Source organism: Actibacterium sp. MT2.3-13A (assembly GCF_018139985.1).
Lineage (GTDB): Bacteria > Pseudomonadota > Alphaproteobacteria > Rhodobacterales > Rhodobacteraceae > JAGSOU01.
In genome coordinates this window covers 1-54,197 of sequence record NZ_JAGSOU010000012.1, presented here as the reverse complement: position 1 = coordinate 54,197, position 54,197 = coordinate 1, and the positions used below count along the sequence as shown (strand labels likewise).

Genomic DNA, 54,197 nt, shown 5'->3' with positions numbered 1-54,197 from the left:
AGATAGCGACAGAAATCGGCGAAACTCGGCGTGGCGTCCGAGCCGAACCAGTCGCGGAAGGCGCGTTCCTGCGGCTTGTGGCCGAGGATCTTGTCCTGGAAGGCCGACAGCGTGCGCGCGTAGGGGTCGCGCACCACGGTGAACTTGAACGCCTCCTCCACCAGCCGCTCCACGTCGCGGGCATTCAGATAGGAGGGGCGCAGGAAATGGTCCTTGGGGTCGCTGTCCTTGGCGAAGGGGCGGCGATAGGTGGAATGCTGGCGCAGGGTGTGGGTGATGGTGGAATTCGCGGCCTTGGGCACGCGGTTGTAGAAGAACGGCTCGACCGGCGAATAGGCGCCGCGCGGGTCCACCTTGAAGAACCCCATCGGCCCCTCATAGGGGAAGCGGCGGTAGAAGGGACGCAGCCGCGCCGCCCAGCGGCTGGCCGCGTGGTTCACTTTCAGCTTGAGATCGTCCCGGCCCATCGCCCGCCTCCGAATTCGCCTGTCCCGGCTTTAGCCCAGCGCCATGCCCGCGGCAACGCGGGGGTCACAGCATCGAGGGCACCACCAGGTCCGGCGGACGGTGGCCGTCCGCGAAGGTCTTGATGTTGATGATCACTTTCTCGCCCATCTCGATCCGGCCCTCGACGGTCGCCGAGCCCATATGCGGCAGCAGCACCACGTTGGGCAGTTCGCGCAGGCGCGGGTTGATCTGGTGGCCATGCTCGAACACGTCGAGGCCGGCGCCCGCGATCTCGCCCGCGCGCAGCATCCGGGTCAGGGCGTTCTCGTCGATCACCTCGCCGCGCGAGGTGTTCACGACCACCGCGCCGGGCTTCATCAGCTTCAGCCGCCGCGCGTTCAGAAGGTGGAAGGTGGACGGCGTGTGCGGGCAGTTGACCGAGATCACGTCCATCCGGCTGACCATCTGGTCGAGGCTCTCCCAATAGGTCGCCTCCAGCTCCTCCTCGATCTGCGGATGCACGCGCTTGCGGTTGTGGTAATGCACCTGCATGCCGAAGGCCCGGGCCCGGCGCGCCACCGCCTGCCCGATCCGCCCCATGCCGAGGATACCCAGCCGCCGCCCCGCGATGCGCCCGCCGAGGAAGGCGGTGGGCGCCCAGCCCTCCCACTCGCCGGACTGCATCATCGCCAGCCCCTCAGGGATGCGCCGCACCACCGCGAGCATCAGCGCGATGGTCATGTCGGCGGTGTCCTCGGTCGCCACGCCGGGGGTGTTCGACACCAGGATGCCGCGCTGGCGGGCGGTGTGGACGTCGATATGATCGACGCCCGCGCCGTAATTGGCGATCAGCTTCAGCCGGTCGCCGGCGCGCGCCAGCATCGCCTGGTCGATCTGGTCGGTGACGCAGGGGACCAGCACATCGGCGCGCTCCATCGCCGCGACCAGCTCCTCGCGGGTCATCTTGGCGTCGGTTTCCGAAAGCTCGACATCGAAGAGTTCCTTGAGCCGGGTCTCGACCGGTTCGGGCAACCGTCGCGTCACGACAACACTCAGGCGTTGAGTGGGCATGCGGAACCTCCCTGTGCTTTCCTTGCGCCTTGCATATTGGCAAACTGTCCGAGAACGGGGCAAGGCACAAGACCCCGTCGGGCAAGCGACAAGAAGACTTCGCTACAGAGGCATCGAGGCGGGCATGCGCATTTTTCTCACCGTGCTTGGGACGGTTCTTTTGCTGGTCTCGGCGGCCGCCGCGGCCGAGCGCGGGCCGGTCACCAACCTGCCCGTGCCGCGCTTCGTGTCGCTGAAGGCGGCCGAGGGCAACGTGCGCCGCGGGCCCAGCCTGACGCACCGCATCGACTGGGTCTACAAGCGCCGCAACATGCCGCTGGAGATCACCGCCGAATACGGCCACTGGCGTCGCGTGCGCGACCGCGACGGGCTGGGCGGCTGGATGCATTATTCGCTGCTGTCGGGCGTGCGCACGGTGATCGTGGAGACCGACATGCTGCCGCTGCGCCGCCGCCCCGCCGCAGACGCCCCCGTCGCCGCCCATGCCGAGCTGGGCGTGGTGGCGCGGCTGGGCGCGTGCAATCAAGACTGGTGCGAGATCAGCGCCGAGGGCGCGTCAGGCTGGGTGCCCAAGACGGGCCTGTGGGGCGTGCAACCCGATGAGGTCCGCGACTGACCTCTTGCGCGCCGCGCGCGGGCCGCGCTAGTCAGGCCATGCCTGCCTGCAAGGAGTCACCTCATGTCCAGAGACACCCACCTGAACCTTTCCGCGGGGCTGGCCTCGGTCCTCGTGGCGCTGACGCTGGTCGCGTTGAAGCTGTGGGCGCTGGGGGCCACGGGGGCGCTGTCGATCGCCGCGTCGCTGGCGGATTCGGCGCTGGACCTGATGATCTCGCTCGGGGGGCTGGCCGCGATCTTCTACGCCGCGAAACCCCCGGATGACGACCACGCCTTCGGCCACAGCTCGGCCGAGGACCTGGCCGCGCTGGGCCAGGCGGTGTTCATCCTCGCCTCCAGCGGGCTGATCGCCTGGGCCGCGGTCGCGCGGCTGCAGTCCGAGGCGCCACCGCCGCTGGCAAGCGAGGGGCGCGGGGTGCTGGTCATGGCGGCCTCGATCGCGCTGACGCTGGGGCTGGTGCTGTGGCAGCGCCGCGTGGCGCGGCGCACGGGCAGCAAGGTGGTGCGCGCGGACTCGCTGCATTACATCGGCGACCTCGTCCCCAACCTGGGCGCGATCGCCGCGCTCTGGACCTCGGCCCAGTTCGGGCTGACCCAGGTGGACAGCGTGGTGGCGATCGGCGCCGCGGCGATGCTGGCGGTGGGGGCGCTGGGCATCGGCAAGGGCGCCTGGGACGCGCTGATGGACCGCGCCGCCGATCCCGAGGTTGTGGCCGGCATCGAGGCGATCGTGAAGGGCTGGCCGGGGCTGCACGGCTATCACGACTTCCGCACGCGCTCCTCCGGGTCCACTGTCTTCGTGAACCTGCATATCGAGCTGGACGGCGAGTTGACGCTGACCGAGGCGCATGACATCGGCGCGGGGCTGAAGCGCGCGATCCTGACGGCCTATCCCGGGACCGATGTGATCATCCACAAGGACCCGGTGCGCTGAGCGGCCCGGGCCGGGGCGCCCGGCCCGGCCCTTCGGAACGCCGCCACGGCGGACCGCACCCGCGGCATGGGCCGCGGGGCGGGCTTCACCTCACCTTGCCGCGCGCGGCGACCGGGACACTCTCCAGCCGGCCGTCGGGATGGCGCAGGATGACCGCGTCGAACAGGTTCGAGACCACGCAGACATGGTTGGGGATGATCGTGATCTCGTCGCCCACCTGCGGATCCCAGCCCGAGCCGGTCAGGTCGATATGGCCGTGCTCCTCCGACAGGCCTACGATCCGCGCCTCGGGCGCCTCGACGATCAGGCCGTAATCCGGCAGCCCCAGCAGATCGGATGTCAGCGCCTTGGAGCCGGCGTCGATGATCGCGCGGTCCGCGGCCGGGCGCGAGATGACGGTGGCGTGCAGCCTGGCCGCGCAATCCTCGGCGCCGCAGGCACCCATCGCGATCAGCGAGCGGTCGTTGTAGATATAGGTGCCGGCACGGTGCTCCGTCGCCGAGCGGAACTCGGCCAGGTCGCCGAGATTGGGCGTGCCGCCGTTGCTGATCACCGGGCAGGGCAGCCCCTCGGCCTTCAGCAGGTCGCGGGCGCGGGCCAGCCATTGGTCGACCTCGTGGCTGCCGCGCATCGGCGGATAGGTCATCAGCCCGTCGAGCCTCAGCCCCGGCAGCGCATGGATGCGGCGGGCCAGCGCCAGCGCCTCCTCGGGCGACTGCACGCCGCAGCGCGCCGCGCCGGTGTCGCATTCGATCAGCACCGGCAGCGGCTCGGCCTCATTGGCAAAGCGGTCCGACAGGCCCTGCGCCACCGTCTCGTTGTCGCAGGTCACGCTGAGCCGGCAGCGCCGCGCCAGCGCGGCCAGCCGGTCGAGCTTGTCCAGCCCGAGGATGTTGTAGGTGATCAGGATGTCCTCGATCCCCGCATCGGCCATCACCTCGGCCTCGCCGACCTTCTGGCAGGTGATCCCGATCGCCCCCGCCTCGATTTGCCGGCGCGCCATGAGGGGCAGCTTGTGGGTCTTGATATGGGGCCGCGTCTTCAGTCCGGCAGCCTCCGCAAGCTGCTGAAATCGGGCGATATTCCGGTCAACTGTCGAAAGGTCGACGACAAGGCAGGGCGTGTCCATTCCGTGGCATCTTTCCTGGCTGAGGCGCCCCGATGGGGCAGGGTGATTGCGGAAATCATATTGACACGTCGCGCCGGGGCTGGCTAGCGTAAATCCACAAAGCCGGAATGCAATCCGGTATAACGGAATTCTAATTTCCGACCGATCACCCGCAGAAATGCCCCAACAGTGGAGACACCCATGACCCCTCTCAAGACCCTCTTCGCCGGTCTGGCGATGACCGCGCTCGGCGCCGGCGCCGTGCAGGCGCAGGACGGCAGCAAGCTTCAGGAGGTGCTCGACCGCGGCCACCTGATCCTCGGCACCGGCTCGACCAACCCGCCCTGGCATTTCATCGACCAGGAGAACAAGCTGACCGGCTTCGACGTCGACATGGGCCGGCTGGTCGCGAAGGCGCTGTTCGGCGACCCCGACAAGATCGAGTATGTCCAGCAGTCCAGCGACGCGCGCATCCCGAACCTCGTCACCGACAAGGTCGACCTGACCTGCCAGTTCATGACCGTCACCGCCGAGCGCGCCCAGCAGGTCGAGTTCACCATCCCCTACTACCGCGAAGGCGTCGGCCTGCTGCTGATGGCCAACGGCGATTACGCCGATTACGACGCGCTGAAGGCCGCCGGGTCGGATGTCACCGTGGCCGTTCTGCAGAACGTCTATGCCGAGGAAATGGTGCACGCCGCACTGCCGCAGGCCACGGTGGATCAGTATGACAGCGTCGACCTGATGTACCAGGCGCTCAACTCGGGCCGGGCCGAGGCTGCGGCCACCGACCAGTCCGCCCTGCGCTGGTTCATGGTCCAGAACCCCGGCCGCTATACCGACGCCGGCTATGGCTGGAACCCGCAGAGCTATTCCTGCGCGATCAAGCCGGGCGACCAGCGCTGGCTGAACTTCGTCAACACCGTGCTGCACGAGGCCATGACCGGGGTCGAATTCCCGTTCTACTCGGACAGCTTCGCCAAGTGGTTCGGCACCGAGCTGGAGAATCCGCAGATCGGCTTCCCGGTCGAATACAAGTAAGCGCGGACACCGGCATCCCGGAGGACGGAACTTGGACTACGATTTCAACTTCGCCGTCATATGGCGCAACTGGGACCTGCTGGCCTCGGGGCTGGGTCTCGGCCTGTTCCTGGCCGTGGTCTCCATCGCCATCGGCTGCGTGATCGGTCTGGTTGCCGCCTTCGGGATGCTCTCCAAACACCGCGTGTTGCGGTGGCTCTCGCTGAGCTATGTCTCGGCGATCCGCAACACGCCCATCCTGGTGCTGATCCTGTTCACCTATTTCGCCCTGCCGCAGCTGGGCGTGGCGCTGGAAAAGATCCCCTCCTTCATCCTGACGCTGTCGCTCTATGCCGGGGCCTACCTCTCCGAGGTCTTTCGCGCCGGTCTCGTCGCCCAGCCCAAGGGCCTGCGCGAAGCTGGGCTCGCCATCGGCCTGACGGAGCTGAAGATCAGGGCCTACATCATCGTCCCGGTGATGCTGCGAAATGTGCTGCCGTCGCTGTCGAACAACTTCATCTCGCTGTTCAAGGACACCTCGCTCGCCGCCGCCATCGCCGTGCCCGATCTGACCTTCTACGCGCGCAAGATCAACGTCGAAAGCTTCCGCGTGATCGAGACATGGATGGTCGCCTCGCTGATCTATGTCGCCACCTGCTACGCGATCGCGGCCGTGCTGCGCCGGCTCGAGCGCCGGCTGGCCATTCCGCGCTGAGGAGACCGAGATGGATCTTTCCCTTTTTCTCGACAACCTGTGGAATGCCCGGATGAGCCTGCTTGCGGGCTTTGGCAACACGCTGCTGATCTCGCTGGTCGCGGTGATCCTGGGATCGGGCCTGGGCGTGCTGGTGGGGCTCGCGCTCAGCTACGGCAACCTCGCCACCCGCTTCGTCCTGCGCGTCTATACCGATTTCCTGCGCGGCACGCCGGTCTTCGTGCTGATCCTCGCCTGTTTCTATGTGCTGTCGGTCGTGGGCGTCGACCTGTCGGCGTTCCAGGCGGGCGTTCTGGCCCTGACGCTGTTCTGCTCGTCGCATGTGGGCGAGATCATCCGCGGCGCGCTGGCCGCCATCCCGAAGGGCCAGACCGAGGCCGCGAAATCCATCGGGCTGACCTTCGGGCAGACCTTCGCCTCTGTCCTGCTGCCGCAGGCGCTGCGCCAGATCCTGCCCACCTGGGTCAACACCGCGACCGAGATCGTCAAGGCATCGACCCTGCTGTCCATCATCGGCGTGGTTGAACTGCTGCTGGCCACGCAGCAGGTGATCTCGCGCACCTATCTCAGCCTCGAATTCTACTTCTTCGCGGGCTTCGTCTACTGGCTCCTGAACTTTTTGATCGAGCAGGCCGGCCGCGCCGTGGAGCGCCGCGTCTCGATCCCGCAATAAGGCATGACCATGACCCCCGTCCTGAAAATCACCGACCTGCACAAGAGCTTCGGCGATGTGAAAGTGCTCACGGGCATCGACCTGACGGTGCAGAAGGGCGATGTCGTCTCGCTGATCGGCTCGTCCGGCTCGGGCAAGACGACGCTGCTGCGCTGCGTCAACCTGCTGGAGGAGTTCGAGCGCGGCACGATCGAGATCGCGGGCGAGGCCATCGGCTACCGCGAGGAGGGCGGCCGGCGGCGGCGCCTGCCCGAACGCCAGATCGCGCGGCAGCGCGCGATGACCGGCATGGCCTTCCAGCAGTTCAACCTCTTTCCCCACATGACGGCGCTGAAGAACGTCATGCTGGGGCTGGTCAAGACCAAGAAGCTCGGCCAGGACGAGGCCCGCGCCATTGCCGAGAAATGGCTCGACCGGGTCGGCATGATCGAGCGCAAGGATCATTTTCCGGGCCAGCTGTCGGGCGGCCAGCAGCAGCGCGTGGCCATCGCCCGCGCCATCGCCATGAACCCGCAGCTGATGCTGTTCGACGAGGTCACCTCCTCGCTCGACCCCGAACTGGTGCAGGAGGTTCTGGCCGTGGTGCGCGACCTCGCCGCCGACGGCATGACCATGCTGATCGTCACCCATGAAATGCGCTTCGCCCGGGACGTGTCGACCAAGGTGGTCTTTATGGATCAGGGCCGCATCGCCGAGGAGGGCCCGCCCGAAGCGGTCTTCGGCGCGCCGAAATCCGAACGACTGGCGGGCTTCCTCGCCAATTCCGAAATCTGACAAAGGAGAACCCACATGACCATCAAGCGATACGGTGTCGGCGAAGGAAAAGGCAGCGGGCAGCGGGCGCTGCCCTTCGCCAAGGCGACGCAGGCCGACGGCTGGCTCTATGTTTCCGGCCAGACCCCCATGCGCGACGGCGAGATCGCCGGGCATGGCATCGTCGAACAGTCGAAGATCGCCATTGAGAACATGCTGCAGATCGTCAAGGACGCGGGCTACGGCGTCGAGGACATCATGCGGGTCGGCGTCTGGCTCGACGATCCGCGCGATTTCTGGAGCTTCAACGGCGTGTTCGAGCAGTATTTCGGCGACCATCCCCCGGCGCGGGCTTGCGTCCAGTCCGCCATGGTGGTGGACTGCAAGGTCGAGGTCGATTGCATCGCCTATCGCAAACCGTGATCTGTCGCCGGCTCCCCTTTCCGGCCGCCGGAAGGAGTGAGCCATGAAGGATCTGAACGCGCGAAAGCGGGCGCGCGGCATCGACCGCGCGTTCGACATTCTCGACCACCTGCGCGCGGTCAAGCACCCGCAGCGCCCAGGCGAGATCGCGCAGGCGCTGGGCGCGCCGAAATCCACCGTCTACGACCTGGTGGCGACGCTGGTCGAACACGGCATGCTGGAAACCGTCGACAGCCAGGGCAATGTCTTTCTCGGCCGGCGGCTCTATTTCCTCGGGCTCGCCTATCAGGAGCATTTCGACCTGGCGCGCGAAGCCGGCGTCCTGCTCAAGGAGATCACGGCGCAAACCTCCGAGACCTCGCAGTTCTGCATGCTCGACGGCGAGAAATACACCGTGGCGATGATGTGCGAGGGCAGCCGCCCGTTCCGCATCAGCGCCGATGTCGGGGAACGGACGCCGATCCCCTGGACGGCCTCCGGCCGGCTGCTGCTCGGCGGCATGGCCGACGAGGAGATCCTGACCCTGATCCCGCCCGAGGATTTCACCCTGCCAAGCGGCGAGCGGATGAATCGGGACGCCTTCCTCGCCGAAGTCCGCGCGGCAAGCAGGCAGGGCTTCTTCTCCTTCGACAGCATCGTCGATTCCTTCACGCATTGCTTTGCCGCGCCGGTCTATGACGAGGCGGGCAAATGCGTGGCGACCCTCTGCATCGTCGCGCCGAAGGAAGACGCGCGCGCCAATTACGACACCTACAAACAGATCCTGATCGACGCGGGGCGCAGCCTGAGCGATCTGCTGCGGGGCTGAGCGGCCGTCGCCTTACGCAGGCAGCAGGCCGCGCCCCTTCAGCAGCGCCTCGACCCCCGGCAGGCGGCCGCGGAAGGCGGTGTAAAGCTCCTCTGCCTCGCGCGCGCCGCCCCGCGAAAGGATGAACCGCTCCAGCCGCTCGGCGACCTCCGGGTCGAAGGCGCCCTCGGCCTCCTCGAAGGCCTCGAAGGCGTCGGCATCCATCACCTCGGACCACATGTAGCTGTAATAGCCGCTGGAATAGCCGTCCCCGGCAAAGACATGGGCGAAATGCGGCGTGGCGTGGCGCATGGCGATGGCCTGCGGCATGCCGATTTCCGCCAGGACCTCGGCCTCTCGCTCCATCGGGTCGGCCGGCGCCGCGCCCTCGTGAAAGGCCAGGTCGACCAGAGCCGAGGCGATGTATTCCACCGTCTGGAACCCCATGTCATGGCTGGCCGCCGCCAGCAGCCGGTCGAGCAGATCCTTGGGCATGGGCGCGCCCGTCTCGGCATGGGTGGCGAACTCGGCCAGCACCTCGGGCACTTCCAGCCAATGTTCGAACAACTGGCTGGGCAGTTCCACGAAATCGCGCGCCACCGAGGTGCCGGAGATCGACTCGTAGGTCACGTCCGACAGCATCTGGTGCAGCGCGTGGCCGAATTCGTGGAACAGCGTCCGCGCGTCGTCATAGGACAGCAGCGCCGGCTCCCCCGCCGCGGGCTTGGCGAAGTTGCACACGTTGTGCACGACGGGCCGCACCGCCCCGCCCAGCTTCTTCTGCGACCGACTGGCCGAACACCACGCGCCCGAGCGTTTCGAGCCGCGCGCGAAATAATCGCCGATGAAGACCGCCAGATGCGCCCCGTCCCGCGTCACCTCCCACGCCCGCGCGTCGGGGTGGTATAGCGCCACGTCGAGCGGCGCGAATTCCAGCCCGAACAGGCGGTTGGCGCAGGCGAACGCCGCCTCGATCATCCGGTCGAGCTGCAGGTAGGGCTTCAGTTCCGCCTCGTCGAGGTCATGGCGGATCTTGCGCTGCCGTTCCGTGTAATAGCGCCAGTCCCAGGGCTCCAGCCGGCCGTTGACGCCGTCCTCGTGCATCATCCGCTCCAGATCCTCCGCGTCGGCCTCGGCCGCGGCGCGGGCGGGTCGCCAGACCTGCATCAGCAATTCGCGCACGCGGGCGGGCGTCTTGGCCATCTCGGTCTCCAGCTTGAAACTGGCGAAATCGGGATAGCCCAGCAGATGCGCGCGCTCCTCGCGCAGCTTCAGGATCTCGGCGGTGATGGCTCGGTTGTCGGTCTCGCCATCGTTGGCCCCGCGCGCGCCCCAGGCGCGGAAGGCCTTCTCACGCAGTTCGCGACGGGGCGAGAATTGCAGGAAGGGCACGATCAGCGACCGCGACAGCGTGACAACCGGCTCCTCCGCGCCTTTCTCCGCCCCCGCGGCGCGGGCGGCGGCCACCACGAAACCGGGCAGCCCCTCGAGATCGGCCTCGGAAAGTTCCATGAACCATTCGCGCTCATCAGCCAGCAGGTTCTGCGTGAACTGCGTGCCCAGCACCGACAGCCGCGCCATGATCCCGCGCAGCCGGTCGCGCGCCGCGCCCTCCAGCCGCGCGCCCGCCCGCACGAAGCCGCGCCGCGTCAGCATCAGCACCCGCGCCTGTTCCTCGTCCAGACCCAGCGCCGCGCGCCCCGCCCACAGCGCCTCGACCCGCGCGAACAGCGCCGCGTTCAGCGTCACGTCCGAGGAATAGGCCGCCAGTTTCGGCGCGAACTCCCGCTGCAACGCCTCGCGCGCAGGGTTGCTGTCGGCGCCCGCAACCGAATAGAACACGCCCAGAACGCGCCCCAGCGCCGCGTCGGCCAGTTCCAGCGCCTCGATGGTATTGGCGAAGCTGGGCGCCTCGGGGTTCTCCGCGATCGCGGCCACATTGGCCCGCGCCTCTGCCAGCGCCGCCTCCAGCGCGGGCCCGAAATCCGCGTCCGAGATCTCGGCATAGGGCGGAATTTCAAACGGCGTGGTCCACGGGGCGAGCAGCGGGTTGGTCATCGGAATCTCCTTTGCCCCAACAGCTAGGCCCGGCCGGAAGAAAGGTCCAGCCCCCCTTCTTCTTGGCGCAAATACTCCCGCCGGAGGCTCCCGTCCTCAGCCGCCCGCGCCGCAGATCGGGCAATCGTCGCGCCGTTTCAGCCGCACCTGCCGGTTCTCGCCGTAAAGCGCGTCGTAGAACAGCATCCGCCCGCGCAGGCTCTCGCCCGCGCCCGTGATCTCCTTGATCGCCTCGACCGCCATCATCGACCCGACCACCCCGGGCAGCGCGCCGATCACGCCGGCCTCGGCGCAGCTGGGCGCCAGCCCCGGGGCGGGCGCCTGCGGAAAGATGCACTGGTAACAGGGTGCGCCGCCGGAGGGATCGTAGAGGCTGATCTGCCCCTCCCACTGGGTGATCGCGGCGGCGATCAGCGGCTTTCCGGCCGCCACCGCCGCGCGGTTGACCATGAAGCGGGTGTCGAAATTGTCGGTGCCGTCGAGGATCAGGTCATATTCGGCGAAAAGGCTTGCCGCCTCGTCCCAGGTCAGGCGGCGGTCATAGGGGCGGATCTCGACGAAGGGGTTCAGCGCGCGCATCTGCTCGGCGGCGGAAAACACCTTGGGCATGCCCAGCCGGTCGTCGGTATGGATCACCTGCCGCTGCAGGTTCGATGCGTCCACCCTGTCGTCGTCGACCACGCCGATGGTGCCCACCCCCGCCGCCGCGAGATAGAGCAGCGCCGGCGAGCCGAGGCCGCCGGCCCCGATCACCAGAACCTTGGCGTTCTTCAGCTTCATCTGCCCCGGCCCGCCGATCTCGCGCAGGATGATGTGGCGGGCGTAACGCTCCAGCTCGGCCGCGCGGAAGGGGCCCTCCTCGGCCGGTTCGGGCGCGGCCGGCTGGGCGCGGCGGCGCAGCAGCCGCAGGATCGCCACATAGCCCGCCACCAGCGCCGCGATCACGCCCAGCGCCAGCCAGCTCTGGGCGTTGCCGCCCGTCGCCTGCCGCAGCGCATGGCCCTCGGGCAGCGCCAGCTGCGCCACGAGCACGCCGAGATAGAGCAGCCCGATCATGATCAGCCGCGCCCGCACGGGCGCCCTGAGCAGCACGCCCAGCCCCCACAGCCCCGCGGCCAGCGCCAGAACCAGCGCCATCACCGCCGCCCCGTCGAGCCGAAGCCGCCCTGCCCGCGCGCGGTCTCGCTAAGGTCGTCGGCCAGTTCGAACCGCGCCTGCACCACCGGGGCCACGATCATCTGGGCGATCCGGTCGCCGTGATGCACCGTGTAGGGCGCGGCGCCGAGGTTGATCAGCAGCACCCCCAGCGGGCCGCGGTAATCGCTGTCGATGGTGCCGGGCGTGTTGGGCAGGGAAATCCCGTGTTTCAGCGCGAGGCCCGAGCGCGGGCGGATCTGCATCTCGAAGCCGGCCGGGATCTCCACGCGCAGGCCCGTGGGCACGAGAGCGCGTTCCATCGGCTGCAGGGTAAGCCCCTCCTCCCGGATCTCGGGCGGCAGGTTGGCGCGGATATCGGCCCCCGCGGCACCCGCGGTCTCGTAAGAGGGCAGCGGGACCTCAAGATCGGCCCAACCCTCGTGCAGGATGCGGATCACCGGGGCGGTCATGCCAACGCCTCCGCGATCCTGGCGGCCAGCCGCTGCGCCACCTGGTCCTTGCCCATACGCGGCCAGTCCTCGGCGCCTTGGGCGGTGATCAGGGTCACCGCGTTCTCGGCCCCGCCCATGATGCCGGTCCCGGGCGAGACGTCATTGGCCACGATCCAGTCGCAGCCCTTGCGTTCGCGCTTGGCCTTCGCATGGGCGATCACGTCGTCGGTCTCGGCGGCGAAGCCCACCACGAGGGACGGACGCCCCGCGCCCATCGCACTGACCGTGGCCAGGATGTCGGGGTTCTCGGCGAATTCCAGCGCGGGCAGCCCGCCCTTGGTCTTCTTCATCTTGCTGTCGGTGGCGTTGGCGACGCGCCAGTCCGCAACGGCGGCGGCAAAGACGGCGGCGTCGGCGGGCAGTGCCCCCTCGACGGCCGCCAGCATCTGACGCGCGGTCTCCACCCGGACCACGCGCACACCCTGCGGCGGGGGCACGCTGGCCGGGCCGGTGACGAAGGTGACATCGGCCCCCAGCGCCGCCAGCGCCCGCGCGATCGCCGTGCCCTGCGCGCCCGACGAGCGGTTGGCGATATAGCGCACCGGGTCGATCGGCTCATGCGTGGGGCCCGAGGTGACGATCACACGCCTGCCGCTGAGCGGCCCATCGGACAGCGCCCCCTCGATCGCCTCGACGATCTGCTGCACCTCGGCCATGCGGCCGGGGCCGACCTCACCGCAGGCCATGGCGCCCTCTTCGGGGCCGACGACCAGAATGCCGTCGCCCTGCAAAGTGGCAAGGTTGCGCCGGGTCGCGGGATGCTCCCACATCCGCACGTTCATGGCGGGCGCGATCAGCACCCGCTTGTCGGTGGCCATCAGCAGGGTCGAGGCCAGATCACCAGCATGCCCGCCCGCCATCTTGGCCATCAGGTCGGCCGTCGCGGGGGCCACCACCACCAGGTCGGCGGCGCGGGAGAGCTCGACATGGCCCATCTCGGCCTCGTCGGTCAGGTCGAACAGGTCGCGATAGACCTTTTCGGCCGCCAAGGCCGAGGCCGACAGCGGCGTGACGAATTCCTCGCCCGCGCGAGTCAGAACCGGCGTGACGGATGCGCCGCGCTCGCGCAGGCGGCGGATCAGGTCGAGCGATTTGAACGCCGCGATCCCGCCGCCGATGATCAACAGAATGCGTTTGCCTGCCAGCATGGGGGCCCCTTTCGCAACTCCTGCCCAATGTCTAGGGCGCGGCGCGGGGCGGGGCAAGCTCAGTCGGACTTGAACCCGGCACAGGGGTCGTCGCGTTCCGCAGGCTGTGTCACCAGCCAGAAATCATAGGGCGCGCCGGCCTCGGGCGCCTGCTCCAGCTGGCCGACGGAGATCACGGTCAGATCCGACGCCGCCCTGGCCAGCGCGGCCGGCAGGCCCCAGTCGCGCCGCGCATGGCCGTTGCCGGTAATCACGGCGACCGGGCCGCCGGTCTCTGCCAGCGCCTGCACCACCGCGCGGGCCAGCGCCGCGTCGCGCAGGCGCTGCGCCTCGACCATGCCGGGCAACAGCGGTTCCGGCAGGGCGTTGCAATGCGCCTCGCGCTGCAAATCCTCACGCGCACGCTGCTGCGCCAGGGGCAGCGGATCGGACAGGCCATAGGCCGCGGCCTGCGCCCCGAACACCTCCGCGGCGCCCCGCTCCACCGCCCGGCGCGCCGACGCGCGCGGGAGCGCCGCGCCGTAAATCGCGGCGTCCGTGGCGATGAAGATCGGGTGGTAGAGCGCGAAATCGGGCCAGCCGGTGCCGTCCCAGCCCAGCGCGGCGCCCAGCGCCGCCCGGTCGGCGCGCAGCCCGGGCGTGACCCGCGCCGCCTGCTCCGGCGTCAGCATCTCGAAGACCAGCGCCGAGGGGGCGAGGGCGGCCACAGCCCGCGCCTGGTTCGCGTGATGGATGGGGTTGTCATGCACCTCGCCCAGCACGACCACGTCGGCGGCGGGCAGGTCGCCCAGCGCCGGCGCGTCGATCTGGCCGGCCCCGGCGGGCGCGGCGGCCAGCGCCGCCGCGAATACAAGCGCGTTCCTCATGCGAAGAACTGATGCACCTCGGGGCTGATCGCTTCAAGCCTCTTGCGCATCTTGACGAAGGCCGCGGCCTCCAGCTGGCGGACGCGCTCCTTTGACAGGCCCAGCTCCTGGCCGAGGCTTTCCAGTGTCCGCGGCTCCTCGCGCAGCTTGCGCTCGGTCACGATGAACCGCTCGCGCGCGTTCAGCGCCGACATCGCCGAGACCAGCCAGCCGCGCAGCCGGTCGAGGTCATGCGCCGCCTCCACCTGCTCGGCGGCCTGAACGCCGTCGTCCTCCAGCGTGTCGATCCACTCTCGCCCCTCGTCGTCGCTGGCCTGCGCCGCGTTCAGCGAGAAGTCCGTGCCCGACAGCCGCCCCTCCATCATCTCGACATCGGCCAGCGAGACGCCGACCTCGGTCGCGATCAACTGGCGCAGCTGGTGGCGATCCAGCTCCTCGCCGCGGGCGCTCGCCTCGCGCTCCAGCCGCGCCTGCACCCGGCGCAAGTTGAAGAACAGCGATTTCTGGCTGGACGTGGAGCCGGTCCGCACCAGCGACCAGTTGCGCATCACATGGTCCTGGATCGAGGCCTTGATCCACCACACCGCATAGGTCGAAAAACGCACCCCGCGATCGGGGTCGAACTTGTCCGCGGCCTTCATCAGGCCCAGCCCCGCCTCCTGGATCAGGTCGTTCATCGGCGCGCCGTAGCGGCGAAACTTTGCCGCCATCGAGATCGCCAGCCGCATGTAGGCCGTGACCAGCCGGTGCAGCGCGGCCTCGTCGCGGTGGTCGCGCCAGGCATAGGCGAGTTGCAGCTCGGTCTCCGCATCCAGCAGCTCGGCCTTCATCGCTGTGCGGGACAGGGACGTCTCGGATTGCATATCCAGCGGCATCGGCTTCCCCCCTGTGGTTTCGCTCTGTGGGGATACGGGCCCAGGATCCTTTCGGATCAATTGAATCATCATCCATGCGGGGCACGCGCACAAATCATCGATTTGTGATCGCGCCGCCCCGGGCGCATGGCGTGGCCCTCCGACGGCGCCAAGGCGCGCGATAGCGCCGGCCTGCCCCGCGCCGACCTGGCACGGCGATGCCGCGCCCTGAAATGCCCGCCCGGAAATTTACCATTCCTAAACCTGTTCCGCCGTAGCCGTTAACCAAGGCAACGACGGAGGGGCGGATGGTTGCGCGGGCCTATACAGTGGCCTTCGAAGGGGTCGAGGCGCGGCTGGTCGAGGTGCAATGCGCCGTGACCGCCGGGCTGCCCGCCTTTTCCATCGTCGGCCTGCCCGACAAGGCGGTGAGCGAGGCGCGCGACCGGGTGCGCGCGGCGCTGACGGCGATGTCCATCGCGCTGCCCTCGAAACGGATCACCGTCAACCTCTCGCCCGCCGACCTGCCCAAGGAGGGCTCGCATTTCGACCTGCCGATCGCGCTGGCGCTGCTGGCCGCGCTCGACGTCGTGCCCCGCGACGAAGTGGAGCGCACCGTGGCCCTGGGCGAGATGTCGCTCGACGGTTCGCTGGTGCCGGTGCTGGGGGCGCTGCCCGCCGCGATGGCCGCGGCCGAGGCCGACCGGGCGCTGCTCTGCCCGCGCGCCTGCGGGGCCGAGGCCGCCTGGGTCGGCGCCACGCAGGTGCTGGCCGCCGGATCGCTGGGCGAGGTGGTGCGCCACTTTGCCGGCCAGTCGCCGCTGGCGCCGGCCGAGGCGGGCGAGGTGATGGCGCCCACGGCCGGGCGCGACCTTCGCGACGTGAAGGGCCAGGAACGGGCCAAGCGCGCGCTGGAGATCGCCGCGGCGGGGCGGCACCACATGCTGATGGTCGGCGCGCCGGGCTCGGGCAAATCCATGCTGGCCGCGCGGATGCCCGGCATCCTGCCACCGCTGACGCCGGCCGAGGCGCTGGAAACCTCGATGATCCACTCGCTCTCGGGCCTGCTGGAGGAGGGCGGCATCTCCCGCGTGCGCCCCTTCCGCGAGCCGCATCACACCGCCTCCATGGCCGCCATCGTCGGCGGCGGGCGCGGCGCGAAACCGGGCGAAATCTCCATGGCCCATAACGGCGTGCTGTTCATGGACGAATTCCCCGAATTCCCCCGCGCCGTGCTGGAAACCCTGCGCCAGCCGATCGAGACCGGAGAGGTCGTGGTCTCTCGCGCCAACGCGCATATGCGCTATCCCTGCCGTTTCCTGCTTGTAGCGGCGGCGAACCCGTGCCGCTGCGGCCACATGGCCGATGCCGCGCGCGCCTGCGCCCGCGTGCCGCAATGCGGCGAGGATTACCTCGGTCGCATCTCTGGCCCGCTGATGGACCGCTTCGACCTGCGGGTGGAGGTGCCGCCGGTGGCCTACACCGATCTCGACCTGCCCGAATCGGGCGACAGCTCGGCCGAGGTGGCCGCGCGCGTGGCCGCCGCCCGCGCCGTGCAGGCGACGCGCTTCGCGGGCGCCGGGGCCGCGCGGGTGAACGCCGATGCCGAGGGCCGCCTGCTGGAAGAGATCGCCACCCCCGATGCCGAGGGGCGCGCGCTGCTGGCCCGCGTGGCCGAACGCTTCGGCCTGTCGGCACGGGGCTATCACCGGGTGCTGCGGGTGGCGCGCACAATCGCCGATCTCGACGGGTCGGAGGCGGTGCGCAAACCGCATGTGGCCGAGGCGGTCAGCTTCCGCCTCGCGGTGGGCGGTTAGGCGCGCCTGGCCTCGATCGCCTGCCAGACCTTCTCGGCGATGTTCACGCCGTCGAAACGCTCCAGTTCCTGGATGCCGGTGGGCGAGGTCACGTTGATCTCGGTCAGGCAGCTGCCGATCACGTCGATGCCCACGAAGATCTGGCCATGCTCGCGCAGCGTCGGCCCGATGGCCGCGCAGATCTCCAGGTCACGCTCGGTCAGACCGGTCTTTTCCGGCCGGCCGCCCACATGCATGTTCGACCGCGTCTCGCCGCGCGCCGGCACCCGGTTGATCGCCCCCACCGGCGCGCCATCCACCAGGATGATGCGCTTGTCGCCGTTCGAGACATCGGGCAGGAATTTCTGCGCGATCAGCGGCTCGCGGCTGAGGCTGGAGAAGAGCTCGTGCAGCGACGAGAGGTTGCGGTCGCTCGGATCGAGGCGGAACACCCCCGCGCCGCCGTTGCCGTAGAGCGGTTTGAGGATGATGTCGCCGTGCAGTTCCTTGAACTGACGGATGGTCAGCAGGTCCCGCGCGATCAGGGTCGGCGGAATCAGCTCGGGGAATTGCAGCACCAGCAGCTTCTCGGGGAAGTTGCGCACCCAGAACGGGTCGTTGACCACCAGGGTCTCGGGATGCACCCGCTCCAGCAGATGCGTGGTGGTGATATAGCCCATGTCGAAGGGCGGATCCTGGCGCAGCCACACCACGTCGAAACCGGCCAGATCGACATCGGCCTCCGCGCCCAGCGTGAAATGCGCCCCCGCCACGCGCTGCACCGTCAGCGGCCAGCCCCGCGCCATGACCCGCCCGTCGTTCCAGTAGAGATTGTCCGGCAGGTAATAGAACAGCTCATGCCCGCGCGCCTGCGCCTCTTCGGCCAGACGGAACGTGCTGTCGGCGTTGATGTCGATGCCCTCGATGGGGTCCATCTGGATGGCGACTTTCAGCTTCATGCAAAGCCCTCCTCGGTTCAGGCTTTACATGGCCGACCCGGCGCCGGGTTGCAATCTCCGAGTTGCCGTCAGGCCACCAGCGCGTTTTCCAGAATCTCCACCTGCCCCATGCCGTCGACCAACGCCACGTCGAACCGCGCCTCGGTCAACTGCCCCTTCGGCTCGCCGGCAAGGAACTCGGACGCTGCGGAGAAGAGCCGGGCAATCTGGCGCTGGCCAAGCCGTTCGGCGGCCCGCGCATGGCTTCGGCTTTTCTTGACCTCGATGAAGATCACCGCATCGCCGTCCCGCGCGATCAGGTCGATCTCGCCCCCGGCGCCGCGCCACCGCCGACCCGCGATCACCAGCCCCTGCCGCCTGTAGCGTTCGGCGACCGTGTCCTCGGCCACCCGCCCAGCGTGATAGGAGGTCGTGCCCCTCATGCCTCGCCCGCTCGTCATTGCGTATCCTCCCGCCTTTCCGAATCTCCGCCACGTCAGGGCCTGGCCCTCACGCGTCGCCAGCCAGCTTCAGCGCCTCCTGGTAGACCTGCCGGCGCGGCAGGTTCAGTTCCGCGGCGACCTCGGCCGCGGCGTCCTTGACCGATTTGCCCGGCAGGGCCGCGCGCAGCGCTTCCTCCAGCGATCGCGCGTCCGCCACCGGCGCCGGCGCCCGGTCCACCAGCACCACGATCTCGCCTTTCACCGCCCGATCCGCGAAAGCCTCCTCCAGCTCGGCCAGCGTGCCGCGCGTCACCTCTTCGAACCGTTTGGTCAGCTCCCGGCAGACCACCGCCTGCCGCTCCGTTCCGAAATGTTCGCCCAATTCCCCTAACAATCGGTGAACGCGTTTCGGCGATTCGTAGAGCACCAGCGTCGCCGGGATCGACGCCAGTTCCGCCAGGGCCCGGGCCCGCTGCCCTTTCGCCGCCGGCGGGAAGCCGGCGAACAGGAAGCGGTCGCTGGGCAGGCCGGAGACCGTCAGCGCCGCCAGCACCGCCGAGGGGCCCGGTGCGGTGGTCACCGGCAGGCCCGCCGCGATCACCGCGCGTCCCAACTGGAAACCCGGATCGGCCACCAGCGGCGTGCCAGCCTCGCTGGCATAGGCCACCGATTTGCCCTCGGCGATCATCGCCACGATCCGGTCACGCAGGCCGGCCGCGCTGTGGTCGTGATAGGCGATCACCGGCCGGTCGCCCAAGGTGACGCCGTGGATCTGCATCAGGTGCTTTGCAGTGCGCGTGTCCTCGGCGGCGATCACGTCCGCGCTGGCCAGGATATCCAGCGCGCGCAGGGTGATGTCGCGGGCCGACCCGATCGGGGTGGCCACGAAATAGAGCCCGGGGGCAAGCGGCTTGGTCTGGATTTCCACGCGGAGGGCTCCGTTGTCTGACGTTTACTTGGAGGGGCGAAATGCTTACTGTCCCGGTGACCAGACAGCCCATGCCCCGGGGGAGTGAGGATGACCACCATGTTTGCCGTTTTGCGTTCCGCCCGCAAGTCGCTGGCGCGTCTCGCCCTTGTCGCCGGGGCACTGGCCCTGGCCGCCTGCCAGCCCGGACCGATCGGCGGCGGCACCGGCCCCAGCATCGACACCCGCGCCCCGGTTCCGGTGGCGCTGCTGGTGCCCGGCGGCTCGGACCAGCCGGGCGACGCGCTGCTGGCCAAGAGCCTGGAGAACGCGGCGCGGCTGGCGATCTCGGATCTGGACGGGGTCGCAATCGACCTGCGCGTCTACAACACCGCGGGCGACGCCGGGCGGGCGGGCCAGGTGGCGCGCGAGGCGGTGTCGGACGGCGCCAAGATCATCCTCGGCCCGGTCTATGCCCAGGCCGCCAATGCAGCGGGCCTCGCCGCGGCCAGCCGCAACGTCAACGTGCTGAGCTTTTCCAACAACACCGGGATCGCGGGCGGCAATGTCTTCGTGCTGGGGCGCACCTTCGACAACACCGCCGAGCGGCTGGTGCGCTACGCGCAGGCGGAGGGCCGCAGCCGGATCATGATCGTGCACGACCAGACCGTCGCCGGCGAGACCGGGCGCGAGGCCATCCAGCGCGCGATCTACAATGCCGGCGCAATCCGCGCCGGCACCGCCTCCTACGAATTCTCGCAGAACGGCGTGGTGCAGGCGATCCCCGCCATCACCGAGGCGGTGGACGCAAACCAGCCCGACGCGCTGTTTCTGACCGCCGACACCTCGGGCGCGCTGCCGCTGCTGGCGCAGCTGCTGCCCGAGAACGGCGTGAAGACCGACACCACCAAGTTCATCGGCCTGACCCGCTGGGACATCCCGGCCAGCACCCTGGCGTTGCCCGGCGTGCAGGGCGGCTGGTTCGCGCTGCCCGACCCGGCGCTGAACGACCGCTTCCGCGCCCGCTACGAGACCGCCTTCGGCGAGGGTGCGCATCCGATCGCCGGGCTGGCCTATGACGGCATCGCCGCCATCGGCGCGCTGGTCCGGCAGGGCAACCGCGACGCCCTGACCGCCGCCGCGCTGACCCAGCCCTCGGGCTTCGTCGGTGTTGACGGCATCTTCCGGTTGCGTCAGGACGGCACCAACGAGCGCGGCCTCGCGGTCGCCGAAATCCGCGACAACCAGGTGTTTGTGATTGATCCTGCCCCAAGAAGCTTCGGCGGCGCCGGGTTCTGAGCCCGCCACCCGGCCGCTCTCCCCCGCGCTCGCGCCCGAAAAACTGATCTGCCCGCCGGACGAGATCTTCGACCGCGCGGGGTTCGAGGCCGCGCTGGTGCAGGAGGCCGGCCCCGAGGCCGACAACCGCGCGGTGCGCGACGCCGCCGTCCGGCTGCTCCGGCAGGCGCGCAAATCCGGCACCGCCGCCATCGCCGCCGCCTTCGCCGAGCAGCCCTTCGCCGCGCGCCCGACGGTGCGCGCCTACGCCTATCTCACCGACTGCCTGGTGGGCGCGGTTCTGGACCTCGCCACGCAGCGGCTGCACCCGCTGCCCACCCCCACCGAGGGCGAGCGCATCGCGGTGCTGGCGGTGGGCGGCTACGGCCGGGCCGAGATGGCGCCCTTCTCGGACGTGGACCTGCTGTTCCTGACCCCCTACAAGGTCACCCCCTGGGCCGAGAGCGTGGTGGAAACCATGCTCTACATCCTGTGGGACCTGCGGCTGAAGGTCGGCCATTCCACGCGCACCGTGCAGGACTGCCTGCGGCTGGGGCGCGAGGATTACACCATCCGCACCGCCCTGCTGGAGCACCGTTTCCTTGGCGGGCACCAGCCGCTGGCCGAGGCGCTGAAGGAGACGCTGTGGCGCGACCTCTTCAGCACCACCGCCGCCGATTTCGTCGAGGCCAAGCTGGCCGAGCGGGCCGATCGGCACAAGAAACAGGGCGGCCAGCGCTATGTGCTGGAACCCAATGTCAAGGAAGGCAAGGGCGGGCTGCGCGACCTGCAATCACTGTTCTGGATCGCGAAATACGTCCACCAGGTAGAGCACACCCGCGATCTGGTCGAACTGGGCGTGTTCACCCAGGAGGAGCTGGACCAGTTCCGCCGGGCCGAGAACTTCCTCTGGGCGGTGCGCTGCCATCTGCACCTGGTCAACGGCCGGGCGATGGACCAGCTGACCTTCGACCTGCAGATCGAGGTGGCCGAGCGCATGGGCTACGAGGACAAGGGCGGGCGCCGCGCGGTCGAGCATTTCATGCAGGACTATTTTCGCCATGCCACCCATGTCGGCGACCTCACCCGCATCTTCCTGACCGCGCTTGAGGCCAGCCATGTCAAGCGCGAGCCAAAACTCCTGGGCCTGTTCCGCCGCCGCCGCCGCGCCAAGCAAGGCTATGTGATCGTCCAGAACCGGCTGAGCATCGAGGACGAGGAAAGTTTCTTCGACGACCGGCTGAACATCCTGCGCCTGTTCGAGGAGGCGCTGAGGACCGGCACCCTGATCCATCCCGACGCGATGCGGGCGATCTCGGCGCATCTGCACCTGATCGATGACGAGCTGCGCGCCGACAAGGAGGCGCAGCGCATCTTCCTCGATCTGCTGCTGAAACACGGCAATCCCGAACGCTCGCTGCGGCGGATGAACGAGCTGGGCGTGCTCGCCGCCTTCATCCCCGAGTTCGAGCCGATCGTGGCGATGATGCAGTTCAACGTCTACCACCACTACACGGTGGACGAGCACACCATCCAGTGCATCTCGCATCTCTCCAAGATCGAGCGCGGCGAACTGGTCGAGGAGCTGCCGATCGCCAGCCAGATCCTCAAGGAGGGCGTCAATCGCAAGGTGCTCTATGTCGCGCTGCTGCTGCATGACATCGGCAAGGGCCGGCCGGAGGACCATTCCGTCCTCGGCGCCCAGATCGCGCGCAAGGTGGCGCCGCGGCTGGGGCTGAAACCGCGCGAATGCGACACCGTGGAATGGCTGGTGCGCTATCACCTGCTGATGTCGGACATGGCGCAGAAACGCGACATCTCCGACCCGCGCACGGTGCGCGACTTCGCCAAGCTGGTGAAGACCAAGCAGCGGCTGAACCTGCTGTCCGTGCTGACGGTCTGCGACATCAACGGCGTCGGCCCCGGCACCTGGAACAACTGGAAGGCGCAGCTTCTGCGGACGCTCTACGAGCAGACGGCGGACGCCCTGGACAAGGGGCTGGAGGCGCTCAACGTCGAAAAGCGCGAGGCCGAGGCCAAGCGCGCCCTGCGCGACGCGCTCTCCGACTGGGACAAGAAGGAACTGCGCGCCGAGATCGCCCGCCATTACGGCCCCTACTGGCAGGGCCTGCAGACCGAAAGCCAGGCGGTCTTCGCCAGGCTGCTGCGTGGCATCGCCGATGACGAGATCCGCATCGACCTGACCCAGGACGAGGACCGCGACGCCACCCGGGTCTGCTTCGCGCTGTCCGACCATCCCGGCATCTTCTCGCGGCTCGCGGGCGCGCTGGCGCTGGTCGGCGCCAATGTCGTGGACGCGCGCACCTACACCTCCAAGGACGGCTATGCCACCGCCGCCTTCTGGATCCAGGACGGCGAGGGCGCCCCCTACGAGGCCAGCCGCCTGCCCCGCCTGCGGCAGATGATCGACAAGACCCTGAAGGGCGAGATCGTCCCGCGCGAGAAACTGGCCGACCGCGACAAGCTGAAAAAGCGCGAGCGCAGCTTCCAGTTCCCGACCTCGATCAGCTTCGACAACGAGGGCTCAGAGATCTACACCATCATCGAGGTCGATACCCGCGACCGCCCCGGCCTGCTGTTCGACCTGACCCGGGCGCTGGCGCATAACAACATCTACATCGCCTCCGCCGTGATCGCGACCTTCGGCGCGCAGGTGGTCGATACCTTCTACGTCAAGGACATGTTCGGGCTGAAACTGCACTCCAAGGCCAAGCAGGCCGCGCTGGCCGAGAAACTGCGCCAGGCGATCCAGCGCGGCGCCGAGCGGGCCGAACGCTGATGCAGCCGATCCGCCTGATCAAGGGGTTCCTGACCGTGGGAGGCTGGACGCTGGCCAGCCGCATCCTCGGCTTCGTGCGCGACATCCTGATCGCGGCCTGGCTGGGCACGGGCCCGGCGCACCAGGCCTTCGTCATCGCCTTTTCGCTGCCCAACCTGTTCCGGCGCTTCTTCGCCGAGGGCGCGTTCAACATGGCCTTCATCCCGATGTTCTCCAAGCGGCTGGAATCGGGCGACGATCCGCAGGGCTTCGCCCGCGACGCGCTGTCGGCTCTGGCGGCTCTGCTGATCGTGCTGACGCTGGCGGCGCAGCTGGCGATGCCCTGGCTGGTGCTGGCGATGGCCAGCGGCTTCCGCGACAGCGCGACCTTCGACCTGACGGTGCTCTACGGGCGCATCGCCTTTCCCTACATCCTGTTCATCTCGATGGGGGCGCTGTTCTCGGGGGTGCTGAACGCGACCGGGCGCTTCGCCGCCGCCGCTGCCGCGCCGGTGCTGCTGAACGTGATCTTCATCGCGGCCATCGTGGCCGCGGCCAGAATGGGCGCCGACGTCGCGCTGGCGCTGATCTGGGCGGTGCCCGTGGCGGGGGTCGCGCAAATGGCGCTGGTGTGGTGGGCGGCGCGGGCGGCGGGGTTCCGGCTGCTGCCGCACCGACCGCGTGTGACGCCCGAACTGAAGCGCCTGGCCCGGATCGCCGCGCCCGCCGCGCTTGCCGGAGGGGTGGTGCAGCTGAACCTGCTGATCGGGCGGCAGGTGGCCTCCTATTTCGACTCCGCCGTGTCCTGGCTCTACAACGCCGACCGGCTGTATCAGCTGCCGCTGGGGGTGGTGGCGATCGCCATCGGCGTCGTGCTGCTGCCGGATCTCTCACGCCGGCTGAAGGCCGGGGACGAGGCCGGCGGGCGCCATTCCTTCAGCCGCGCGACCGAGTTCTCGCTGGCGCTGACCGTGCCGGCGGCGGTGGCGCTGGTGACGATCCCGGTGCCGCTGATCTCGGTGCTGTTCGAGCGCGGGGCCTTCACCGCCGCCGACACCGCGCCCACCGCGCTGGCCGTCGCCGTCTACGGCGCGGGCCTGCCCGCCTTCGTTCTGCAAAAGGTGCTCCAGCCGCTTTATTTCGCGCGCGAGGACACGCGGCGGCCCTTCTATTACGCTCTGATCGCGATGGCGGTGAACGCGGCGCTGGCGCTGGGGCTGGCGCCGGTGATCGGCTTCATCGCCGCGGCGCTGGGCACGACGCTGGCGGCCTGGGCGATGGTGGTGCAGCTGTGGCTCGGCTCGCGCGCGATGGGGGCGGCGGCGACGCTGGACGCGCGCCTGACCCGCCGCGCGCCGCGCATCGTGATCGCCTCGCTGCTCATGGGGGCCTGCCTGCTGGCGGGGCAGGCGGCGCTGGCGCCGCTGTTCGCGCCGGGCGCGCAGCGCTACCTCGCGCTGCTCCTCCTGGTCGGGCTGGGGATGGTCAGCTATTTCGGCCTCGGCCACCTGATCGGCGCCTTCCGCCTGTCGGATTTCCGCCAGGCCTTCCGCCGGGGTTAGCGGCTCGTTTGCATCGGACAGGCGGCGCCGCTTCCGTTCGAAGGGCGGCGCCCTCCCGCGGGGCGGGTCGGGTGCGGCCCGGACTGACCTCCCGGGCGCAAGGGCAGAACCGGCTGCGCCAAATCGCCGGGCGGCGGAACGCGCGGCCGGCGGCTTGTCCCAGCAGAGGCGTTGCGCGCCGCCCTTCGCCCCTAGCGCCGGCGCAGCCGCGCCACCAACAACCCCCAGCCCCCCGGGCTGACCACAAAGGACAGTACGAAGCCGGTGGCAAAGCCCGCGATATCGGCCACCCAGTCGTTGCTGCCACCGAAGAGCAGGCGGAACAGCAGCTGGATACCCAGCAGGAAGCCAATCAGGCTGAAGGCTCGGTACTGGTTTGCCCCCACCGCCCCGAGGTTCACCCACAGCAGGAAGGTGAACGCCCCGATCAGCCCGTAGACGCCCGGATACCCGCCCACCAGCGGCACCGGATCGTCGAGCAACAGCCCGTAGGCCGCCGCCCCCACGATGGCCGAGGCGAAGAACACCGCCAGCACCGCCCAGGCGCGGAACACCTCGCCCACCATCTTGCCCAGCGCCAGGATGAAGACCACGACGAACAGCGCATGGGTGAAATTGGCGTGCACGAAAGGATAGGCGACGAAGCGCAGCAGATGCTCGGGCGGAAAGCGCCCGGTGGCCAGCATCCAGTCGAGGATCTCGCCCGAAAAGGCGTAATCCTGCATCGCCGACAGACGCCAGCCCACCGCGCCTGCCCCGCCGACCAGCCGGTGCGCCCCGGCGTAGAACATCAACTCCACCGCCGCGATCGGCAGCGCCAGCAGCCACACCACGGGCGGCAGCGGGTTGAGGGGCGGGGCGTCGGGATCATGCTGCATCTGGGGGCCTTCGGTTGACGGGCTTGCCCTGCATGGGTAAGCGAGCCTTGCATGAAATTCCAGACGGAGAACGCAGACATGACAGAGGTGGTCCACACTCCTCGCGTCTTTTCGGGCATCCAGCCCTCGGGCGGCCTGACCCTCGGCAATTATCTCGGCGCGCTGAAACGCTTTGCCGAGATGCAGGACACGGGCGGCATGCAGACGATCTATTGCATGGTCGACCTGCACGCGATCACCGTCTGGCAGGACCCCGACAAGCTGGCCCATGCCACGCGCGAGCTCTGCGCGGGTTTCCTCGCCTCTGGCGTCGAGCCCGAGAAGTCCATCCTCTTCAACCAGTCCCAGGTGGCCGAGCACGCCCAGCTCGCCTGGATATTCAACTGCGTGGCCCGCATGGGCTGGATGAAGCGCATGACCCAGTTCAAGGACAAGACCGGCAAGAACGCCGAGAACGCCTCGCTGGGGCTCTTCGCCTATCCCGCGCTGATGGCCGCCGACATCCTGATCTACCACGCCACCCACGTTCCCGTGGGCGAGGACCAGAAACAGCATGTCGAGCTGACCCGCGACATCGCCATCAAGTTCAACAACGATTACGGCGTCGATTTCTTCCCCGTGACCGAGCCGGTGATCGAGGGCGCTGCGACGCGGGTGATGTCCTTGCGCGACGGCTCCAAGAAGATGTCGAAATCCGACCCCTCGGACATGAGCCGGATCAACCTGACCGACGACGCCGACGCGATCTCCAAGAAGATCCGCAAGGCCAAGACCGACCCCGACCCGCTGCCCGACAGCATCGAGGGGCTGGAAGGCCGCCCCGAGGCGCGCAACCTGGTCAACATCTACGCCGCCCTCGCCGATCTGACCCCCGAGCAGGTGATCGCCGAACATGCCGGCCAGCAATTCGGCACCTTCAAGCCCTCGCTGGCCGATCTCGCCGTGGCCAAGCTGGAGCCGATCTCGACCGAGATGTCGCGGCTGATGCAGGACCCGGCCGAGATCGACATGATCCTGCGCCGCGGCGCCATGCGCGCCCGCGAGATCGCCGCGCCGATCCTCGAAAGGACCTACGAGATCGTGGGCATGGTGCGCTGAGGCAGGCACCTAGACAGTGACAGAGGGCCGCGCCCGCTCCGGGGTTGGGGTGGGCGCGGCCCGGGCTGACGCCCGGGCGACGGATGACCACTTGCCCGCGCGCCCCGTCATACCCCGCAATCCCCGAGCAGCCGGTCCAGCAGCCCGAGATACCCCGCCCCGAACAGCCGCACATGCACGATCGCGGGCCAGAGCTGATAGATCGGGCGGCGCTCCGCCACACCCGGATCCGCCGCGCCATAGCCCGCCGCAAACCCCGTGCCGGGGCTGCCGAAAAGATGCAGCATCGCCAGATCCACCTCGCCATGCCCGTAAGAACTGGCCGGATCGATCAGACCGCTCAGCCCCCCGCCGGGCGCGGCCAGCACGTTCCCCGCCCACAGATCGCCATGCAGCAGCGCGGGCGCAGGCCGCGCCGGCAGGCGTTCGGGCAACGCCCGCGCCAGCCGCTCCAGCCTCCGCGAAAACTCCGGCGGAAGCGCCCCCGCCTCCGTCAGCAGCCGCCGCTCGGCCCAGAACCCGGGCCAGTCGTCGCAGGGCGCGTTGCGGATTGCCACCGCGCCGAAGGCGTAATCCTCCGGCCAGCCATAGCCCGCCCCGGTCGCGCCGTGCAGACGCCGGACAGCAGCGCCCAGCGCCTCCCAGCCCGCCCCGCGCAGGCCGCCCGCATCCGCCAGCGCCTCCAGCGCCAGCACCCGCGCCGAGGCGCCCAGCACCTCCGGCGCCGGCACGCCTGCCGCGCGGATCGCGCGCAGCATTTCCGCCTCGACCCGAGGCGCGGGGCCGGTCTTGAAGATCGCCTCGCGCCCCGAGGACAGCCGCGCCCTCACCACCCGGCTCAGGTCGCCGCCCGCCAGCGCGCGCCAACCCGCCAGCCCCTCGCCCAATAGCCGCGCGCCCTCTTCGGCAATCCGCCCCGCCGTCATCGTTCTGCGCCTCCCGCCCCCGCGCCGCCTGCGTCCGCGTCCCGGACGCGTCAAAGGTTAACGCATCGCCGCGCCGTGCGTCCAAGCCGGGTTTCATAGGAAGGCCCTATGCCCCGTGCATGCGCCCCCGCGCGCCACGCCCCCTCCCTTTTGCATATTCGCACAAAACCTCCGCGCATTCCGGTGTTTTTGATCGTTTCCGCAGGGCGTATCTTGTTCCCGAACCAGTCAAGGAGGGTCCCATGACCACCCCCGTCCACCCCGCCACCCGGATCGGGCATGTGCATCTGAAGGTTGCCGATCTCGACCGCGCGATCGGCTTCTATTCCGGTGTGCTCGGTTTCGAGGTGCAGCAATATTACGGCGATCAGGCCGCCTTTCTGTCGGCCGGCGGCTATCACCACCATATCGGCCTGAACACCTGGGAAAGCCGCGGCGCCACGCCGCCGCCGCCGGGCCATACCGGCCTCTATCACACCGCCTTTCTCTACGCCGACCGCCCGGCGCTGGCCGATGCGCTGGCCCGCGTGGTCGCTGCCGGCATCCCGCTGGACGGCGCCGCCGACCACGGCGTGAGCGAGGCGATCTACCTGCGCGACCCGGACGGCAACGGGGTCGAGCTCTACCGCGACCGCCCCGAGGCCGAATGGCCCCGCGACGCCGAGGGAAAGCTGGCGATGGTCAACCGCCCGCTCGACCTGCGCGCGCTGCTGTCCGAGGCGCCCGGCGGTCACGAAACCGTTTCAAAAGCATTGCCGTAACGTTTCAAACGCCGCCTATCGTGCCGCTGGCCGCACCCGCCGGAACCGAGGCGCTCTCCCCAGCCTGCACCCGACCCGGTCCCATTCCCCGCCGGCCACTCCCCCCATGCCCCCCCGGCCCGCCCCACAGGGCCGGGGGCCCGCGTTTAAGGTCTGGACGCCTGACCTATCCCTCCGCTAGGCTCGCGCCAACCTGGAGGGGAAGACATGGCAACCGGCATCAATATCCGCACCTATTTTGACGGCAGCTGGCACGAGGGCGACCTGCCCGTGATCCGCGCGGCCGACCACGCCAGTTGGCTCGGCACCACGGTGTTCGACGGCGCACGCTATTTCGAGGGCATCGCCCCCGACCTCGCCGCGCATTGCGCCCGCATCAACCGCTCGGCCGAGGCGCTGATGATCACGCCCACCGTCACCGCCGAGGCGATGCAGGAGATCGTCTGGGAAGGGCTGAAAGCCTATCCCGAGACCTCCGCCGTCTACATCCGCCCGATGTACTGGGCGCTGGACGGCGATTTCCTGGGGATCGTGCCGAAACCCGACGCCACCGGCTTCGCCGTCTGCCTCGAGGAAATCCCGATGGCGCCGCCGGGCACCACCACCACGCTGACCACGACCCGCTTCCGCCGCCCGGTGCTGGAAGACGCGGTGGTGAACGCCAAGGCAGGCTGCCTCTACCCCAACAACGCCCGGATGCTGGCCGAGGCGCGGGCCAAGGGCTTTGGCAACGCGCTGGTCGCGGACGCGCTGGGCAACGTGGCCGAAACCGCCACGGCCAACGTGTTCATGGTCAGGGACGGCGAGGTGTTCACGCCGGTGCCCAACGGCACCTTCCTCGCCGGCATCACCCGCGCGCGCCATATCGACAACCTGGCCGCGGACGGCGTGCGGGTGCATGAAACCGTGCTGACCTTCGACGATTTCCGCAAGGCCGACGAGGTGTTCCTGACCGGCAACATGATGAAGGTCACGCCGGTCACCGCCTTCGACGACACCAGCTACGAGGTTGGCCCGATGACCCGCCGGGTGCGCGACCTCTACTGGGACTGGGCGCATTCGACCACCTGAGCGCGCTTGCATCAACCGCCCGCCCCGGCCATCATCGCGCCCGGAGGGTCCGCCCATGCGCAAGTTCCTTGTCGTGCTCGACGACAGCCGCGAATGCCTGAACGCGATGCGCTTCGCCGCGATGCGCGCCGCGCATACGGGTGCCGGGGTGCAGATCCTGTCGATCATCCCGCCGGAGGAATTCAACCACTGGATCGGCGTCAGCGACATCATGCGCGAAGAGGCCCGCGAGCGCATCGTCGCGCATTTCGAGGTCTTCGCCAAATGGATGCGCGACCGGCAGAAGGTGGATCCCGAATTGGTGATCCGCGAGGGCGAGCCGGTGGACGAGATCCTCGCCCAGGTGCGCGAGGATCCCGCGATCGGCGTGCTGGTGCTGGGCGCGGGCAGCGGCAAGAAGGGGCCGGGGCCGCTGGTCACGCAGCTGACGCGCAATTCCGGCAGCCTGCCGGTGCCGATGACCATCGTCCCGGGCGAGATGTCGAAGGAACGGCTGGAGGCTGTGACCTGAGGGCGCCGCGTCTCTGTCAACCATAGCGGGCGCCTCGCCCACAAGCCCCTTGTGCCCGCCCGAAACCGGCGGGCGCCAAACCACCGCCAAGTCAACGAAGCGGTCAAATTGGCTCCGGACATGACCCGGCATGGGAATACCGCGCCAGACGACGGCGGGCCGGCGACAGTTTAGAACCATTCCAAATATTGACATACGGCCCCCGCGCGCGCATATCCGTAGGGCAGAGAAAGGGCGCCGAACATGTTTATCCAGACCGAGTCCACCCCGAACCCCGCCACGCTGAAATTCCTGCCCGGCCAGGCCGTGCTGGATGCGGGCACCGCAGATTTCCTCAGCGCGGAGGCCGCCGAAGCCTCGCCGCTGGCGCAGCGCATCTTCGCCGTGCAGGGCGTGACCGGCGTGTTCTTCGGCACCGATTTCGTGACCGTCACCAAGGACGAAGCCGTGGCCTGGGAACATATCAAGCCCGCGATCCTCGGCGCGATCATGGAGCATTACCAGTCGGGCCTGCCGGTGATGCAGGGCGAAGCGCAGGCCACCGGCCATGCCGACCACGAGGGCCCCGACGCCGAGATCGTGAAACAGATCAAGGAGCTGCTGGACACCCGCGTGCGCCCTGCCGTGGCGCAGGACGGCGGCGACATCACCTTCCACGGCTTCGACCGCGGCATCGTCTATCTGCACATGCAGGGCGCCTGCGCGGGCTGCCCCTCCTCGACGCTGACGCTGAAGATGGGGATCGAGAATCTGCTGCGCCACTACATCCCCGAGGTGATCGAGGTGCGCCCCGTTGCCGCGTGATCCTCTGGTTCTGGGCTTTGACACATCGGCCGCGCATTGCGCGGCCGCTTTGCTATGCGGCGAGCGGGTTCTGGCCCGCGCCGAAGAGGACATGGGCCGCGGCCAGGCCGAGCGGCTGATGCCCATGCTCGAGGAACTGCTATCGGAGGCCGGTGTCACCTGGAGCGATCTCGGCGCGATCGGCGTGGGCGTGGGCCCCGGCAATTTTACCGGCATCCGTATCGCGGTCTCCGCCGCGCGCGGGCTGGCGATGTCGCTGGGGATCCCGGCGGTGGGGGTCAGCAGCTTCGAGGCACTGGCCGAAGGCCGCGACGGACCGGTTCTGGCCATCGTCGCCGCCCCGCGCGGCATGAGCTACATGCAGTTGCTCGGCGATCACGCCACCGGCCCCGATCTGGTCGAGGGGCTGGCCGTGCCCGCTCAGATGCGCGCGCCCGGCCTGACGTGCATCGGCGCTCAGGCGGAGGAGGCCGCGCAAAACCTCGGCGCCAGCGCCGCCGCGCCCGCCCATCCGCTGGCCGTGGCCATCGCCCGCGTGGCGCTGGCACGCCGCAACGACCGGCCCGCTCGCCCCGCACCGCTTTACCTGCGCGCCGCCGACGCCGCGCCCGCGGCCGATCAGCCGCCGGTCATCCTCGATGACGCCTGAGGCGCTGGCCGCGCTGCACGCGGGCGCCTTCACCACCCCCCGCCCCTGGCGCGCGGGCGAATTCGAGACCCTGCTGGCCAGCCCGGGCGTCTTCGTCCTGGGCGACGCGGCGGGCTTTGTCCTGGGCCGGGTGATCGCGGACGAGGCCGAGTTGTTGACCATCGCCGTGGCGCCCGAGGCCCGGCGGCAGGGCAAAGGCCGCGCGCTCGTCGCCCGCTTCGAGACCGAGGCGCGCGCCCGCGGGGCCGAGGACGCCTTCCTCGAGGTCGCCGCCGACAACGCCCCCGCCCGCGCGCTCTACCATGCGGCGGGATATGCCCTCGCCGGGCGGCGCAAGGGCTACTACCACGCCCCGGACGGCGCCCGCATCGACGCGCTGGTCCTGCGCAAGGCGCTGTAAGGGCCACGCCCGCCTTGTGAAAACCGCATGAAGTTTTCTCGCCCCGCAGCGCGACGGCTTGCGCGGTTGCGCGCGGTGGGCTTAGCTGGGCGCATGCAAGTCTACCTGCCCATCGCCGAGGTCTCGGTCAACGCGTTCCTGCTGCTTGGCCTCGGCGGGCTCGTGGGCATCCTGTCGGGCATGTTCGGGGTGGGCGGCGGGTTCCTGATCACGCCGCTGCTGTTCTTCATGGGCATCCCGCCGGCGGTCGCGGTGGCCACTGGCGCGAACCAGATCGTGGCCTCGTCGATCTCGGGGCTGATGGCGCATCTGCGGCGCAAGACGGTCGATCTGCGGATGGGCGCGGTGCTGCTGGCCGGCGGCCTTGTCGGCGCGGCGCTGGGGGTCGCGGCGTTCAATTTCCTCAAGCAGCTGGGGCAGGTGGATCTGCTGGTGCAGCTCTGCTATGTGCTGTTTCTCGGCGTGATCGGCTGGCTGATGCTGGTGGAAAGCGTGATCGCGCTGCGCCGCGCCCGACGCCAGGGCGTGGTGCCGAAACGGCGCCAGCGCGGCTGGGTGCACGCGCTGCCGCTGAAGGTGAAATTCCGCAGCTCCGGCCTCTACATCTCGGTCATCCCGCCGCTGCTGGTGGGGGCCGCGGTCGGGGTGCTGGCGGCGGTAATGGGGGTCGGCGGCGGCTTCATCATGGTGCCGGCGATGATCTACCTGCTGGGGATGCCCACCAAGGTGGTGGTCGGCACCTCGCTGTTCCAGATCATCTTCGTCACCGGCTTCACCACGCTGCTACACGCCACCACCAACTACTCGGTGGACATGGTGCTGGCGGTGCTGCTGATCGTGGGCGGCGTCGTGGGCGCGCAGATTGGCACCCGCATCGGGGTCAAGCTGAAGGCCGAACAGCTGCGGATCCTGCTGGCGGCGCTGGTGCTGGCGGTCTGCGGTAAACTGGCGCTCGACCTGCTGCTGCAACCCGCCGAGCTCTATTCGCTGGCCGCGCCGGCGGGGGGGCACTGATGGCCTGGCGGTGGCTGCTCCTGTGCCTGCTCATCGCCACGCCGCTGCGCGCAGGCGAGGAGGTGGTGGCCGGCCTCAGCCAGGCCCGCGTCTCCATCACCACCGATTTCAAAGGGTCCGAGATCCTGGTCTTCGGCGCGGTCAAGCGCAGCGCGCCCGCGCCCGCCGACCCGCCGCTGCATGTCATCGTCACCGTGGCCGGCCCCACCCTGCCCGTGACCGTGCGCAAGAAGGACCTCCGCTTCGGCATCTGGGTCAACGCCGAGGCGGTCGAGGTCGACGCCGCGCCCAGCTTCTACGCCATCTCCACCACCGCGCCGCTCGACGAGATCCTGTCGCAGACCGAGGACCTCCGCCACCACATCTCCATCGGCAAGGCGATCCGCGCCGTCGATACCGGCGCCGGGGCCGACGGCGCCGCCCCCTTCACCGAGGCGCTGATACGCATCCGCACGGCGGATGGCCTCTACCAGATCCGCGAGAGCACGGTCACGCTGTCCGAGGACACGCTGTTCCGCACGGGTATCGCCCTGCCCGCCAACCTGACCGAGGGCGACTATACCACCCGCATCTTTCTCACCCGCGGGCGCGCGGTGATCGACGCCTACGAGACCCGGATCGGGGTGCAGAAGGTCGGGCTGGAACGCTGGATCTACAATCTCGCCCAGGTCAGGCCGCTGATCTATGGCCTGCTGTCGCTGGCCATCGCCATCGCCGCGGGCTGGGGCGCCTCGACCGTTTTCCGCTACATCCGCGGCTGAGTGCGCTCCCCCCCCTTCTTCTTGGCCCAAATACTCAATTCCGCGGCCGCTCAGCCGCGCCCGATATAGGGCATCTTGGTCGCCACCACCGTCATGAACTGGACATTCGCCTCCGGCGGCAGGCTGGCCATGTGCAGCACCGAGCGCGCGGCATGCTCCACCTCCATTACCGGCTGCTCGGACAGGCCGGCGGCGCGGTTGGCGGCGTTGATGCCCTCCAGCAGATCGGTGCGGGCGTTGCCGATGTCGATCTGCCCGCAGGCGATGTCATGGGCCCGGCCATCGAGGCTCAGCGTGCGCGTCAGCCCGGTGATGGCGTGCTTGGTGGTGGTGTAGCAGGCCGATCCGGGCCGCGGCACATGCGCCGAGATCGAGCCGTTGTTGATGATCCGCCCGCCCCGCGGATCCTGCGCGCGCATCCGGGCGAAGGCCGCGCGGGCGCAAAGGAACATGCCGGTGACATTGACGTTGAGCACCGCCAGCCAGTCCGCGACCGGCACCTCGTCGATGGGCGCGGTCGGACCGAACATACCGGCGTTGTTGAACAGCACGTCGAGCCGGCCGGTCGCGCCCATGAACCGGTCGAAGGCCGCCTCGACCCCGGCCGGGTCGGTCACGTCGGCGCCCAACACATGGGCGCGCGGCTGGCCCCGCGCCATCTCCTCCAGCAGGTCCTCGCGGCGTGCCAGCAGGCCCACCTGCCAGCCCTCGGCCAGGAACAGCTCGGCCGTGGCCCGGCCGATGCCGCTGCTCGCGCCGGTGATCAGGATCGTTTTCTCAGCCATCGGGCTCCTCCGCTGTCAGTTCCAGGGCCACGGGGGCGGCACGCAGATCATCGGTCGAAAGCGGCGCCGTGGGCCGCGCCAGCCGGTTGCGGACCACCCAGAACAGCCGCTTTTCCGCCCGGGTGATCGCCACATAGGCCAGACGTTTCCACAGCGGCTGGCCGGCCTCGACCCGCCCCATCCGCGCCGCCGCCCAGAGGTCGGGGGCGAAGACCTGCACGTTCTCCCACTGCGACCCTTGCGCCTTGTGGATGGTCACCGCCGCGCCGTGCAGGAAAGCCGCCCCCATGGTGGCGGCGAAGGGGATGAAGGGTTCTTCCTCGTCGGGCAGCTCGATCTTGACGATGGAGGCGGCCGAGACCTGCGGATCCTCCGCCCCCAGCACATGCAGCCGCGAGAATCCGGCCCTCCGGCCGGGGCCGAGATAGATCACCTGCGCGCCCTTGATCAGGCCGCGCGCCTCCAGGTCCAGCCGCTTCTTGCGGTGCTTGAGCGGCAGTTCGATCCCGTCGCAGATCAGCGGCTCGCCGGGCAGCAGCGCGTCGGGCGGCGCACCGAAGGCGGCGCGGAAGGCGTGGATCAGCCGGATCCGCGTGGCGTTGCGCCACACCAGAACCGGCGAGCGCGCCATCAGGTCGCTTTCCACCCGGCCCGCCCAGACCACGCGGTCGTCGCGGCGAGCGGTCTCCTCGACCATCTTCTCGAAATCCTCGAAGCCCAGATCGGGGTCGGCCAGAGCATGGGCGAGGTCGAGGATGGGGTTGTCCTGGGCCTGCCGGTGGATGCGGTGCAGCACCAGCTTGCGCTTCTCGTCCAGCCGCTCGAACACCATCTGCCCGGACTGGTTCACCGGCGCCAGCTGCGCCGGGTCGCCGAACAGGACCAGGGTCGGGAAGATCTCCTTGAGGTCGTCGAACTGGCGCTCGTCCAGCATCGAGGCCTCGTCGACGAAGCCGATATCCAGCGGGTCCTCGCGCCGCTTCCAGCCGAGGATGAAATCCGAACCGCGCAGCCCCGCCGCGGCCAGCGCGCCGGGGATCGATTTGTTGCTCTGGTAGAAGGCATAGGCGCGGTCGAGCGCGGCATCGGTCAGCCCCTCGACCTCGGGGCGGTCGCCGTTGCCGGCCAGCCAGTCGGCGATCTTTTCGTATTCGGGGTCGTAGACGGGCGTGTAGAGGATGCGGTGGATGGTGGTCGCGGGCACGCCCCGCGACCGCAGCACCGAGGCCGCCTTGTTGGTGGGCGCCAGGATCGCCAGCGTGCGCCGGTCCTTGCGGCGCTTGCCCTCGTAATCGCCCGAGACGGTCTCGACGCCCGCCTCCTCCAGCGCCTCGTAGAGCTTGGCCAGCAGCATCGTCTTGCCCGAGCCCGCCTTGCCGATCACCGCCAGCACCCGGCCGGCCTGCCCTTCGGCGCGCGGGCTCAGATGGCCGGCGTCGATATCCACGCCGACGCCGCGCAGCATCTCGGCGACGCGGTCATGGGCTTCGGCCTGGTCATCGGAGAATTGCAGCGCGGGCACGGACATGCGCGGACCCTAGCGCCGGGCTGCGCGCATGGCCAGCGCGATTACGGCCCGCGGCGCAGGGGCAGCAGCGCGGGGCGCGGAGCGGTCCCCAGCTCGGTCCGGGCGACGGTGATCGCCCGCTCCATCTCGGCTTCGATCGCGGACAGGCCATTCAGCCTGGCAAAGGCGCGCAGGTCTTCGAGGACATCGAGGATCCAGTCATCGGGCATGGCAATCTCGCATCGGCTGAGGGCGGGTCGACCACACAACCCTAGCACGAAGACCCCTCCCGGAAAGAGATTTCTGCCCCGTCCCCGGGGACCCGGCCCCTCCCGGCGCGGGCCGGAAGGGGCGTATTGGGCCGCTCTCCCCGGGCGTCAGCGGCCCTTGCTGGCCTCCAGCGCATCAGCGAAGGTGCGCAGGCCGGTCCTTGGCGCCTGCACCAGCACCGCCATGTTGCCCGGCTTGTGCTGGTTGCGCAGCATCTTCGTATGCGCCGCCGGGATCTCCTCCCAGGGGAAGACCTCGGACATGCAGGGGTCGATGCGGCGCTCGACCATCAGGCGGTTGGCGGCGGCGGCCTGCTTGAGATGGGCGAAATGGCTGCCCTGCAGGCGCTTCTGGTGCATCCAGATGTAGCGCACGTCGAAGGTGCAGTTGAAGCCGGAGGTCCCGGCGCAGATCACCACCATGCCGCCCTTCTTGCAGACGAAGGACGAGACCGGGAAGGTCGCCTCGCCGGGGTGTTCGAACACGATATCGACATTGTTGCCCTTGCCGGTGATATCCCAGATCGCCTTGCCGAAACGCCGCGCCTCGTTGAACCAGGCCTTGTATTCGGGGGTGTTCACCTTGGGCAGTTGGCCCCAGCAGTTGAACTCCTTGCGGTTGATCACGCCCTTGGCGCCCAGCCCCATCACGAAATCGCGCTTGTCCTCGTCCGAGATCACGCCGATCGCGTTCGCCCCGGCCGCATTGGCCAGCTGGATGGCGAAGGACCCCAGTCCGCCGGAGGCGCCCCAGACCAGCACGTTCTGGCCCGGCTTCAGCTCATGCGGGTGATGGCCGAAAAGCATCCGGTAGGCGGTGGCCAGCGTCAGCGTGTAGCAGGCCGATTCCTCCCAGCTCAGGTGCCGGGGCCGCGGCAGCAACTGCTGCGCCTGCACCCGGGTGAACTGCGCGAAGGAGCCGTCGGGGGTCTCGTAGCCCCAGATCCGCTGGCTGGGCGAGAACATCGGGTCGCCGCCGTTGCATTCCTCGTCGTCGCCGTCGTCCTGGTTGCAGTGGATCACGACCTCGTCGCCAACTTTCCAGCTTTTGACCTTGTCGCCGACCTTCCAGACGATGCCCGCCGCGTCCGATCCGGCGATGTGATAGGGCTGCTTGTGGCCGTCGAAGGGCGAGACCGGCACGCCGAGGCCGGCCCAGACGCCGTTGTAGTTGACCCCCGCGGCCATCACCAGGACCAGCACCTCGTGGCTGTCGATCTTCCAGGTATCGACAACCTCGACCTGGAAGGAGGCGTCCGGCTCGCCGTGGCGCTCCCGACGGATGGCCCAGGCATACATCTTCTTCGGCACATAACCGAGCGGCGGCATTTCGCCCACCTCGTAGAGATCCTTTTCGGGCGCGTCGTAGGACACGAAGTTCGGTTCGCTGTCGAGAGCCATGTCAGAGCCTCCTGTGCATCCATCCGTCTGCCGCAACGCAGAATCGCGGCGATGTTCCAAGGTGGAATACGATTCATCGCGCAACTTTGCAATCCATTGCGTGTTCTTTTTGTAATTTTATGTCCTTCTTAATTTCCTATTATCATGCCCAGGTGCGGGGAAAGGCCCGCTCCCCCCTTGTTTTGCGCAGTTTCCGCTGCGTCCCCGACCGCGCCGCGCCGCGGGTCGCGGCACGCCGCATTGCAGCGAATTGACAGCGCCATAAAATTCCAAGTATCACGCCAATAGCGAAATAAAGTTGCTATTCGTTGATTCACGAGGCCCGCCATGACCGAGACGCAAAAAGACCGCCCCTGGCTGTTCCGCACCTATGCGGGTCATTCCACGGCCAGCGCCTCCAACGCGCTCTATCGCGGCAACCTCGCCAAGGGGCAGACCGGGCTGTCGGTGGCCTTCGATCTGCCCACCCAGACCGGATATGACAGCGATCACGAACTGGCGCGCGGCGAGGTCGGCAAGGTCGGCGTGCCGGTCTGCCATCTGGGCGACATGCGGATGCTGTTCGACCGCATCCCGCTGGAGCAGATGAACACCTCGATGACGATCAACGCGACCGCGCCATGGCTGTTGTCGCTCTATATCGCCGCAGCCGAGGAACAGGGCGCCGACATCAGCAAGCTGCAAGGCACCGTCCAGAACGACATCATCAAGGAGTATCTCTCGCGCGGGACATATATCTGCCCGCCCAAGCCCAGCCTGAGGATGATCACCGATGTCGCGGCTTACACGCGCGAGCACCTGCCGAAATGGAACCCGATGAACGTCTGCTCCTACCACCTGCAGGAGGCCGGCGCGACGCCCGAGCAGGAGCTCGCCTACGCGCTGACCACGGCGACGGCAGTTCTGGACGACCTGAAGGGCAAGGTCAGCGACGCCGATTTCCCGGGCATGGTCGGGCGCATCTCCTTCTTTGTGAACGCGGGCATCCGGTTCGTGACCGAAATGTGCAAGATGCGCGCCTTCGCCGAACTGTGGGACGAGATCTGCCGCGACCGCTACGGCGTAGAGGACCCGAAATTCCGCCGCTTCCGCTATGGCGTGCAGGTCAACTCGCTCGGCCTGACCGAGCAGCAGCCGGAGAACAACGTCTACCGCATCCTCATCGAGATGCTGGCGGTGACGCTGAGCAAGAACGCCCGCGCCCGCGCGGTGCAGCTGCCCGCCTGGAACGAGGCGCTGGGCCTGCCCCGGCCCTGGGACCAGCAATGGTCGCTGCGGATGCAGCAGATCCTGGCCTACGAGACCGACCTTCTGGAATATGGCGACCTTTTCGACGGCAACCCGGCCGTGACCGCCAAGGTCGAGGCGCTGAAGGACGGCGCGCGGGCCGAACTGGCGCTGATCGACGGCATGGGCGGGGCGGTCGCCGCCATCGACTACATGAAATCCCGCCTGGTCGAGGCCAACGCCGAGCGCATCGCCCGGATCGAGGGCGGCGAGACCGTGGTGGTCGGCGTGAACAGATGGACCGAGGGCGAGGACAGCCCGCTGACCGCGGGCGAAGAGGCGATCATGTCCGCCGACCCCGAGGCCGAGGCCGACCAGATCGCCCGGTTGCGCGCCTGGCGCGCAGCGCGCGACGAGGCCGCGGTTCAGGCGGCGCTGGCCCGCCTGCGCGAGGCGGCGGCAAGCGGTGCGAACATCATGCCCCCCTCCATCACGGCGGCCAAGGCGGGCGCCACGACCGGCGAATGGGGCGACGTGCTGCGCGCGGCCTTCGGCCAGTATCGCGGCCCCACCGGCGTGTCGCGCAGCCCCTCCAACCGCACCGAGGGGCTGGAGGAGATCCGCGCGCGCGTCGATGCGGTTTCCGACAAGCTGGGCCGGCGGCTGAAATTCCTGGTGGGCAAGCCCGGTCTCGACGGCCATTCCAACGGCGCCGAGCAGATCGCCGCCCGCGCCCGCGACTGCGGCATGGATTTCTCCTATGCCGGTATCCGCCTGACGCCCGCCGAAATCGTCACCGCCGCGCAGCAGGAACAGGCGCATATCGTCGGCCTCTCCATCCTGTCGGGCAGCCATATCCCGCTGATCGAGGACCTGATGGCCAGGATGCGCGCCGCGGGGCTTGCCCATGTGCCGGTGGTGGTGGGCGGCATCATCCCCGAGGAAGACGCCGAACGCCTGCGCGCCCTGGGCGTGGCCAAGGTCTACACGCCGAAAGATTTCGAGTTGAACCGGATCATGTTCGACATCGTGGCGCTGGCCGATCCCGCGCCGGTGGCCGCCGAATAGCTGGCAGCGGCGAAGGCGGAACCTTTGCGCGGATAGGACAGCAGGGGGCGGGTCGGACGCCCGGCACAGGGCGGGCGGGCTGGACCGGACGCCACTCAACCTCTGCGCGCACGGCACCCGCACAACCCTAAAAACATTGCATAATCGCTGTTTTTCCTGTCTTGATGCGGGAAAACAGGAGTATCTCATGACGATTGATCTGAGCACCATGTCCCGCCCCGAGTTGGAGCAGCTGCGCCGCAAGATCGACCAGGCTCTCGACCGCCTCGCCAGGAAGGAACGGAAACTGGCGCTGGAGGCCGCCGAGCAGGCCGCGCGTGCCCACGGCTACAGCCTGTCCGAACTGACCGGGGCCGAGCCCCGCGCCGCGGCGAAGCCCAAAGCCCCCGCCCGCTACCGCAACCCCGCCAACCCCGCGCAGAGCTGGAGCGGCCGCGGACGCCAGCCGGGCTGGATCAAGGACGCGCTGGCGCAGGGCAAGAGCCTCGACGATTTCGAGATCTGAGACGGCCCCATGACCATCCATATCGGCGCCAAGCCCGGCGAGATCGCCGAGACCGTCCTCATGCCCGGCGACCCGCTGCGCGCGAAATGGGCGGCCGAGCGGTTTCTGGACGACCCGGTCTGCGTGAACGAGGTGCGCGGCATGCTGGGCTTCACCGGCACATGGCGGGGCCACCGGGTCACGATCCACGGCTCGGGCATGGGGATGCCGTCGCTGTCGATCTACGCCAATGAACTGATCCGCGACTACGGCGCCAGGACGCTGATCCGCATAGGCTCCTGCGGGGCGATGCAGGAGAAGGTGGCGCTGCGCGACGTGATCCTGGCGATGACCGCCTCGACCCTCTCCACCCCCTCCAGCGGCATCTTCCGCGAGTTGAACTTCGCCCCCTGCGCCGACTGGGGCCTGCTCAGCGCCGCCGCCCGCGCCGCCGAGGCCAAGGGCGCCACCGCCCATGTCGGCGGCATCTATTCCTCGGACGTGTTCTATGACGAACGCCCCGATTTGAACGAACAGATGACCCGCCACGGCATCCTCGCCGTGGAGATGGAGGCCGCCGAGCTTTACACCGTCGCCGCCCGTCATGGATGCCGGGCGCTTGCAGTGCTGACGGTCAGCGATCACCTGATCAGCGGCGGCCATCTGGACAGCGCAGAACGCGAAGGCGGCTTTGCCGAGATGGTCGAAATCGCGCTCGAATCCGCCTTCACCTAAAGGACCCTACATTTATGCAAAAACGGAAACTGGGCCGGAACGGCCCCGAAGTCAGCGCCATTGGCCTGGGCTGCATGAGCTTTGGCGGCTTTTTCGGCAGCACCGACGAGGACACCAGCCTGGCCTGCCTTGAGGCCGCCGAACAGGCCGGGATCACTCTCTGGGACACCGCGAATATCTACGGCATGGGCATCTCGGAGCGGGTGGTCGGCAAATACATCGCCGCCCGCAAGCCCGACATCGTGCTGGCCACCAAGGCGGGCATCATTCCGGGAACGCCGCGCCGCTTCGACAATTCCGCCGACTACATCCGGGCCGAGCTTGAAAGCTCGCTGCAAAAGCTCAACCGCGACAAGGTGGAACTCTATTACATCCACCGCCGCGAGGCCGAGCGCCCGGTCGAGGAGGTGGTCGAGACGATGGCCCGCCTGGTCGAGGAAGGGCTGATCGGCGGCTATGGCCTGTCCGAGATCGCCCCCTCAACCCTGCGCCGGGCGCATGCGGTGCATCCCTGCACCGCGGTGCAGAACGAATACTCGCTCTGGACCCGCCAGCCCGAGTTGGGGCTGATCCAAGCCTGTGACGAGCTCGGCGTCGCCTTCATCCCCTTCTCGCCGCTGGCGCGCGGCATGTTCGGGGAAACCCCGGTCAACCCCGCGACCATGGGCGAGAAGGATTTCCGTCGCACCAACCCGCGTTTCATCGAGCCGAACTTCGGCCACAACGACGCGGCGATCGACGGTTTCCGGCAGTTCTGCCGCGCCCGCGGCTGGGCGGTTTCGGCGGCGGCACTGGCCTGGGTGCTGGAGCGTGGCGACCACCTGATCCCCATCCCCGGCACCCGCACCGCGGACCACCTGCGCGAATGGCTGGGGGCGTTCGACATCGCCTTCACCGATGACGACCGGGCCGAGATCGCGCGACTGCTGCCCGTGGGCTTCGCCCATGGCGACCGCTACAGCGACGCCCAGACCCTGGGGGTCGAGCGTTACTGCTAGCCCGCCCCGTGGCTGCGGTCATAGCCGTTGGGGGGCGGCGAACGCCAGTCCTCCAACGCGCCCGCGCGGGGCTGGAACACCTCGACCAGCAGCGGGTAGCAGGCGGCGGCGTCCGAGGAATGCTCGGACGAGCAATCGCCGCCCGGGCAGGCGCTGAGCGCGCCGAGCAGGTCGATCTCGGCAAAGAATTCCAGGTAATCGCCGGGGCACACGGGGCTGGCCTTCATGAAATACTGGCCGGTGTCGCGGGTGAAGCCGGTGCACATGAAAACGTTGAGGACGTCGTGCACATGGGCCTCGGCCCGATCCAGCGACAGGCCGGTCTCGGCCGCCAGCGCCCGGGTCAGGTTGGAATGGCAGCAATGGTGATACTGCCCGCCGGTCAGCAGATTATGCGTGTAGGGGTCGCAGCGCGTGCCGATCACGTCATGCACCGCGCCGCCATGTGGGTCGATGCCATACCAGCCCAGCGTGTCCTCGGTGATGGTCGCCATCGGGCGCAGCGTGGGAAAGGACGACCACATCCTGTCGCCCGTGCTCAGATGTGTGCCGTGCAGGGCGCGGGTCTTGCCGGAATAGAAGCGTTCGGACAGGGCGTTCGAGTTCCACAGGTTCAGGTCGCCCACCTGCGGCCCCTCGACGGAGCGGATGCGGAAAAACTGCCCGGCGCGGACCCGGAAACAGGCGGCCTCGCGCGGGGGAACGGTGGTCTCGCTCAGCTTCTCCATCCCCTCCCGGGCGGCGCGGTAGAGCGCCAAGTCCGGCTGCGGAAGGGTCTGGGTCGGGTAGCAGATCACCGGCGCCACGGCGCGGCGGGCATCGGCGTCTTCGGGGGCTTGGGTCATCGCGGCCGCCTCTCCTGTTGCTCGGGCGCAAGGAGGCCTTACCGCCGCCCGGAGATCAACCCCTAGCGCCCGGTGCCCTCGCGCAGGCAATGGCGCGGCGGGCCGTCGCTTTCGGTCTCGGCCCCGCAGAAGGCGCAGCGCCAGTGCCCGGATGTGCGGTCGGCCCGCCAGCGGCAATCGCGCATCAGCGTGGTGGAGGCCCGGCGCCAGCCCAGATAGGCCAGCACCCCGATCAGTAGCACGAGCAGCAGGACGGGCATGGGCGGGGTCTCCTTTCGCGGGGCGGCCACCGCCTCAATGCCGCAGGGCCGGGCCCCGACGCAACCCCTTGCGGCGCGCCGGGAAGCCGCGATCAGGCCGCGTCGTAATAGGCAAAAAGCTGCGGCTCGGGCCGGTCGGCGCCCTTGGCAGCGACATAGGGCGCGGGGGTGTAGTAGGCCCAGGCCTCTTCGAGGATCTTCAGCGCATCCTGCGCCGGTTGGTTGGGGAATTGCGCGATCTTTTCCATGGTTGGCTCCAAGCGTTCCGAACTCCTCCGCTGCCCGGAACATAGGCCGCGCGCGGCGGCCAGACATCCGCCATTCCCGCATCCTCGCCATGCGCTCGCTGCATTGCAGCAAGAGGCCACCACGGACGGTCGCCGCCCCTCCACGCAAAGGCCAGGCCCACAGCCGAAAAGGAAACGGCCCGGCCAAAAGGCCGGGCCGCTGCTGCAATCCCCGGGGTCGCCGCTCAGACCATGCGCTCGACCATCATCTTCTTGATCGAAGCGATCGCCTTGGCCGGGTTCAGGCCCTTGGGGCAGGTCTTGGCGCAGTTCATGATGGTGTGGCAGCGATAGAGCTTGAAGGGGTCCTCCAGCTCATCCAGCCGCTCTCCGGTGGCCTCGTCGCGGCTGTCGATCAGCCAGCGATAGGCATGCAGCAGGGCGGCCGGGCCGAGATAGCGGTCGCCATTCCACCAGTAGCTCGGGCAGGAGGTGGAGCAGGACGCGCACATCACGCATTCATAGAGACCGTCGAGCTTCTTGCGGTCCTCGATCGACTGGCGCCATTCCTTGGCGGGCCGGTTGGTCTTGGTCTCCAGCCAGGGCATGATCGAGGCATGCTGGGCATAGAAATGCGTCAGGTCCGGCACCAGGTCCTTGACGACCGGCATATGCGGCAGCGGGTAGATCTTCACGTCGCCCTTGATCTCGTCCATGCCGTAGATGCAGGCCAGCGTGTTGATCCCGTCGATATTCATCGCGCAGGAGCCGCAGATCCCCTCGCGGCAGGAGCGGCGGAAGGTCAGCGTCGGGTCGATCTCGTTCTTGATCTTGATCAGCGCGTCCAGGACCATCGGGCCGCAGCTGTCCATGTCCACGAAATAGGTGTCGACCCGCGGGTTCTTCCCGTCGTCCGGGTTCCAGCGGTAGATCTGGAACTTGCGGATATTGGTCGCGCCCTCGGGCTTCGGCCAGGTCTTGCCCGTGGTGATCTTCGAGTTCTTCGGAAGCGTGAATTGAACCATGTCCCCGTCTCCTCAGTAGACCCGCGCCTTGGGCGCGATTTTCTTCAGATCGATGCCACCCTCTTCCGACTTGGTCAGAGGCTCCAGATGCACCGGGCGGTAGGACAGGCTGACCTCGGCTCCGTCGACATGGGCCAGCGAGTGCTTTCGCCAGTTCGCGTCGTCGCGGTCCGGGTAGTCCTCATGCGCATGCGCGCCGCGGCTTTCCTTGCGGGCCTCGGCGGCCACGATCGTGGCCATGGCGTTGGGCATCAGGTTCGTCAGCTCCAGCGTTTCCATCAGGTCGCTGTTCCAGATCAGCGAGCTGTCGGAGACCTTCAGATCGTCGAGCTTGCCGGCCACGGCCTGCATCTTCTCCACGCCCTCGGCCAGCGTCTTGTCGGTGCGGAAGACCGCCGCGTCGGACTGCATGGTGCGCTGCATCTCCAGCCGCAGTTCGGCGGTGGGGATGGTGCCCTTGGCGTGGCGCAGCCCGTCGAAACGGTCGAGCGCCGCGTCAATCGAGGCCTTGTTCAGCTCGCGGTTCGGCGCGTGCGGGTCGAGGATCTCGCCAGCACGGATCGCGGCGGCACGCCCGAAGACCACGAGGTCGATCAGCGAGTTGGAGCCGAGGCGGTTGGCGCCGTGCACCGAAGCGCAACCCGCCTCGCCCACCGCCATCAGCCCCGGCTGGATCGCGTCCGGGCTGTCGCTGGTGGGGTTCAGGACCTCGCCCCAGTAGTTGGTGGGGATGCCACCCATGTTGTAATGCACCGTGGGGATAACCGGGATCGGCTCCTTGGTGACATCGACGCCGGCGAAGATGCGCGCCGATTCCGAAATCCCCGGCAGGCGTTCGGCCAGCGTCTCGGGCGGAAGATGGTCGAGGTGAAGGTGGATGTGGTCGCCACGGGGCCCGACGCCGCGGCCCTCGCGGATCTCGATGGTCATGCAGCGGCTGACCACGTCGCGCGAGGCGAGGTCCTTGTAGGTGGGCGCGTAACGCTCCATGAAGCGCTCGCCCTCGGAGTTGGTCACATAGCCACCCTCGCCGCGGGCGCCCTCGGTGATCAGGCAGCCCGAGCCGTAGATGCCGGTGGGGTGGAACTGGACGAATTCCATGTCCTGCAGCGGCAGGCCCGCGCGCGCCACCATGCCGCCGCCGTCGCCGGTGCAGGTATGCGCCGAGGTCGCGCTGAAATAGGCGCGCCCGTAACCGCCGGTGGCCAGCACCACCATCTTGGCGTTGAAGACGTGGATGGTGCCGTCGTCGAGCTTCCAGCAGACCACGCCCTGGCAGACGCCGTCCTCGGTCATGATCAGGTCGATCGCGAAATACTCGATGTAGAATTCCGCGTTGTTCTTCAGCGACTGGCCATAGAGCGTGTGCAGGATGGCGTGGCCGGTGCGGTCGGCCGCGGCGCAGGTGCGCTGCACCGGCGGGCCCTCGCCGAACTCGGTGGTGTGGCCGCCGAAGGGACGCTGGTAAATCTTGCCCTCCTCGGTGCGCGAGAAGGGCACGCCGTAATGCTCCAGCTCGTAGACAGCCTTGGGCGCCTCGCGGGCGAGGTATTCCATCGCGTCGGTGTCGCCGAGCCAGTCCGAGCCCTTCACCGTGTCATACATGTGCCACTGCCAGTGGTCGGGGCCCATGTTCGACAGCGACGCCGCGATGCCGCCCTGCGCGGCGACCGTGTGCGAACGCGTCGGGAAGACCTTGGTCACGCAGGCGGTCTTGAGGCCCTGCTCGGCCATGCCCAGCGTGGCGCGCAGGCCCGCGCCGCCGGCACCCACGACCACGACGTCATAGGTGTGCGTCTCGTATTCGTATGCAGCCATTGTGTTTTCAGCTCCTCAAAGCGCGACGCGGGCGATGGCGAACAGGCCGATGGCCGCCGCCGCATAGGACAGGCAGATCATGCAAATGATCAGCACCTTGCGGGTCAGGCCGCCGGTGTAATCCTCGATCAGAACCTGCACCCCGTGCCGGAAATGGATGAATCCCACCAGCAGCGTCAGCACCGCGACGATCGCCGGGAACGGCCGCTGGAAATAGGCGATGACCTCGTCATAGGGCCGGCCGATGGCGGCGCCGACGGTGAAGACGAACAGCGGCACCAGCCCGATCAGTGCGGATGACGAGACGATCATGTTCCAGTGATGCTCGGTGCCGCGATGGGCCGCGCCCAGCCCCTCGGCCCGTTTGCGGTCGGTCAGAATACGCATGCTCCGTCCTCCTTACAGCACGACAACGGTCAGCGCGGTCAGCGCGAACGAGCCGATGATGACGGCCCAGCCCAGCTTTTCGGCGGTGCCGATCTCCAGCCCGCGGCCGGTGTCCCAGATCAGGTGGCGGATGCCGGCCAGCGCGTGATACCACAGCGCCCAGACCGAGCCGAGCAGCACCAGATCGCCGAACCAGCTCGTGATCACGCCATTGGCCAGCGCGAAATACTCGGGCCCCTTGGCGGCGGCGATGAACCACCAGACCACCAGCAGCGCGCCGACGATCAGCGCGTTGCCCGTGATCCGGGTCAGGATGGAGGTGATGGCGGTCAGCTGCGGCCGGTAAATTTGCAGGTGGGGGGAAAGCGGCCGGTTCCCCCGGTTCACGTCAGCCATGATTATTCCTTCTCGCAATCGCGGTCATGTCTGGTCTTTGTCCTAGCGTGATACGCATTTTTATCCGCGAGTCACGGCTCGTTAGCGCCAAACCGGCGGATTTTTCGGTGAATGTTCGCAAAAAACGTGATTTGTGATCACGCCAAAGGGTCGCGTGATCACAAATCTCCATTCCGCGGGATCACTGCGGCATGAGCGCCCAGTAATCGAGGTCCAGCAGCACCTCGGGCCGGTATTTGCTGTCCTCGCCCTTCAACGCGAAGGGGGCCCTGCCCCGGGTCGCGACCAGCCGCAGCCGGATCGCGCCGACGCCCGGCGCCGGCGTGTCGGCCTTGTCCAGCACCTCGCTCCAGGCGGTCACGGTGTCGCCGGCGAAACAGGGGTTGGCATGCGCCCCCCCGTTGAGGCCGACAATCATCTGCGCATTGGCCAGGCCGTTGAAAGACAAGGCCCGCGCCATGCTGATGACATGCCCGCCATAGATCAGCCGCTTGCCGTCTTCGCGGAAGGTGGCGTCGAAATGCACCTTGGCTGTGTTCTGCCACAGGCGCGTCGCCAGCATGTGCTCGGCCTCCTCGACGGTCACGCCGTCGACGTGGTCGATGGTCTCGCCGACCTCGTAATCGCCCCAGCGATGCGGCTCGCCCGCCAGGGTGAAATCGTAGTTCGAGAAATCGAGCCCCTCGGGCACCGCCAGATCGGCAGGCGCCACCGCCCCGGCCAGCTCCGGGATCACCGTTTCGGGCGCGGGGGCGTCGAGGTCGCGCTTGCGCACCATCACCCAGCGCACATAATCCAGAACCGCCTCGCCGCGCTGGTTCAGGCCGCGGGTGCGCACCCAGACCACCCCCGACTTGCCGTTGGAGTTCTGCTTGAGCCCGATCACCTCGGATTCCGAACGCAGCGTGTCGCCCGGCCAGACCGGCCGCAGAAACCTCCCCTCGGCATAGCCCAGGTTCGCCACCGCGTTCAGCGACACGTCCGGCACGGTTTTGCCGAATACGGTGTGAAACGCGATCATGTCATCGAGCGGCGCGGCGGGCAGACCGCAGGCCCGCGCGAATTCGTCCGAGGAACAGAGCGCGTGCCGAGCGGGATAAAGCGCGTGGTAAAGCGCGCGCTCGCCGCCCGACAGCGTGCGCGGCACCGCGTGCGCAATCACCTGCCCGACGGCGTAATCCTCGAAGAACCGGCCCGGATTGGTCTTCGCCATCAGAGCTGTCCCAGCTTCATCCCGGGCGCATATTCGCCCTCTACCTCCTTCACCACGGCCTGCGCGCAGCGCATCTTGCCGGTCGCCGGATCATGGGCGTAGGCCGGGCCGCCATACAGCTCCCAGCCCTTCGACAGCGCCTCGGTCACCTTGTGGCAGAAGGCGGATGTGTCTTCTTCGGTCAGCAGACGATAGGCTTTCATGATGCTCCTCCGGGGAAAGGCCAGGGTCCGATCCAGGCATGGATGCCGGCAATGGCGGCGAAAACGGCCAGTGTGATCACGGCGAGACGGATGTCGCCTCCCGTGCTGCCGCCCTGCCAGGGCGTATAGCTCTTGTCGCGCGCGTTGAGGATCAGCATCTCGACCACGGACCACAGGCCAAGACCGCCGAACAGGATCAGCGAGGCCAGATCGCCGTTCACCAGCAGATGCGCGATCGCCCAGCACAGCATGCCCATCAGCATCGGGTGGCGCAGCCGCGCCCGCAGCCGACTTTTCGAATGGGCCACGCCGAACAGGCCCACCGCCAGCAGCATCAGCGTGTTGTTGACATGCACCGCCCAGACCGGCGGGAACCACAGGTTGCGGACCTCGGCCCCGCGGTAGCCCAGCACCATCATCACGACGCCGGCCACGACCAGCACCGCGACCACGCCCTTGCCCGCCTCGCCCATGCGGGCGCGCGCATCGGGCGCGAGGCGCTTGAACAGATGGGCCGCGCCCCACAGCGCGACGCCGAGAACCAGGAGTGTCATGGGTTATCCTTCCATTTCCGCAATCGCGGCCGCCTTGGCCAGTGTTTCCTTCGCCGTCACGATATGCAGATTTTCCACGATCTTTCCATCGACCACGGCCACGCCCTGCCCCTCGGCCCGGGCCGCCTCGTAGGCCGCGATCTGCCGGCGGGCGAGGTCGATCTCGGCCTCGGTGGGCGCGAAGGCGGCGTTGGCGATGGCCAGCTGCGCCGGGTGGATCAGGGTCTTGCCGTCAAAGCCCATGTCGCGCCCCTGCTCGCATTCGGCCCTGAGCCCCTCGTCGTCCCTGAAGGCGTTGTAGACGCCATCCACCACGACGATCCCTTCGGCCCGCGCCGCCATCAGGCACAGTGACAGACCGGTCAGCATCGGCAGCCGGTCGGGGCGGAAGCGGCATTTCATCTCCTTCGCCAGGTCGTTGGTGCCCATGACGAAGCCCTGCATCCGGGGATGCGCCGCGATCCCGGCCGCGTTCAGCATGCCGCGCGGCGTCTCCATCATCGCCCAGAGCGCGACGTCCGGAATCAGCTCGGCCACCGCCTGCACATCCGCCGCGCCGTTCACCTTGGGGATCAGGATGGCGTCGATATCCGCGCCCACAAAGGCGGCGATGTCGTCCCGGCCCCATTCCGTGTCCAGCCCGTTGATCCGCACGATTTTCGCGCGGCTGCCATATCCGCCCGATTTCAGCGTCTCGGCCAGCAGGGCGCGGGCCACGGGTTTTTCCTCGACCGCCACGGCATCCTCGAGGTCGAAAATGATGGCGTCGGCGGCCAGGCCCCGGGCCTTGTCCAGCGCCCGCTCCTTCGAGCCGGGAATATAGAGAACCGAGCGATAGGGCCGCGCGACAATGTCCATGATTCCTCACTCCGTAATTTTGTTGCGAAAAACATCACAATTCCGAACGATCGCGCAACCCCCGATTTGCCGCAACGCAGAAAATACGCCTCAGCCCAGCGCGTCCCAGATCAGCTTCGATCCGGTCAGCACCAGCAGCACATAGGTGATGGCGAAGAACAGGCGCTCGGGCACCAGCCAGTGCGCCCGCACCCCCAGCCAGGCCCCGATCAGCGCGAAGGGCGCCAGCATCAGGTCGGCCTTGGCCGTGTCCCAGGTGAAGATCCCCATCGCGGCGTAGGGCCCGAATTTCAGGATGTTGATCACCCAGAAGGTCAGCACCGTGGTCGCCTGGAACGCGGTCTTTCCCAGCCCCAGCGACAGCATGTAGACGGCCACCGGCGGCCCGCCGGCATGACTAACGAAACTGGTAAACCCGGCCGCGAGCCCGGCCAGCCCTCCGGCCGCGGGCGGGAAGGGGCGCGCCCGGAACCGCACCAGCCGCAGCCGCACCGACAGTTGCCAGGCGACGAAGGCGATCGCGATGCCGCCGATCAGCAGGCGAAACAGGTCGGGATCGGCCAGCCGGTACAACATCGCGCCCAGCGCCACGCCGGGCACCGAGCCCAGGATCAGCCGCCGCGCGGCGAGCCCGTCCCACTTCCGCCAATAGGGACCGAGCGTGGCCAGATCGACCAGCATCAGCAGCGGCAGCATCAGGCCCAGCGCCGTTGCGGGCTCCACCGCCAGCGCCAGAATCGGGGTCGCGGCAAAGGCCGCGCCCGAGCCGAAGCCCCCCTTGGAGATGCCTGCGAAAGTCACGGCCGGGATGGCCAGAGCGAAAAACACCGGATCGAAGCTCAGCATCCCGGCCCCTGAAATTGCGACATTTTATCCCGACTTAGACGAAAGCGGCGTGACGGGAAAGCCGCGACTTCGGGCACGCCGCGCTGCGGCAGTCTTGCACGCTGGCCCGCAAGGGACTAGGCATTCGCGCAATTTCAACCAGATCAGGGAAGAAAACTCATGGCCAGACCCAAGATCGCCCTCATCGGCGCCGGTCAGATCGGTGGCACGCTCGCCCATCTCGCCGCGCTCAAGGAACTTGGTGACGTCGTTCTGTTCGACATCGCGGATGGCATCCCCCAGGGCAAGGCGCTCGACATCGCCGAATCCGGCCCCTCCGAGGGCTTCGACGCGGCGCTGAAAGGCACCACCGACTATGCCGACATCGCAGGCGCCGACGTGGTCATCGTCACCGCCGGCGTGCCGCGCAAGCCGGGCATGAGCCGCGATGACCTGCTGGGCATCAACCTCAAGGTCATGAAATCGGTCGGCGAGGGCATCCGCGACAACGCCCCCGACGCTTTCGTGATCTGCATCACCAACCCGCTCGACGCCATGGTCTGGGCGCTGCGCGAATTCTCGGGCCTGCCGCACAACAAGGTGGTTGGCATGGCCGGCGTGCTCGACTCCGCGCGTTTCCGCCACTTCCTGGCCGTCGAGTTCGACGTGTCGATGAAGGACGTCACCGCCTTCGTGCTGGGCGGCCACGGCGACACCATGGTGCCGTCGGTCCGCTACTCGACCGTCGGCGGCATCCCGCTGCCCGACCTGGTGGAGATGGGCTGGACCACCCAGGAAAAGCTCGACGCCATTGTGCAGCGCACCCGTGACGGCGGCGCCGAGATCGTCGGCCTGCTGAAGACCGGCTCGGCCTACTATGCGCCCGCCACCTCGGCCATCGAAATGGCCGAGGCCTACCTCAAGGACCAGAAGCGCCTGCTGCCCTGCGCGGCCTATTGCGACGGCGAGTTCGGCCTGAACGGCATGTATGTGGGCGTGCCCACCATCATCGGCGCCGGCGGCATCGAGAAGATCGTGAACATCAAGCTCAGCAAGGACGAGCAGGCGATGTTCGACAAGTCGGTCGAGGCCGTGCGCGGCCTGGTCGATGCCTGCAAGGGCATCGACGCCTCCCTGGGCTGAGCGGCCGCGTAGCGCAGACCCCCAAGGGGCGCCGGGCAACCGGGCGCCCCTTTTTCTTTGGCGATTGTATATTTGACAAACCACACACTTGAGCGCAGCCTGTGAATCTACCGGAAGGAGATTCTGTCATGTCTGTTCTGTCAATCAACTATGACCTGAAAACGCCAGGGAAAGACTATGGAAAGCTGTATGATGAGATCAAGTCGTATACATGGTGCAAAATTCTGGAATCTAGCTGGTTAATCGACACATCAAAAACACCACAGGATGTGCGAGATCATCTGAACTCCCACGTTGATAGCAACGATGAAATATTCGTTGTGCGGCTGCACCAGCACTGGGGAACTAACTTTACAGACAGTTCGACTGAGTGGCTGAAGTCACCTTCAAGGACTTGGGATTAGCGCCATAAGGTAACCCGCCAACCTTGAACGTGATGCCCATCATTCTGGCGATGAGACTTAGGATTTTGAGTTTCATAGGTAATATGATACCACACATTGTGTGGTAATCAAATACCTCATTTTTCCTTGTCGTCGTCTTTCGGCCTCTGCTTCACAAGCTTTTTGAGCTTCTTCTCAAACCGCTCTTCATCGTCGTCCGTCCCCAGCTGACGGGCGGCTTCTTTGAACTTGTCGAGTTGACTCTGTTTCACGTCAGCCATGATATGCCCCTATGACCGTTCCTGATTATTACGCATTTATAGATGAATCTGGGTCCGAGGGCGACCCAGACAAGCCTGGCGGCTTTGAATTCCTCAGCCTTGTCGCTGTGGTCATTCGAACGAGAAATGTGCAGAGCCTATCAGAAGTATGGGATCGATGGAGAAGGATAGAGAAGAAGCCACCCAAACGTGGCTGGAGAGGCTTCAAAGACACCAATTCTGATAGCGCGAAATATCTCGCTGCACGCCTGCTATCTGAACAACCTATAAAGTTCGGTGCCGTGATAGGCCACAAGCCTGGGCTTACGAAGCTTGACCATGAGGCGGATCATGGAAGCCTATACTACTATTTGTCACAACTTCTTCTGGAGCGGATCTCTTGGATGGTTCGCGATGGCGACAAGGCAAACCCTGAACGCGACCCGAGGGTCAGGATCGTTTTTTCCGAAAGAAAGAACACAGCATACGACCAATTTCGGAAATATGTGAAATTCGTCAAGGACGGCAGAGGAGGTGTGGAATCAAAGGCTTCTTGGAAGCATATAGACGTAAATCAAATCGTAACTACCCCCCACCATACCTGCACCTACCTCCAAAGCGCAGACTTCATAGCTGGGGCCATTGCGTCTGCGATTGAGCTAAACAAGAAATACGGGACTACAGATGATAGATTCATGATACCACTAAGCCGACGCGTTTATTCCTCTTCAAAGAAGATTAATGGGAACGGGCTTAAAATCTATCCCTCAAGTTCAGAGAAAGTGCTTCTGTCGCAAGACAGATTCAGGTGGGCGACCACTCACTACACTCAAGTTTAGAACAAGGGGGGCCGGTTCCTTCTTCCCCGTGCCCTCAAGTCACGGTCCGCGACGGTGGGACAACCAAACAGGCACCCCCCTTACAATTCAATATAAGCGATTCCACGTTAAGAATCAATGACTTCTGTAAGATGTTGATTGTCAAAAGATATTAGCCCGCCGATAGGTAAGTCGCTTACCAACCACAGCGCGAAGTGCGATCTCGCCACGTTCCACATCTTCGACGCCGTTGGCCCTGCGATTGTTATAACGGAACTCAAACTCAGCCGCGTAGCGGTGCAGGTGCTTCTTCGCACAGTGCTGGTACACGCCTTTCATGCCGCGCTTGAAGATGCTGAAATAGCCCTCAATCGTGTTGGTGTGAACGTCGCCGCGCACATACTCACCGGCGCTGTGGCGGGTGAAGTCATGGCCCGCAAAGTCTGCGGACAGGTTGCGATATTGGCCCGCCTCGTCGGTGTAGATAACGGCCTCCTTGGCGATGTTCTCTTTCAGGATCGGCAGCAGCGTCGTGGTCTTGAGATCATCTACGACCATGCTCTTAGCGCGTCCAGTGTTGCGGTCCACCAGCGTCAGAACCTTGTGCTTGTGAGCATAGCCACGGCCCTTCTTGGAACCATGCGGCTTCACCGTGCGGTCATTGCCGATGAACGTTTCGTCAACTTCGACAGTTCCACCGCCAGCGCCGTGACCTGCCCCCCACGAAGTCCCGCACCATGATGTAGAGTCTGCTCAACCCTGAAGGAGCAGACGAATGCGAAAGAGCCGTTTCACCGAGGCGCAGATT

At 67.7% G+C, this 54,197-nt stretch carries 57 protein-coding genes and 2 pseudogenes (1 of these 59 running past the window's edge); 27 read left to right on the top strand and 32 right to left on the bottom strand.

Translation table 11 applies throughout. From position 1 onward, the window contains the following. Positions 1-467 carry the 5' portion of a sulfotransferase family protein gene (locus tag KCI33_RS12070; protein ID WP_212525052.1) on the bottom strand. 289 nt of this gene lie to the left of the window's left edge, so only the first 467 of its 756 coding nucleotides appear in the window; the start codon lies at positions 465-467; the stop codon falls past the left edge of the window. Between the two features lie 64 nt (positions 468-531). Beyond that, on the bottom strand, positions 532-1,518 hold the full coding sequence (locus KCI33_RS12065) for a D-glycerate dehydrogenase (protein ID WP_212525051.1): 987 nt from the start codon (positions 1,516-1,518) through the stop codon (positions 532-534). A gap of 124 nt (positions 1,519-1,642) precedes the next feature. On the opposite strand from KCI33_RS12065, the gene KCI33_RS12060 reads away from it, so the two are divergent. Next, positions 1,643-2,134, top strand: a complete 492-nt coding sequence (locus tag KCI33_RS12060) for an SH3 domain-containing protein (protein WP_212525050.1) — start codon at positions 1,643-1,645, stop codon at positions 2,132-2,134. Positions 2,135-2,197: 63 nt separating this feature from the next. After that, positions 2,198-3,070, top strand: coding sequence for a cation diffusion facilitator family transporter (locus KCI33_RS12055; RefSeq protein WP_212525049.1), 873 nt, complete (start codon positions 2,198-2,200; stop codon positions 3,068-3,070). A gap of 85 nt (positions 3,071-3,155) precedes the next feature. Here the strand turns inward: KCI33_RS12055 and KCI33_RS12050 are convergent, their stop codons facing one another. Beyond that, positions 3,156-4,199, bottom strand: coding sequence for a D-TA family PLP-dependent enzyme (locus KCI33_RS12050; protein ID WP_212525048.1), 1,044 nt, complete (start codon positions 4,197-4,199; stop codon positions 3,156-3,158). Positions 4,200-4,379: 180 nt separating this feature from the next. Between KCI33_RS12050 and KCI33_RS12045 the strand changes: the two genes are divergently transcribed. Genes KCI33_RS12045 through KCI33_RS12020 form a run of 6 tightly spaced genes read left to right on the top strand, consistent with a single transcriptional unit; the run spans position 4,380 to position 8,570 of the window. Further along, complete coding sequence (locus KCI33_RS12045; RefSeq protein WP_212525047.1) at positions 4,380-5,219, top strand: transporter substrate-binding domain-containing protein; 840 nt, start codon at positions 4,380-4,382, stop codon at positions 5,217-5,219. 31 nt (positions 5,220-5,250) lie between these two features. Continuing rightward, positions 5,251-5,913, top strand: a complete 663-nt coding sequence (locus KCI33_RS12040) for an amino acid ABC transporter permease (RefSeq protein WP_212525046.1) — start codon at positions 5,251-5,253, stop codon at positions 5,911-5,913. A 10-nt stretch (positions 5,914-5,923) separates the two neighbouring features. Next, the gene (locus KCI33_RS12035) at positions 5,924-6,586 is read left to right on the top strand and encodes an amino acid ABC transporter permease (protein ID WP_212525045.1); all 663 of its coding nucleotides are present in this window, start codon (positions 5,924-5,926) and stop codon (positions 6,584-6,586) included. Positions 6,587-6,595: 9 nt separating this feature from the next. Further along, positions 6,596-7,360: an amino acid ABC transporter ATP-binding protein gene (locus KCI33_RS12030; protein ID WP_349252207.1), complete on the top strand. Its 765-nt coding sequence runs from the start codon at positions 6,596-6,598 to the stop codon at positions 7,358-7,360. 15 nt (positions 7,361-7,375) lie between these two features. Then, positions 7,376-7,762, top strand: a complete 387-nt coding sequence (locus KCI33_RS12025; protein WP_212525043.1) for a RidA family protein — start codon at positions 7,376-7,378, stop codon at positions 7,760-7,762. Between the two features lie 43 nt (positions 7,763-7,805). Beyond that, positions 7,806-8,570: an IclR family transcriptional regulator gene (locus KCI33_RS12020; protein ID WP_212525042.1), complete on the top strand. Its 765-nt coding sequence runs from the start codon at positions 7,806-7,808 to the stop codon at positions 8,568-8,570. A 12-nt stretch (positions 8,571-8,582) separates the two neighbouring features. Here KCI33_RS12020 and KCI33_RS12015 read toward each other — a convergent pair whose 3' ends face one another. The 6 genes from KCI33_RS12015 to KCI33_RS11990 form a co-directional block, all read right to left on the bottom strand. Next, positions 8,583-10,607 carry a M3 family metallopeptidase gene (locus KCI33_RS12015; protein ID WP_212525041.1) on the bottom strand — a complete coding sequence of 675 codons (2,025 nt, stop codon included), beginning with the start codon at positions 10,605-10,607 and terminating at the stop codon, positions 8,583-8,585. A gap of 96 nt (positions 10,608-10,703) precedes the next feature. Next, the gene (locus KCI33_RS12010) at positions 10,704-11,744 is read right to left on the bottom strand and encodes a HesA/MoeB/ThiF family protein (protein WP_212525040.1); all 1,041 of its coding nucleotides are present in this window, start codon (positions 11,742-11,744) and stop codon (positions 10,704-10,706) included. Then, positions 11,744-12,214 (bottom strand): dUTP diphosphatase, encoded by a 471-nt coding sequence (gene dut / locus KCI33_RS12005; protein WP_212525039.1) that lies wholly within the window; start codon positions 12,212-12,214, stop codon positions 11,744-11,746. The genes KCI33_RS12010 and dut overlap by 1 nt, the downstream gene beginning before the upstream one ends. Further along, entirely contained in the window at positions 12,211-13,404 is a 1,194-nt protein-coding gene (gene coaBC / locus KCI33_RS12000; protein ID WP_212525038.1) for a bifunctional phosphopantothenoylcysteine decarboxylase/phosphopantothenate--cysteine ligase CoaBC, read from the bottom strand. Before coaBC ends, dut begins: the two co-directional genes overlap by 4 nt. A 59-nt stretch (positions 13,405-13,463) precedes the next feature. After that, on the bottom strand, positions 13,464-14,270 hold the full coding sequence (locus tag KCI33_RS11995; protein ID WP_212525037.1) for a ChaN family lipoprotein: 807 nt from the start codon (positions 14,268-14,270) through the stop codon (positions 13,464-13,466). Continuing rightward, a complete protein-coding gene (locus KCI33_RS11990; protein WP_212525036.1) occupies positions 14,267-15,145 on the bottom strand; it encodes an RNA polymerase factor sigma-32 in 879 nt (292 codons plus the stop codon). The genes KCI33_RS11995 and KCI33_RS11990 overlap by 4 nt, the downstream gene beginning before the upstream one ends. 287 nt (positions 15,146-15,432) lie before the next feature. Between KCI33_RS11990 and KCI33_RS11985 the strand changes: the two genes are divergently transcribed. Then, positions 15,433-16,941 carry a YifB family Mg chelatase-like AAA ATPase gene (locus KCI33_RS11985; RefSeq protein WP_212525035.1) on the top strand — a complete coding sequence of 503 codons (1,509 nt, stop codon included), beginning with the start codon at positions 15,433-15,435 and terminating at the stop codon, positions 16,939-16,941. Here the strand turns inward: KCI33_RS11985 and gshB are convergent. The 3 genes from gshB to rsmI form a co-directional block, all read right to left on the bottom strand. Then, positions 16,938-17,879, bottom strand: coding sequence for a glutathione synthase (gene gshB, locus KCI33_RS11980; protein ID WP_212525034.1), 942 nt, complete (start codon positions 17,877-17,879; stop codon positions 16,938-16,940). The genes KCI33_RS11985 and gshB overlap by 4 nt on opposite strands. Positions 17,880-17,947: 68 nt before the next feature. Then, entirely contained in the window at positions 17,948-18,301 is a 354-nt protein-coding gene (locus KCI33_RS11975) for a YraN family protein (protein ID WP_212525109.1), read from the bottom strand. Positions 18,302-18,368: 67 nt separating this feature from the next. Continuing rightward, positions 18,369-19,229, bottom strand: a complete 861-nt coding sequence (gene rsmI / locus KCI33_RS11970; protein WP_212525033.1) for a 16S rRNA (cytidine(1402)-2'-O)-methyltransferase — start codon at positions 19,227-19,229, stop codon at positions 18,369-18,371. 99 nt (positions 19,230-19,328) lie between these two features. Here rsmI and KCI33_RS11965 point away from each other — a divergent pair, with 99 nt between their 5' ends. From KCI33_RS11965 to murJ, 3 genes are read left to right on the top strand one after another with little or no spacing between them, the layout of a single operon-like run. Further along, positions 19,329-20,507, top strand: a complete 1,179-nt coding sequence (locus tag KCI33_RS11965; protein ID WP_212525032.1) for a penicillin-binding protein activator — start codon at positions 19,329-19,331, stop codon at positions 20,505-20,507. Next, positions 20,467-23,286 carry a [protein-PII] uridylyltransferase gene (locus KCI33_RS11960; RefSeq protein WP_212525031.1) on the top strand — a complete coding sequence of 940 codons (2,820 nt, stop codon included), beginning with the start codon at positions 20,467-20,469 and terminating at the stop codon, positions 23,284-23,286. The genes KCI33_RS11965 and KCI33_RS11960 overlap by 41 nt, the downstream gene beginning before the upstream one ends. Next, positions 23,286-24,827 carry a murein biosynthesis integral membrane protein MurJ gene (murJ, locus tag KCI33_RS11955; protein ID WP_212525030.1) on the top strand — a complete coding sequence of 514 codons (1,542 nt, stop codon included), beginning with the start codon at positions 23,286-23,288 and terminating at the stop codon, positions 24,825-24,827. Before KCI33_RS11960 ends, murJ begins: the two co-directional genes overlap by 1 nt. A gap of 191 nt (positions 24,828-25,018) precedes the next feature. On the opposite strand, the gene KCI33_RS11950 is transcribed toward murJ, so the two are convergent. After that, on the bottom strand, positions 25,019-25,705 hold the full coding sequence (locus KCI33_RS11950) for a rhomboid family intramembrane serine protease (RefSeq protein ID WP_212525029.1): 687 nt from the start codon (positions 25,703-25,705) through the stop codon (positions 25,019-25,021). Positions 25,706-25,783: 78 nt separating this feature from the next. Here KCI33_RS11950 and trpS point away from each other — a divergent pair, with 78 nt between their 5' ends. After that, complete coding sequence (gene trpS / locus KCI33_RS11945) at positions 25,784-26,803, top strand: tryptophan--tRNA ligase (protein ID WP_212525028.1); 1,020 nt, start codon at positions 25,784-25,786, stop codon at positions 26,801-26,803. A gap of 107 nt (positions 26,804-26,910) precedes the next feature. Here the strand turns inward: trpS and KCI33_RS11940 are convergent, their stop codons facing one another. Continuing rightward, positions 26,911-27,729, bottom strand: coding sequence for a fructosamine kinase family protein (locus tag KCI33_RS11940; protein WP_212525027.1), 819 nt, complete (start codon positions 27,727-27,729; stop codon positions 26,911-26,913). A gap of 242 nt (positions 27,730-27,971) precedes the next feature. On the opposite strand from KCI33_RS11940, the gene KCI33_RS11935 reads away from it, so the two are divergent. The 8 genes from KCI33_RS11935 to KCI33_RS11900 all read left to right on the top strand — a co-directional run bounded on the left by KCI33_RS11935 (position 27,972) and on the right by KCI33_RS11900 (position 33,700). After that, on the top strand, positions 27,972-28,490 hold the full coding sequence (locus KCI33_RS11935; protein WP_212525026.1) for a VOC family protein: 519 nt from the start codon (positions 27,972-27,974) through the stop codon (positions 28,488-28,490). A gap of 207 nt (positions 28,491-28,697) precedes the next feature. After that, positions 28,698-29,561 (top strand): branched-chain amino acid aminotransferase, encoded by an 864-nt coding sequence (locus KCI33_RS11930; protein WP_212525025.1) that lies wholly within the window; start codon positions 28,698-28,700, stop codon positions 29,559-29,561. 55 nt (positions 29,562-29,616) lie between these two features. After that, positions 29,617-30,072 (top strand): universal stress protein, encoded by a 456-nt coding sequence (locus KCI33_RS11925; RefSeq protein WP_212525024.1) that lies wholly within the window; start codon positions 29,617-29,619, stop codon positions 30,070-30,072. A 243-nt stretch (positions 30,073-30,315) separates the two neighbouring features. After that, positions 30,316-30,876 (top strand): NifU family protein, encoded by a 561-nt coding sequence (locus KCI33_RS11920; protein ID WP_212525023.1) that lies wholly within the window; start codon positions 30,316-30,318, stop codon positions 30,874-30,876. Further along, positions 30,866-31,525 (top strand): tRNA (adenosine(37)-N6)-threonylcarbamoyltransferase complex dimerization subunit type 1 TsaB, encoded by a 660-nt coding sequence (gene tsaB / locus KCI33_RS11915; RefSeq protein ID WP_212525022.1) that lies wholly within the window; start codon positions 30,866-30,868, stop codon positions 31,523-31,525. Before KCI33_RS11920 ends, tsaB begins: the two co-directional genes overlap by 11 nt. Next, entirely contained in the window at positions 31,515-31,925 is a 411-nt protein-coding gene (locus KCI33_RS11910; RefSeq protein WP_212525021.1) for a GNAT family N-acetyltransferase, read from the top strand. The genes tsaB and KCI33_RS11910 overlap by 11 nt, the downstream gene beginning before the upstream one ends. 93 nt (positions 31,926-32,018) lie before the next feature. Then, positions 32,019-32,939, top strand: coding sequence for a sulfite exporter TauE/SafE family protein (locus KCI33_RS11905; protein WP_212525020.1), 921 nt, complete (start codon positions 32,019-32,021; stop codon positions 32,937-32,939). Further along, a complete protein-coding gene (locus KCI33_RS11900) occupies positions 32,939-33,700 on the top strand; it encodes a TIGR02186 family protein (protein WP_212525019.1) in 762 nt (253 codons plus the stop codon). Before KCI33_RS11905 ends, KCI33_RS11900 begins: the two co-directional genes overlap by 1 nt. A gap of 50 nt (positions 33,701-33,750) precedes the next feature. On the opposite strand, the gene KCI33_RS11895 is transcribed toward KCI33_RS11900, so the two are convergent. From KCI33_RS11895 to ccrA, 4 genes are all read right to left on the bottom strand, one after another. Further along, on the bottom strand, positions 33,751-34,485 hold the full coding sequence (locus tag KCI33_RS11895) for an SDR family oxidoreductase (protein WP_212525018.1): 735 nt from the start codon (positions 34,483-34,485) through the stop codon (positions 33,751-33,753). Beyond that, positions 34,478-36,013, bottom strand: coding sequence for an AAA family ATPase (locus KCI33_RS11890; protein WP_212525017.1), 1,536 nt, complete (start codon positions 36,011-36,013; stop codon positions 34,478-34,480). The genes KCI33_RS11895 and KCI33_RS11890 overlap by 8 nt, the downstream gene beginning before the upstream one ends. Before the next feature lie 41 nt (positions 36,014-36,054). Further along, complete coding sequence (locus KCI33_RS11885) at positions 36,055-36,222, bottom strand: hypothetical protein (protein WP_212525016.1); 168 nt, start codon at positions 36,220-36,222, stop codon at positions 36,055-36,057. 147 nt (positions 36,223-36,369) lie between these two features. Continuing rightward, positions 36,370-37,662, bottom strand: a complete 1,293-nt coding sequence (ccrA, locus tag KCI33_RS11880; RefSeq protein WP_212525015.1) for a crotonyl-CoA carboxylase/reductase — start codon at positions 37,660-37,662, stop codon at positions 36,370-36,372. A gap of 324 nt (positions 37,663-37,986) precedes the next feature. Between ccrA and KCI33_RS11875 the strand changes: the two are divergent. From KCI33_RS11875 to KCI33_RS11860, 4 genes and pseudogenes are all read left to right on the top strand, one after another. Next, positions 37,987-39,957 (top strand): annotated as a pseudogene (locus tag KCI33_RS11875) (protein meaA); the annotation flags it as partial. A 187-nt stretch (positions 39,958-40,144) separates the two neighbouring features. Next, on the top strand, positions 40,145-40,462 hold the full coding sequence (locus tag KCI33_RS11870) for an H-NS histone family protein (RefSeq protein ID WP_212525013.1): 318 nt from the start codon (positions 40,145-40,147) through the stop codon (positions 40,460-40,462). A 9-nt stretch (positions 40,463-40,471) separates the two neighbouring features. Further along, entirely contained in the window at positions 40,472-41,176 is a 705-nt protein-coding gene (deoD, locus tag KCI33_RS11865) for a purine-nucleoside phosphorylase (protein WP_212525012.1), read from the top strand. A 14-nt stretch (positions 41,177-41,190) separates the two neighbouring features. Continuing rightward, complete coding sequence (locus KCI33_RS11860) at positions 41,191-42,174, top strand: aldo/keto reductase (RefSeq protein WP_212525011.1); 984 nt, start codon at positions 41,191-41,193, stop codon at positions 42,172-42,174. Here KCI33_RS11860 and KCI33_RS11855 read toward each other — a convergent pair. From KCI33_RS11855 to KCI33_RS11800, 12 genes are all read right to left on the bottom strand, one after another. After that, complete coding sequence (locus KCI33_RS11855) at positions 42,171-43,019, bottom strand: DUF1989 domain-containing protein (protein WP_212525010.1); 849 nt, start codon at positions 43,017-43,019, stop codon at positions 42,171-42,173. The genes KCI33_RS11860 and KCI33_RS11855 overlap by 4 nt on opposite strands. Positions 43,020-43,081: 62 nt before the next feature. Further along, a complete protein-coding gene (locus KCI33_RS11850) occupies positions 43,082-43,279 on the bottom strand; it encodes a hypothetical protein (protein ID WP_212525009.1) in 198 nt (65 codons plus the stop codon). A 92-nt stretch (positions 43,280-43,371) separates the two neighbouring features. Next, the gene (locus KCI33_RS11845) at positions 43,372-43,527 is read right to left on the bottom strand and encodes a hypothetical protein (RefSeq protein WP_212525008.1); all 156 of its coding nucleotides are present in this window, start codon (positions 43,525-43,527) and stop codon (positions 43,372-43,374) included. Between the two features lie 224 nt (positions 43,528-43,751). Then, positions 43,752-44,531: a succinate dehydrogenase iron-sulfur subunit gene (locus KCI33_RS11840; protein ID WP_212525007.1), complete on the bottom strand. Its 780-nt coding sequence runs from the start codon at positions 44,529-44,531 to the stop codon at positions 43,752-43,754. Positions 44,532-44,543: 12 nt separating this feature from the next. Next, a complete protein-coding gene (gene sdhA, locus KCI33_RS11835) occupies positions 44,544-46,349 on the bottom strand; it encodes a succinate dehydrogenase flavoprotein subunit (protein WP_212525006.1) in 1,806 nt (601 codons plus the stop codon). A gap of 15 nt (positions 46,350-46,364) precedes the next feature. Further along, positions 46,365-46,736, bottom strand: a complete 372-nt coding sequence (gene sdhD, locus KCI33_RS11830) for a succinate dehydrogenase, hydrophobic membrane anchor protein (protein ID WP_212525005.1) — start codon at positions 46,734-46,736, stop codon at positions 46,365-46,367. A 12-nt stretch (positions 46,737-46,748) separates the two neighbouring features. Continuing rightward, complete coding sequence (gene sdhC, locus KCI33_RS11825) at positions 46,749-47,132, bottom strand: succinate dehydrogenase, cytochrome b556 subunit (RefSeq protein WP_212525004.1); 384 nt, start codon at positions 47,130-47,132, stop codon at positions 46,749-46,751. Positions 47,133-47,313: 181 nt separating this feature from the next. Further along, positions 47,314-48,345 (bottom strand): MaoC family dehydratase, encoded by a 1,032-nt coding sequence (locus KCI33_RS11820; RefSeq protein ID WP_212525003.1) that lies wholly within the window; start codon positions 48,343-48,345, stop codon positions 47,314-47,316. Further along, positions 48,345-48,548, bottom strand: coding sequence for a DUF1737 domain-containing protein (locus KCI33_RS11815; protein ID WP_212525002.1), 204 nt, complete (start codon positions 48,546-48,548; stop codon positions 48,345-48,347). Before KCI33_RS11815 ends, KCI33_RS11820 begins: the two co-directional genes overlap by 1 nt. After that, positions 48,545-49,102 carry an NnrU family protein gene (locus KCI33_RS11810; RefSeq protein ID WP_212525001.1) on the bottom strand — a complete coding sequence of 186 codons (558 nt, stop codon included), beginning with the start codon at positions 49,100-49,102 and terminating at the stop codon, positions 48,545-48,547. The genes KCI33_RS11815 and KCI33_RS11810 overlap by 4 nt, the downstream gene beginning before the upstream one ends. A gap of 3 nt (positions 49,103-49,105) precedes the next feature. Beyond that, complete coding sequence (locus tag KCI33_RS11805; protein ID WP_212525000.1) at positions 49,106-49,960, bottom strand: CoA ester lyase; 855 nt, start codon at positions 49,958-49,960, stop codon at positions 49,106-49,108. 90 nt (positions 49,961-50,050) lie between these two features. After that, complete coding sequence (locus tag KCI33_RS11800) at positions 50,051-50,806, bottom strand: sulfite exporter TauE/SafE family protein (RefSeq protein WP_212524999.1); 756 nt, start codon at positions 50,804-50,806, stop codon at positions 50,051-50,053. Positions 50,807-50,965: 159 nt separating this feature from the next. Here KCI33_RS11800 and mdh point away from each other — a divergent pair, with 159 nt between their 5' ends. Next, on the top strand, positions 50,966-51,928 hold the full coding sequence (mdh, locus tag KCI33_RS11795; RefSeq protein WP_212524998.1) for a malate dehydrogenase: 963 nt from the start codon (positions 50,966-50,968) through the stop codon (positions 51,926-51,928). A gap of 520 nt (positions 51,929-52,448) precedes the next feature. Here mdh and KCI33_RS11790 read toward each other — a convergent pair. Beyond that, the gene (locus tag KCI33_RS11790) at positions 52,449-52,592 is read right to left on the bottom strand and encodes a hypothetical protein (RefSeq protein ID WP_212524997.1); all 144 of its coding nucleotides are present in this window, start codon (positions 52,590-52,592) and stop codon (positions 52,449-52,451) included. An 11-nt stretch (positions 52,593-52,603) separates the two neighbouring features. On the opposite strand from KCI33_RS11790, the gene KCI33_RS11785 reads away from it, so the two are divergent. Further along, positions 52,604-53,410 carry a DUF3800 domain-containing protein gene (locus tag KCI33_RS11785; protein WP_212524996.1) on the top strand — a complete coding sequence of 269 codons (807 nt, stop codon included), beginning with the start codon at positions 52,604-52,606 and terminating at the stop codon, positions 53,408-53,410. A gap of 141 nt (positions 53,411-53,551) precedes the next feature. On the opposite strand, the pseudogene KCI33_RS11780 reads toward KCI33_RS11785, so the two are convergent. After that, positions 53,552-54,091, bottom strand: a pseudogene (locus KCI33_RS11780) (IS1595 family transposase); the annotation flags it as partial. Between the last annotated feature and the right edge of the window lie 106 nt (positions 54,092-54,197).

What these genes read in the sequence shown, in the direction of transcription:
- murJ (WP_212525030.1), top strand. Translation starts at nt 23,286, where the DNA reads ATGCAGCCGATCCGCCTGATCAAGGGGTTCCTGACCGTGGGAGGCTGG.
- KCI33_RS11900 (WP_212525019.1), top strand. Translation starts at nt 32,939, where the DNA reads ATGGCCTGGCGGTGGCTGCTCCTGTGCCTGCTCATCGCCACGCCGCTG.
- KCI33_RS11840 (WP_212525007.1), bottom strand. Translation starts at nt 44,531, where the DNA reads ATGGTTCAATTCACGCTTCCGAAGAACTCGAAGATCACCACGGGCAAG.
- gshB (WP_212525034.1), bottom strand. Translation starts at nt 17,879, where the DNA reads ATGAAGCTGAAAGTCGCCATCCAGATGGACCCCATCGAGGGCATCGAC.
- KCI33_RS11790 (WP_212524997.1), bottom strand. Translation starts at nt 52,592, where the DNA reads ATGGCTGACGTGAAACAGAGTCAACTCGACAAGTTCAAAGAAGCCGCC.
- KCI33_RS11845 (WP_212525008.1), bottom strand. Translation starts at nt 43,527, where the DNA reads ATGGAAAAGATCGCGCAATTCCCCAACCAACCGGCGCAGGATGCGCTG.
- mdh (WP_212524998.1), top strand. Translation starts at nt 50,966, where the DNA reads ATGGCCAGACCCAAGATCGCCCTCATCGGCGCCGGTCAGATCGGTGGC.
- KCI33_RS11805 (WP_212525000.1), bottom strand. Translation starts at nt 49,960, where the DNA reads ATGGACATTGTCGCGCGGCCCTATCGCTCGGTTCTCTATATTCCCGGC.
- KCI33_RS12055 (WP_212525049.1), top strand. Translation starts at nt 2,198, where the DNA reads ATGTCCAGAGACACCCACCTGAACCTTTCCGCGGGGCTGGCCTCGGTC.
- KCI33_RS11905 (WP_212525020.1), top strand. Translation starts at nt 32,019, where the DNA reads ATGCAAGTCTACCTGCCCATCGCCGAGGTCTCGGTCAACGCGTTCCTG.
- KCI33_RS11895 (WP_212525018.1), bottom strand. Translation starts at nt 34,485, where the DNA reads ATGGCTGAGAAAACGATCCTGATCACCGGCGCGAGCAGCGGCATCGGC.
- KCI33_RS12015 (WP_212525041.1), bottom strand. Translation starts at nt 10,607, where the DNA reads ATGACCAACCCGCTGCTCGCCCCGTGGACCACGCCGTTTGAAATTCCG.
- dut (WP_212525039.1), bottom strand. Translation starts at nt 12,214, where the DNA reads ATGACCGCCCCGGTGATCCGCATCCTGCACGAGGGTTGGGCCGATCTT.
- coaBC (WP_212525038.1), bottom strand. Translation starts at nt 13,404, where the DNA reads ATGCTGGCAGGCAAACGCATTCTGTTGATCATCGGCGGCGGGATCGCG.
- KCI33_RS11995 (WP_212525037.1), bottom strand. Translation starts at nt 14,270, where the DNA reads ATGAGGAACGCGCTTGTATTCGCGGCGGCGCTGGCCGCCGCGCCCGCC.
- trpS (WP_212525028.1), top strand. Translation starts at nt 25,784, where the DNA reads ATGACAGAGGTGGTCCACACTCCTCGCGTCTTTTCGGGCATCCAGCCC.
- KCI33_RS11930 (WP_212525025.1), top strand. Translation starts at nt 28,698, where the DNA reads ATGGCAACCGGCATCAATATCCGCACCTATTTTGACGGCAGCTGGCAC.
- KCI33_RS11815 (WP_212525002.1), bottom strand. Translation starts at nt 48,548, where the DNA reads ATGAAAGCCTATCGTCTGCTGACCGAAGAAGACACATCCGCCTTCTGC.
- deoD (WP_212525012.1), top strand. Translation starts at nt 40,472, where the DNA reads ATGACCATCCATATCGGCGCCAAGCCCGGCGAGATCGCCGAGACCGTC.
- KCI33_RS11860 (WP_212525011.1), top strand. Translation starts at nt 41,191, where the DNA reads ATGCAAAAACGGAAACTGGGCCGGAACGGCCCCGAAGTCAGCGCCATT.
- KCI33_RS11785 (WP_212524996.1), top strand. Translation starts at nt 52,604, where the DNA reads ATGACCGTTCCTGATTATTACGCATTTATAGATGAATCTGGGTCCGAG.
- KCI33_RS11990 (WP_212525036.1), bottom strand. Translation starts at nt 15,145, where the DNA reads ATGCCGCTGGATATGCAATCCGAGACGTCCCTGTCCCGCACAGCGATG.
- KCI33_RS11940 (WP_212525027.1), bottom strand. Translation starts at nt 27,729, where the DNA reads ATGACGGCGGGGCGGATTGCCGAAGAGGGCGCGCGGCTATTGGGCGAG.
- KCI33_RS11985 (WP_212525035.1), top strand. Translation starts at nt 15,433, where the DNA reads ATGGTTGCGCGGGCCTATACAGTGGCCTTCGAAGGGGTCGAGGCGCGG.
- KCI33_RS11950 (WP_212525029.1), bottom strand. Translation starts at nt 25,705, where the DNA reads ATGCAGCATGATCCCGACGCCCCGCCCCTCAACCCGCTGCCGCCCGTG.
- KCI33_RS12060 (WP_212525050.1), top strand. Translation starts at nt 1,643, where the DNA reads ATGCGCATTTTTCTCACCGTGCTTGGGACGGTTCTTTTGCTGGTCTCG.
- KCI33_RS12030 (WP_349252207.1), top strand. Translation starts at nt 6,596, where the DNA reads ATGACCCCCGTCCTGAAAATCACCGACCTGCACAAGAGCTTCGGCGAT.
- KCI33_RS11810 (WP_212525001.1), bottom strand. Translation starts at nt 49,102, where the DNA reads ATGACACTCCTGGTTCTCGGCGTCGCGCTGTGGGGCGCGGCCCATCTG.
- KCI33_RS12065 (WP_212525051.1), bottom strand. Translation starts at nt 1,518, where the DNA reads ATGCCCACTCAACGCCTGAGTGTTGTCGTGACGCGACGGTTGCCCGAA.
- sdhD (WP_212525005.1), bottom strand. Translation starts at nt 46,736, where the DNA reads ATGCGTATTCTGACCGACCGCAAACGGGCCGAGGGGCTGGGCGCGGCC.
- KCI33_RS11800 (WP_212524999.1), bottom strand. Translation starts at nt 50,806, where the DNA reads ATGCTGAGCTTCGATCCGGTGTTTTTCGCTCTGGCCATCCCGGCCGTG.
- KCI33_RS11820 (WP_212525003.1), bottom strand. Translation starts at nt 48,345, where the DNA reads ATGGCGAAGACCAATCCGGGCCGGTTCTTCGAGGATTACGCCGTCGGG.
- KCI33_RS11910 (WP_212525021.1), top strand. Translation starts at nt 31,515, where the DNA reads ATGACGCCTGAGGCGCTGGCCGCGCTGCACGCGGGCGCCTTCACCACC.
- sdhC (WP_212525004.1), bottom strand. Translation starts at nt 47,132, where the DNA reads ATGGCTGACGTGAACCGGGGGAACCGGCCGCTTTCCCCCCACCTGCAA.
- KCI33_RS11870 (WP_212525013.1), top strand. Translation starts at nt 40,145, where the DNA reads ATGACGATTGATCTGAGCACCATGTCCCGCCCCGAGTTGGAGCAGCTG.
- sdhA (WP_212525006.1), bottom strand. Translation starts at nt 46,349, where the DNA reads ATGGCTGCATACGAATACGAGACGCACACCTATGACGTCGTGGTCGTG.
- KCI33_RS11885 (WP_212525016.1), bottom strand. Translation starts at nt 36,222, where the DNA reads ATGCCCGATGACTGGATCCTCGATGTCCTCGAAGACCTGCGCGCCTTT.
- ccrA (WP_212525015.1), bottom strand. Translation starts at nt 37,662, where the DNA reads ATGGCTCTCGACAGCGAACCGAACTTCGTGTCCTACGACGCGCCCGAA.
- KCI33_RS11890 (WP_212525017.1), bottom strand. Translation starts at nt 36,013, where the DNA reads ATGTCCGTGCCCGCGCTGCAATTCTCCGATGACCAGGCCGAAGCCCAT.
- KCI33_RS11975 (WP_212525109.1), bottom strand. Translation starts at nt 18,301, where the DNA reads ATGAGGGGCACGACCTCCTATCACGCTGGGCGGGTGGCCGAGGACACG.
- KCI33_RS11965 (WP_212525032.1), top strand. Translation starts at nt 19,329, where the DNA reads ATGTTTGCCGTTTTGCGTTCCGCCCGCAAGTCGCTGGCGCGTCTCGCC.
- KCI33_RS12045 (WP_212525047.1), top strand. Translation starts at nt 4,380, where the DNA reads ATGACCCCTCTCAAGACCCTCTTCGCCGGTCTGGCGATGACCGCGCTC.
- KCI33_RS12025 (WP_212525043.1), top strand. Translation starts at nt 7,376, where the DNA reads ATGACCATCAAGCGATACGGTGTCGGCGAAGGAAAAGGCAGCGGGCAG.
- KCI33_RS11935 (WP_212525026.1), top strand. Translation starts at nt 27,972, where the DNA reads ATGACCACCCCCGTCCACCCCGCCACCCGGATCGGGCATGTGCATCTG.
- KCI33_RS11850 (WP_212525009.1), bottom strand. Translation starts at nt 43,279, where the DNA reads ATGCCCGTCCTGCTGCTCGTGCTACTGATCGGGGTGCTGGCCTATCTG.
- KCI33_RS12010 (WP_212525040.1), bottom strand. Translation starts at nt 11,744, where the DNA reads ATGGCGCTGGTTCTGGCGCTGGCCGCGGGGCTGTGGGGGCTGGGCGTG.
- KCI33_RS12050 (WP_212525048.1), bottom strand. Translation starts at nt 4,199, where the DNA reads ATGGACACGCCCTGCCTTGTCGTCGACCTTTCGACAGTTGACCGGAAT.
- KCI33_RS11920 (WP_212525023.1), top strand. Translation starts at nt 30,316, where the DNA reads ATGTTTATCCAGACCGAGTCCACCCCGAACCCCGCCACGCTGAAATTC.
- KCI33_RS12020 (WP_212525042.1), top strand. Translation starts at nt 7,806, where the DNA reads ATGAAGGATCTGAACGCGCGAAAGCGGGCGCGCGGCATCGACCGCGCG.
- KCI33_RS11925 (WP_212525024.1), top strand. Translation starts at nt 29,617, where the DNA reads ATGCGCAAGTTCCTTGTCGTGCTCGACGACAGCCGCGAATGCCTGAAC.
- KCI33_RS12035 (WP_212525045.1), top strand. Translation starts at nt 5,924, where the DNA reads ATGGATCTTTCCCTTTTTCTCGACAACCTGTGGAATGCCCGGATGAGC.
- KCI33_RS11855 (WP_212525010.1), bottom strand. Translation starts at nt 43,019, where the DNA reads ATGACCCAAGCCCCCGAAGACGCCGATGCCCGCCGCGCCGTGGCGCCG.